Raw genomic sequence first — 56,541 nt, 5'->3', positions numbered from 1 at the left:
CGCCAACCAGGCCGAGGACGGCATCGCGGAGCTCCGCGAAGAGGTCGACACCCTCATCGTCATCCCCAACGACCGGCTGCTGTCCATCTCCGACCGCCAGGTCTCGGTGCTCGACGCCTTCAAGTCGGCCGACCAGGTGCTGCTGTCCGGTGTGCAGGGCATCACCGACCTCATCACCACGCCCGGCCTGATCAACCTGGACTTCGCCGACGTCAAGTCGGTCATGTCCGAGGCCGGTTCGGCCCTCATGGGCATCGGCTCGGCCCGCGGTGACGACCGCGCGGTGGCCGCGGCCGAGATGGCGATCTCCTCGCCGCTCCTCGAGGCGTCCATCGACGGCGCCCGCGGCGTGCTGCTCTCCATCTCCGGCGGCTCCGACCTCGGCCTGTTCGAGATCAACGAGGCCGCCCAGCTGGTCAGCGAGGCCGCGCACCCCGAGGCCAACATCATCTTCGGCGCGGTCATCGACGACGCCCTCGGCGACGAGGTGCGGGTCACCGTGATCGCGGCCGGCTTCGACGGGGGCCAGCCGCCGTCCAAGCGGGACAACGTCCTCGGCTCGGCCTCGGCCAAGCGCGAGGAGCCCGCCCCGGCGCGGCAGCCCGAGAGCCGCCCGTCCTTCGGGTCGCTCGGCAGCGTGAAGCCGAAGGAGGAGCCGGAGCCGGTTCCGGCACCGGAGCCGGTCAGCGACCTGCCGCCGGTCGCCGCGCCGCCGGTCCCGCCGTCCCGGACGTACTCGGACAGCGCGGCCGAGGAACTGGACGTGCCGGACTTCCTGAAGTGATAGGACAGCGCGACACCGTGAACGGCGCGCACTTCGGCTTCACCGACCGGTGGGGCGGAGTGAGCGCCGTTCCGTACGAGGAGCTCAACCTCGGCGGCGCGGTCGGCGACGACCCGGCCGCCGTGACGGCCAACCGTGAGCTGGCCGCGAGGTCGCTGGGCGTCGACCCGGCCCGGGTGGTCTGGATGAACCAGGTGCACGGGGCCGACGTCGCCGTGGTCGACGCACCCTGGGGGGACCGCCCGGTCCCGCGGGTCGACGCGGTCGTCACCGCCGAGCGCGGTCTCGCCCTCGCCGTCCTCACCGCCGACTGCGTACCCGTCCTGCTCGCCGACCCCGTCGCCGGTGTCGCCGCCGCGGCCCACGCGGGCCGGCCCGGCCTGGTCGCCGGGGTCGTCACCGCCGCGGTACGGGCCATGACCGAACTCGGCGCCGACCCGGCCCGGATCGTCGCCCGCACCGGACCCGCCGTGTGCGGCCGGTGCTACGAGGTGCCGGAGGAGATGCGCGCCGAGGTGGCCGCCGTCGAACCGTCGGCGCACGCCGTGACGAGCTGGGGCACTCCGGCCCTCGACGTGAGCGCCGGGGTGCGCGCGCAGCTCGAACGGCTCGGGGTGCGCGACCTGGCGCAGTCGCCGGTGTGCACCCGGGAGTCGAAGGACCACTTCTCGTACCGACGCGACCGCACCACCGGGCGGCTCGCGGGCTATGTCTGGCTGGACTGATGGGGCATGACGGACCGTAAGGACGAACTCGCCGGGAATCTGGCGAAAGTGGAAGAGCGCATCGCCGCCGCGTGCGAGGCCGCCGGCCGCCCCCGCGAGGAGGTGACCCTGATCGTGGTCACCAAGACCTACCCGGCCGACGATGTGCGCATCCTCTCCGGACTAGGCGTGCGCCATGTCGCCGAGAACCGCGACCAGGACGCCGCACCCAAGGCCGCCGCCTGCTCGGATCTGTCGCTTTCGTGGCATTTCGTCGGTCAGTTGCAGACCAACAAGGTGCGATCAGTGGTCGGTTACGCCGATGTCGTGCAGTCCGTCGACCGCGCCAAGCTCGTCACGGCCCTGTCGAGGGAAGCGGTGCGCGCCGGCCGTGAGGTGGGGGTGCTCCTCCAGGTCGCGCTCGACGCGGGGGAGAGCGCGCGCGGTGAGCGCGGGGGCGTCGCGCCCGCGGGAATCGAAGAGTTGGCCGACCTGGTCGCCGGGTCGAACGGGCTGCGGCTCGACGGGCTGATGACCGTGGCACCGCTCACCGGCGAGTACGCCGGACGTCAACAGGCGGCGTTCGAGCACCTCATGGATTTGTCGACCCACCTGCGCCGAGCTCATCCGGCTGCGAACATGGTCTCCGCAGGAATGAGTGCGGACCTCGAACAGGCCGTGGCCGCCGGAGCGACACATGTACGCGTCGGCACCGCGGTACTCGGAGTCCGACCCAGGCTCGGGTAACGTCGCCAAGAAGTCGGACCACAGCAGAAAATATGGTCATTACCGCCGAAAGGCGGAAACAACGACCTTGTGGATCGCAGGCATTTGGCAGTCGTCAGCCGATCCACCACAGAGCGGAGGACTCAGAGCATGGCCGGCGCGATGCGCAAGATGGCGGTCTACCTCGGCCTCGTGGAGGACGATGGGTACGACGGCCGGGGCTTCGACCCCGACGACGACTTCGAACCCGAACTGGACCCGGAGCCCGAGCGGGACCACCGGCGGCACGAACCGGCACACCAGTCGCACGGTTCACATCAGCCCCAAAGGGACGAAGAGGTAAGAATCGTCCAACCGCCCGTGCAGCGCGAGCCGGTGCCCCGTTCCGCTTCGCTCGGGGCGGAATCGGGCCGCCCGGCGCGCATCGCGCCCGTGGCATCCATCACACAAGAACGCGCAAGCCTGGAAAAGAGCGCACCGGTCATCATGCCCAAGGTCGTGTCCGAACGAGAGCCCTACCGGATCACCACGCTTCACCCCCGGACCTACAACGAGGCCCGTACCATCGGGGAACACTTCCGTGAGGGCACGCCGGTGATCATGAATCTCACTGAGATGGATGACACAGATGCGAAGCGACTTGTCGACTTTGCGGCCGGTTTGGTGTTTGGTCTTCACGGCAGTATCGAGCGGGTGACGCAGAAGGTGTTCCTGCTGTCTCCTGCTAACGTCGATGTCACGGCGGAGGACAAGGCCCGCATCGCAGAGGGCGGGTTCTTCAACCAGAGCTGAGACGCACGACCGGTTAGAGCAGAGCACGGATCCGAGGGCGGGTCCGAGAGATGGTTCAGGGGAGAGGGAAGCACAGGTCATGAGCGTGGTCCTGGATGTCGTCTACATCGCGCTGATGTGCTTTCTCATCGTGCTCATCTTCCGGTTGGTCATGGACTACGTCTTCCAGTTCGCCCGCTCGTGGCAACCCGGCAAGGCGATGGTGGTCGTTCTGGAGGCCACCTACACTGTCACCGATCCACCGTTGAAGCTTCTGCGGCGGTTCATCCCGCCGCTGCGTCTCGGGGGCGTGGCGCTCGACCTGTCCTTCTTCGTACTGATGATCATCGTCTACATCCTGATCTCGATCGTGAGCCGGCTGTGAGCGATGAGAGAGATACGGGCTTGCCGAATGCCGACGACTACGTTGAGGTGAAGAGATGCCGTTGACCCCTGAGGACGTGCGGAACAAGCAGTTCACGACCGTCCGCCTCCGAGAAGGCTATGACGAGGACGAGGTCGATGCCTTCCTCGACGAGGTCGAAGCCGAACTGACCCGGCTGCTCCGCGAGAACGAGGACCTGCGGGCCAAGCTGGCCGCGGCGACGCGCGCGGCTGCGCAGAACCAGCAGAACATGCGCAAGCCCCCGGAACCGCCCCAGGATCAGCAGCACCAGCAGCATCCACAGCAGCAGGGCGGCATGCCTCAGCAGGGCATGCGAGGTCCCGGCGCTCCGGTGCCCGCCGGCATATCGGGCCCGCCGCAGCAGCAGATGGGTGGCCCCATGGGTGGTCCGCCCCAGCTGCCGAGCGGTGCCCCGCAGCTGCCCGCCGGCCCCGGCGGTCAGGGCGGCCCGCAGGGTCCCGGCCCGATGGGCCAGGGTCCGGGGCCGATGGGCCAGGGCCCGGGTCCGATGCAGGGCCAGATGGGTCCGGGTCCGATGGGCGGCCCCATGGGCGGTCCGCAGGGTCCCGGTGGCCCGGGCATGCCCGGTCAGGGAGGTCCCGGTGGCGACAGCGCCGCCCGTGTCCTCTCGCTCGCCCAGCAGACCGCCGACCAGGCGATCGCCGAGGCGCGTTCCGAGGCCAACAAGATCGTCGGCGAGGCGCGTTCGCGTGCCGAGGGTCTGGAGCGGGACGCCCGTGCCAAGGCCGACGCCCTGGAGCGGGACGCGCAGGAGAAGCACCGCGTCGCGATGGGCTCCCTGGAGTCCGCCCGCGCCACGCTGGAGCGCAAGGTCGAGGACCTGCGCGGCTTCGAGCGCGAGTACCGGACGCGGCTGAAGTCGTACCTGGAGTCCCAGCTGCGTCAGCTGGAGACCCAGGCGGACGACTCGCTCGCCCCGCCGCGTACGCCCGCGACGGCCTCGCTCCCGCCGTCCCCGGCGCCCTCGATGGCTCCGGCCGGCGCGAGTGCCCCGTCCTACGGCGGCAACCAGTCGATGGGCAGTGGACCGAGCCAGTCCGGTCCGTCCTACGGCGGTCAGCAGCAGATGTCGCCGGCGATGACCCAGCCGATGGCGCCGGTGCGGCCGCAGGGGCCCTCGCCGATGGGGCAGGCGCCTTCGCCGATGCGGGGCTTCCTGATCGACGAGGACGACAACTGAGCTGATCGGACCGACGTCCGGTGAGTAGTACGGCGTAGCCTTAGGCGGCGTTCAGGGCGGGCCCCGGGTTTCTGACCCGGGGCCCGCCCTTGTGTTGTGCGGGGTGCCGGTGCGGGGCTGCCGGTGCTGGGCGGGGGCGGTCGGGTGGCCCGGCACGGTGGCCGCCCGCAGCCGCGCAGACACGAAGGCCCGGCCCCTCCGGTCGAGGGGCCGGGCCTTCGCCGTGGCGGCTACTGCTTGCGCAGGCGGAACGTCAGGGTCAGGGGCTCGTCCGTGAACGGCTCCCCGTACGCGTCGTCCGCCTCGCCCTGGGCGAAGTCCGTCGCGAGGACCTCGTCCGCGATCAGCGCGGCGTGCTCCGTGAGGGCGGCGACCGTCGCCGCGTCCGTGGCCGTCCAGCGCAGCGCGATGCGGTCGGCGACGTCCAGGCCGCTGTTCTTGCGGGCCTCCTGGATCAGCCGGATCGCGTCACGGGCGAGGCCCGCACGGCGGAGGTCCTCCGTGATCTCCAGGTCGAGGGCCACCGTGGCGCCCGAGTCCGAGGCGACCGACCAGCCCTCGCGCGGCGTCTCGGTGATGATCACCTCGTCGGGAGCGAGGGTGACCGTCTCACCGTCCACCTCGACCGACGCCGTGCCCTCGCGCAGGGCGAGGGACAGGGCGGCGGCGTCCGCGGCCGCGACGGCCTTGGCGACGTCCTGGACGCGCTTGCCGAACCGCTTGCCCAGCGCGCGGAAGTTGGCCTTCGCCGTCGTGTCGACCAGGGAGCCGCCGACCTCGCTCAGCGACGCGAGGGACTCGACGTTCAGCTCCTCCGTGATCTGCGTGCGCAGTTCGGGGGAGAGCGCGTCGAAGCCCGTCGCGGCGATCAGCGCACGGCGCAGCGGCTGCCGGGTCTTGACGCCCGACTCCGCGCGCGTGGCGCGGCCCAGCTCGACCAGGCGGCGCACCAGCACCATCTGCTTCGACAGTTCCGGGTCGATGGCCGACAGGTCCGCCTCCGGCCAGGAGGCCAGGTGGACCGACTCCGGGGCGCCCGGGGTGACCGGCACGATCAGGTCCTGCCAGACCCGCTCGGTGATGAACGGGGTCAGCGGGGCCATCAGCTCGGTGACCGTCTCGACGACCTCGTGCAGCGTGCGCAGCGCGGCCTTGTCGCCCTGCCAGAAACGGCGGCGCGAGCGGCGGACGTACCAGTTGGACAGGTCGTCGACGAACGCGGACAGCAGCTTGCCGGCGCGCTGGGTGTCGTAGCTCTCCAGCGCCTGGGTCACCTGGTCGGTGAGCGCGTGGAGTTCGGACAGCAGCCAGCGGTCCAGCACGGGACGCTCGGCCGGGGCCGGGTCGGCCTCGCTCGGCGCCCAGCCGGTGGTGCGGGCGTACAGGGCCTGGAAGGCGACCGTGTTCCAGTAGGTGAGGAGCGTCTTGCGGACGACCTCCTGGATGGTGCCGTGGCCGACGCGGCGGGCCGCCCACGGGGAACCGCCGGCCGCCATGAACCAGCGGACGGCGTCGGCGCCGTGCTGGTCCATCAACGGGATCGGCTGCAGGATGTTGCCCAGGTGCTTGGACATCTTGCGGCCGTCCTCGGCGAGGATGTGGCCGAGGCAGACGACGTTCTCGTAGGAGGACTTGTCGAAGACCAGGGTGCCGACGGCCATCAGCGTGTAGAACCAGCCGCGGGTCTGGTCGATGGCCTCGCTGATGAACTGGGCCGGGTAGCGGGACTCGAAGAGTTCCTTGTTCTTGTACGGGTAGCCCCACTGCGCGAACGGCATCGAGCCCGAGTCGTACCAGGCGTCGATGACCTCCGGCACGCGCGTGGCCGTCTTTCCGCAGCCGTCGTGACGGCAGGCGAAGGCGACGTCGTCGATGAACGGGCGGTGCGGGTCGAGCGCGGACTGGTCGGTGCCGGTCAGCTCGGTCAGCTCGGCGCGGGAGCCGACGACCGTGAGGTGGTCGTCCTCGCAGCGCCAGATCGGCAGCGGGGTGCCCCAGTAGCGGTTGCGGGAGAGCGCCCAGTCGATGTTGTTGTTCAGCCAGTCGCCGTACCGGCCGTGCTTGACCGAGTCCGGGAACCAGTTGGTCTTCTCGTTCTCCTGGAGGAGGCGGTCCTTGATCGCCGTGGTGCGGATGTACCAGGACGGCTGCGCGTAGTACAGCAGCGCGGTGTGGCAGCGCCAGCAGTGCGGGTAGCTGTGCTCGTACGGGATGTGCTTGAAGAGCAGGCCCCGGGCGTCCAGGTCCTCGGTGAGCTGCTCGTCGGCCTTCTTGAAGAAGACGCCGCCGACCAGGGGGAGGCTCTCCTCGAAGGTGCCGTCCGGGCGGACCGGGTTGACGACCGGCAGGCCGTAGGAGCGGCAGACCTTGAGGTCGTCCTCACCGAAGGCGGGGGACTGGTGGACGAGGCCGGTGCCGTCCTCGGTGGTGACGTACTCGGCGTTCACCACGAAGTGGGCGGGCTCGGGGAACTCCACCAGCTCGAAGGGCCGCCGGTAGGTCCAGCGCTCCATCTCGGCGCCGGTGAAGGTCTGGCCGGTGGTCTCCCAGCCCTCGCCGAGGGCCTTCTCCACCAGCTGCTCGGCGACGACCAGCTTCTCCGTGCCCTCGGGGCCCTTCGTCGCGACGACATAGGTCACGTCGGGGTGCGCGGCGACCGCGGTGTTGGAGACCAGCGTCCATGGGGTGGTCGTCCAGATCAGCAGCGCGGCCTCGCCGGCCAGCGGGCCGGAGATCAGCGGGAAGCGGACGTAGACGGAGGGGTCGACGACCGTCTCGTAGCCCTGGGCCAGCTCGTGGTCGGACAGACCGGTGCCGCAGCGGGGGCACCAGGGGGCGACACGGTAGTCCTGGACCAGCAGGCCCTTGTTGAAGATCTCCTTCAGCGACCACCACACCGACTCGACGTACTCCGGGTCCATCGTCCGGTAGGCGTCGTCGAGGTCGACCCAGTAACCCATGCGGGTCGTGAGCTCGGCGAAGGCGTCGGTGTGCCGGGTCACCGACTCGCGGCACCTGGCGTTGAACTCGGCGATGCCGTACGCCTCGATGTCCTGCTTGCCGGAGAAGCCCAGCTCCTTCTCCACCGCCAGCTCGACCGGCAGACCGTGGCAGTCCCAGCCGGCCTTGCGGCCCACGTGGTACCCGCGCATGGTGCGGAAGCGGGGGAAGACGTCCTTGAAGACGCGGGCCTCGATGTGGTGGGCGCCCGGCATGCCGTTGGCGGTGGGCGGGCCCTCGTAGAACACCCACTCCGGGCGGCCCTCGGACTGCTCCAGGCTCTTGGCGAAGATCTTCTGCTCGCGCCAGAAGTCGAGCACGGCGTGCTCGAGCGCGGGCAGGTCGACCTGGGCGGGTACCTGACGGTACTGCGGCTGCGTATTCAACGAGCTTCCTCCGGCGGACGTACTGCCTTCCGTCGGAGGGACGAGAGCCGTAAAGGCTACGTACGCCGCTGTGTGCGGCGCGCTCCCGCGGTACCACCCTCCTTGGCCCCCCGGTGCGTCGTGTGCGCCGGTGAGCCCCCTCATTGGGGTCGCGAACCGGGTCTACTCGCCGTGACCTTCCCGTCACGTCTTTCTTCCGGCGGCTCCGGGGTGATCTTCACGTCGCGCTCGCCCCCGGGCTCCCACCGTCCCCGGGTCGCTCTGGGCTGCGTACGCCGCTACTCGTCCCCATCCACGCTTTTCGCTCCGCCCAGTGTACGGCGCCGCACGGGCGACGGCCGACCGGTTTCGGCGCCTGGCGCGGGGGAGGCCCCGTGCGGCCCCGCGTGACCCGAATGCCGACCTTGCGCGTCCGGCTCACGGCGGGCCCGGCCGGAACCGGACCGGCGGATTACCGGGCGGGGAGCTGGGCACAACGCATGCATGCCGGCCACGCGACGCACGGTGGGCGGGCGAATCGGGCGGCGTGCCCCGTTGCCGCGGGACCCGAGTCGATTTATCGTCCCAGCACGATTCGCGAGCAAGATCACAATATGTGAAGGGGCCGCGGCCATGGTGGCGAAGAAGACCGCCGTAGAGCAGTCGGAGACGACCGCGAAGAAGTCCGCTGCCGAGAAGGCCACGGCCGCGAGGAAGACGGCGGCGAAGAAGACCGTGACGAAGAAGCCCGTGACGAAGAAGCCCGCGGTGAAGAGGACCGCGGTGAAGAAGACCGCCGACGGCAGCGGCGCGGCCCACGACGTCGCGGCGGAGAAGGTCCCGGCGGAGCAGCAGAGCCCGGTGAAGAAGAACACGGCCGACAAGAGCACGGCGAAGAAGGCGGGCGCGGCCGAGGCCGCGGAGCAGACGGGAGCCACGACGGTGGTTGCGAAGAAGACTCCTGGCACGGCCACGGCGGCCAAGTCCGCGGTTCCGAAGGCGCGCGGCACCGCCGCGGAGCCCGGCGACCTCGCGGTACGCCCCGGCGAGGACCCCTGGACCCCGGCAGAGGTCGAGGAGGCCCGCGGGAAACTCCAGTCCGAGGCGGACCGGCTGCGCACCGAGATCGACCAGTCGGAGCGGTCGCTGCAGGGCCTGATGCGGGACTCGGGGGACGGCGCCGGCGACGACGAGGCGGACACCGGCACCAAGAACATCACGCGCGAGCACGAACTGGCGCTGGCCGCCAACGCGCGCGAGATGCTCACCCAGACCGAACGGGCCCTCGACCGCCTCGACGCGGGCACCTACGGCCTGTGCGAGAACTGCGGCAACCCCATCGGCAAGGCGCGCATGCAGGCCTTCCCGCGGGCCACCCTGTGCGTCGAGTGCAAGCAGAAGCAGGAACGCCGCTACTGAGCCGCAGCCGGGACGGAAGGCGTGCCGTACCCTCGTCCTCAGTCAGGTACCTAGGTCGAGGGACTCACGTGGCAGAGGCGGAGCGCATCATCGGTACGCCGGACACCCCGGACGCGGCGGGGGACGGGCAGGAGCGGCTCGACGCCGAGCGGGAGCAGGCCCCGGAGCGCCCCCGGGGCAGGCGCCGGGTCGCCGTGCTGTTCGCGGTCGCCGTGTTCGCGTACCTTCTCGACCTGGTCAGCAAGATGATCGTGGTCGCGAAGCTGGAGCACCACGAGCCGATCGAGATCGTCGGTGACTGGCTGAGGTTCGCCGCCATCCGCAACGCGGGCGCGGCCTTCGGCTTCGGCGAGGCCTTCACGATCATCTTCACGGTGATCGCGGCGGCCGTGATCGTCGTGATCGCCCGCCTCGCGCGCAAGCTCCACAGCCTGCCGTGGGCGATCGCGCTCGGCCTGCTGCTCGGCGGCGCCCTCGGCAACCTCACCGACCGGATCTTCCGCTCGCCCGGCGTCTTCGAGGGCGCGGTCGTGGACTTCATCGCGCCCAAGCACTTCGCCGTCTTCAACCTCGCCGACTCGGCGATCGTCTGCGGCGGCATCCTGATCGTGATCCTGTCCTTCCGCGGCCTGGACCCGGACGGGACCGTCCACCGGGACTGAGGCCCGCCCCGGCCCCCGTGCCGGACGGGCGTGCGGGAGCACCGGAGCCGTCCGGCATACTCGACGGGTGAGCACGCTTCCCGAGATCCGTACCCTGCCCGTGCCCGACGGCCTGGAGGGCGAGCGCGTCGACGCCGCCATCTCCCGCATGTTCGGCTTCTCCCGTACCAAGGCCGCGGAGCTCGCCGCGGCGGGCAAGGTGCAGGTCGACGGATCGGTGGTCGGCAAGTCCGAGCGGGTCCGCGGCGGTGCCTGGCTCGAGGTCGAGATGCCCCAGGCGCCCGCGCCGGTGCAGGTGGTCGCCGAGCCCGTCGAGGGCATGGAGATCGTCCACGACGACGAGGACGTCGTCGTGATCGTCAAGCCGGTCGGCGTCGCCGCCCACCCCTCGCCCGGCTGGACCGGGCCCACGGTCATCGGGGGACTGGCCGCCGCCGGATACCGCGTCTCCACCTCCGGCGCCGCCGAGCGGCAGGGCATCGTGCACCGCCTCGACGTGGGCACCTCCGGCCTGATGGTGGTCGCCAAGTCGGAGCGGGCGTACACCTCGCTCAAGCGCCAGTTCAAGGAGCGCACGGTCGACAAGCGCTACCACACGCTCGTGCAGGGCCACCCCGATCCCACCAGCGGCACCATCGACGCCCCCATCGGCCGCCACCCCCAGCTCGACTACAAGTGGGCCGTCACCGCCGAGGGCAAGCCCTCCGTCACGCACTACGACCTCATCGAGGCCTTCCGCGCCGCCTCCCTGCTCGACGTGAAGCTGGAGACCGGCCGCACCCACCAGATCCGCGTCCACATGGCCGCCCACCGCCACCCCTGCGTCGGCGACCTCACCTACGGCGCCGACCCGACCCTCGCCAAGCGGCTGCGCCTGACCCGCCAGTGGCTGCACGCCGTGCGGCTCGGGTTCGAGCACCCCGGCGACGGCCAGTGGGTGGAGTACGCCAGCGACTACCCCGAGGACCTCCAGCAGGCCCTGGACCGGGTGCGTGAGGAGACCTACGCATGAGCACCGCCGGCTACCAGGTGCGCGTCGCCGACGACCCGGCCGACCGGGAGGCGTGCTTCGCGGTGCGCAAGGACGTCTTCGTCGCCGAACAGAACGTCCCGGAGGACATCGAGTACGACGCCTACGACGCCGGTGCCGTGCACGTCCTCGCGGTCCGGGAGGACGGCGTACCGCTCGGCACCTCGCGGCTGCTGCACGGTGCGGCCGCCGCGGCGAAGAACGGCGACGGGGATCCGTCCGTCGGCTCCCTCGGGCGGCTCGCCGTCGTCCGGGACGCCCGCGGACTGGGCGTGGGCGCCGCCCTGGTGCGCGCGGTCGAGGACGCGGCACGCGCGCGCGGGCTGACCGCGGTCGACCTGCACGCGCAGACGCACGCCCTGGGTTTCTACGAGCGACTGGGGTACCAGGCGTACGGACCGGAGTTCCCCGACGCGGGGATACCCCACCGCGCGATGCGGCGCGTCCTGCCGTAGCCGAGCCGGACCGGCTGGTGGGGCCGGTCACATGGCAGGCTTGACCCTCGCCGTGTGAACGCCGAAACCCACCGGAGCGGTGACCGTGGATCAGTTGGCCCTGTTGTTCATGCTGCTGCTCGGGGCCCTGCTGAGCGTCCCGGTCGGGGACCGGCTCGGGCTGCCGGCGCCCGTGCTGATGACGGTCCTCGGCATCGTCCTGGCGCTGCTCGACTTCGTGCCCAACGTCGACATCCCGCCGGAACTCATCCTGCCCGCGCTGCTGCCGCCGCTGCTGTACGCGGCCGTGCGGCGCACCTCGTGGCGGCAGTTCGCGGCCAACAAACGCCCGATCTTCCTGCTGGCGGTCGCGCTGGTGTTCGTCACCACGGCGTGCGTGGCCACCGTGGCGCACGCGATCGTGCCGGGCCTGCCGATCGCCGCCGCCTTCGCGCTCGGCGCGCTGGTGGCGCCGCCCGACCCCGTCGCGGCGACCGCCGTCGCCGGCCAGCTAGGACTGCCGCGCCGCCTGGTGTCCATCCTGGAGGGCGAGGGGCTCTTCAACGACGTGACGGCCATCGTCCTCTACCACGTGGCCATCGCCGCGGCCGTCAGCGGTTCCTTCTCGCCCTGGCGGGCCGGGCTCGACCTGGTGCTGTCCGCCGTCGTCGCCGTCGCGGTGGGGCTCGCGCTGGGCTGGGGCGCCAACAAGCTGCTGGACGTGCTGGGGGACGCGACCCTGCAGATCGGGCTGACGCTGCTGGTGCCCTACGTGTCCTACGTGCTGGCCGAGGAGCTCCACGGCTCCGGAGTCCTCGCCGTGCTGACCACCGCCATGTTCCTCGCCGAGTACGCCGTCGGCGCCGACGACGTGATGACCCGGCTCGCCGGTCACACGGTCTGGGACGTCGTCGACACCCTCGTCACGGGCGTGGCCTTCGGACTGATCGGGCTGGAGCTGCACAACGCCATCCGCACGGCCTCCGGGCGCTGGGACGAACTGCTGGGCTGGGCCGGCGCGGTCGTCGGCGTCGTGATCCTCGTCCGGCTGGCGTGGCTGCTGCCGGCCACCTGGCTGACCCAGCGCCTGCACGCCCGGCGCGACCACGACGAGGACATCCCGACCAGTTGGCGGGAGACCGTCGTCATGTGGTGGTCGGGGATGCGGGGCGTCGCCTCGGTGGCGCTGGCGCTCGCCATCCCGCTGAAGACGGAGGACGGCTCCCCCTTCCCGAACCGGGAGGAGATCGTCTTCATCGCCTTCGGGGTGATCATGGTGACGCTGCTGCTCCAGGGCCTGACCCTGCCGTGGCTGGTGAACCGGCTGGGGGTGCGGTCGGACACCGAGCGCGAGAAGGACTACGAGAAGGCGCTCGCCGTGCGCGCGGCGAAGGCGGCGAAGCAGCGCCTCAAGGAGATCGAGGCGGTCGAGGAACTGCCGGAGGAACTGTCCGAGCAGATGCTGCGGCGGGCCTTCGACATCGGCATCCGCATCAGCCCGGACATCGGGGACGAGGAACGGCGCGAGGCGCAGCTGCAGCGGGCCCGGCGGCTGAAGCGGATCCGGCGGATCCAGGGCGAGATGCTCAGCGCCGCGCGGCACGAGGTGCTGGCGGCGCGCAGCGAACCCGGGGCCGACCCGGAGATCGTCGACCGGGTGCTGCGCCACCTGGACGTCCGCAGCCTGCGCTGACTGCGTCGCCCGGCCCGTGCCCGCGGGTCACAGGGACTTCCGCGACTGGTGCGGGAAGCGGCGGGCCTCTCCGTCCGGTGAGCGCCGGGAACCGGGGAAGCCGTCGTGGCCGGGACGCCGGTCCGCGTCCGCCGTGTTGACGCGGGGCAGGGCGTACGGGTGCTCGTCGGCCAGCCAGCGGATCATCTGCTCGCGCACCTCGACGCGTACCGTCCAGATGTCGTCCGCGTCCTTCGCCGTCACCAGCGCCCGCACCTGCATGGTGTTGGGCGTGGTGTCCGTGACGGTGAGGTTGTACGCCCGCCCGTCCCAGGCCGGGCAGCCGCGCAGGATGTCCCGCAGCCGCTCGCGCATCGCGTCCAGCGGGGCGGTGTGGTCGAGGTGCCAGTACACGACGCCGGTCATCTGCGGGGTGCCCCGCGACCAGTTCTCGAACGGCTTGGACGTGAAGTACGACACCGGCATCGTGATCCGGCGCTCGTCCCACGTGCGCACGGTCAGGAAGGTCAGCGTGATCTCCTCGACGGTGCCCCACTCGCCGTTCACCACGACGGTGTCACCGATGCGCACCATGTCGCCGAAGGCGATCTGCAGCCCCGCGAACAGATTGCCCAGCGTGGACTGCGCGGCGATGCCGGCCACGATGCCGAGGACGCCGGCCGAGGCCAGCAGCGAGGTGCCCGCCGTCCGCATGGCCGGGAACGTCAGCAGCATCGACGACACGGCGACGACGCCGACCACCGCGGAGACGACCCGCATGATCAGCGACACCTGCGTGCGCACCCGGCGCACCCGGGCCGGGTCGCGCTGGGCGTGCGCGTGGGCGTAGCGGGAGTACGACGTCTCGACGACCGCCGCGGCGATCCGGATCACCAGCCAGGCCGCGGAGCCGATCAGTACGAGCGTCAGCGTCCGGCCGACGCCCACGTGGTGCTCCGGGAAGACCCGGGCCTCGACGTACGTCCCTCTCAGCAGCGCCGCGCACAGCAGGAGCTGGTACGGGATGCGGGCACGGCGCAGCAGCCCCCACAGGGGCGTCTCGGGGTGCCGTCCGTCGGCCTTGCGCAGCAGCAGGTCGGTGGCCCATCCGATGACCAGGGTCAGCAGGATGGACCCGCCGACCACGATCAGGGGGCGGAGTACGGTCTCCATCCCTCGAACGTAACCGGACCGGCCAGGGCCCGAACCTGTGACTTGTGTCCCCCGCCGGGCGTCGCCGCCGGTCGCCCTGCCGGACCCGGCTGGCACCATGGCCTCATGAACATCGTGCTCTTTCACTCGACCCATGGCCCGAGGCCCGCGGTGCGGCAGGCCGCCGACCGGCTGCGCGACGCCGGGCACCAGGTCTGGACCCCGGACCTCTTCGAGGGGCGGACGTTCGACACGGTCGAGGAGGGCATGGAGTACCAGGACCGGACCGGCAGGGAGGAACTGCTGAAGCGGGCCGTGCTGGCCGCCGCGCCCTATTCCGAGCGCGGGCTGGTGTACGCCGGGTTCTCGCTCGGCGCCTCCATCGCCCAGACCCTCGCCCTCGGCGACCACCGGGCGCGCGGGCTGCTGCTCCTGCACGGCACCTCGGACATCGCCGCCAACGCCTCGGTGGACGACCTGCCGGTGCAGCTGCACGTGGCCGAGCCGGACCCGTTCGAGACGGACGACTGGCTCAGCGCCTGGTACCTCCAGATGGGCCGGGCCGGCGCGGACGTCGAGGTGTACCGGTACGCCGGGGCGGGTCACCTCTACACCGACCCCGGCCTGCCGGACTACGACGAGGAGGCCGCCGAGGCCACCTGGCGGGTGGCGCTCGGCTTCCTCGACACGCTCCAGCGGGAGGACGCGCCTCAGACGGGGGAGTAGACCCGCTCGACGCGCTGCGTCCCGCTGCGCGTGCGGTAGGAGCGCGCCCACGTCGACGTGGCGTCCGGGTCGGTGCGGTCGGAGACGACGTAGTAGTCCATCTGCGCCCGCTCGGCGGTGACGTCGAGCACGCCGTAGCCGTGCCGGTCGGTGTCGACCCAGTGGACGTGCCGGTTGGCCGCCCGGATGACCGGCGCGGCGACCGCGGACACCGTGCCCTCGGGGACCTTCAGGATGTCGTCCAGGTTGTCGGAGGTCACCGAGGTGACGACGAACTCGGTGGCCGCCGAGCCGGACAGGGGGTAGGTGGCGGCGTTGTACGGCACGTCGTTGGCCCACGCCATGTGGATGTCGCCGGTCAGGAAGACGGTGTTGCGGATCGCGCCGGAGCGCAGGTGGGCCAGGAGTTCGCGGCGGTCGTCGGTGTAGCCGTCCCACTGGTCGGTGTTGAGGGCGAGTCCCCCCTTCGGCAGGCCGAGGAGCTCGGCGAGCGGCCTCAGCAGCTCGGCGGGGAGCGAGCCGACCGCGAACGGCGACATCATCACCGGGTTGCCGACCAGCCGCCAGGCGGTGTCCGAGGACGACAGGCCGGCCTTGAGCCAGTCGAGCTGGGCGCGGCCGGTGAGCGTGCGGTCCGGGTCGTCGACGTCGCCGTTGCCGAGGGAGACCTGCTGCGAGCGGAACGAGCGCAGGTCGAGCAGCGACAGGTCGACGAGCTTGCCGAAGCGCAGCCGGCGGTAGGTGGTGCCGGCGATCGCGGGACGTACCGGCATCCACTCGAAGTAGGCCTGCCGCGCGGCGGCCTGACGCGCCGTCCAGGTGCCCTCCGCGCCCTCGGTGTGGTTCTCGGCGCCGCCCGACCAGGTGTCGTTGGCGAACTCGTGGTCGTCCCAGATGGCCACCACGGGCGCCACCGCGTGCAGCGCCCGCAGGTCGGGGTCCGTCTTGTACCGGGCGTGCCGGGTGCGGTAGTCGGCGAGGGTGACGATCTCGTGGGTGGGCGCGTGCTCCCGTACGACGGTGTCCCGGGTGCCGTACTGGCCGGTGCCGTACTCGTAGATGTAGTCGCCCAGGTGCAGCCAGGCGTCCAGGTCGCCGCGCGCCGCGAGGTGGCGGTACGCGGAGAAGTGGCCGGCCTCCCAGTTGGCGCAGGAGACCACACCGAAGCGCAGGCCCGTGACGGCCGCGTCGGCCGCGGGGGCGGTCCGGGTGCGGGCGACGGGGGAGTCGGTGGGGCCGGCGGAGAAGCGGTACCAGTAGTCCGTGGCGGGGGCGAGGCCGCGGATGTCCGCCTTGACCGTGTGGTCGGAGGCGGCGGTCGCGGTGAGCGACCCCTTGGCGACGACGTTCGTGAGCGCCTTGTCGGTGGCGACGACCCAGCCGACCTCGGTGTCCGGACCGATGCCCGAGCCGGGTATGGCCTCGGGCACCGGCGTCACCCGGGTCCACAGCAGGACGCCGTCGGGCAGCGGGTCACCGGAGGCGACGCCGTGCAGGAAGGCGGGGGCGGCGCCGGCGGCACCGGCGGGCAGTGCCGCGGCGAGCGGAGCCGCGAGGACGGCTCCGGCCGCCGCGGCCTTGACGACCGTACGGCGGCTGGGCGCGCGGAGGCCGGCGCGCTCGGCGGACGGGGGGAAGGTCTCTTCGGACGATCTGTGTCGACTGGTCACGGCCGATCAGGTTACTGATCGGTACGGCCGCGGACGGGCGAACTCGCAAAAGTCCGCCCGCCCGTCGGCCGATCGCCGGCCCGGGCTACTTGGTGACGCCCGCGTCCTTGAGCGCCTTCTGCCAGTCGGCGACGGTGCTCGGGTTCTCGATCACCTTGTCGTTGATCTTGATGGTCGGGGTCGACTGGACGCCCTCGGAGTCGTCGAAGGACTTGCTCATGCGCATCGCCCAGGCGTCGTAGGTGCCCTGCTTCACGGCGTCCTGGAACTTCTTGTTGTTCTTCAGGGCGTCGACCGTGTTCGCCACCTTGATCAGGTAGTCGTCCTCGGCGAACTCGTCGCTCGTCTCCGCCGGGTGGTACTCGGAGGAGTACAGCGCGGTCTTGTAGTCGAGGAACGCGTCCGTGCTGACGTTCAGCGCGGCGCCGAGCGCGCTCAGCGCGTTCTTCGAGCCCTCCCCGCTGAGGTTGCCGTCGAGGAAGGTGCCGATCGTGAAGGAGAGCTTGTAGTCGCCGTCCTGCATGCCCTTGTTGACGGTCTCGCCGATGTTCTGCTCGAAGGAGGCGCAGGCCGGGCAGCGCGGGTCCTCGTAGAGGTGGACCACGTTGTCGGACTTGGAGTCGCCGGCCACGATCGTGGTGCCGTCCTTGCCCGAGGTGTGGGCCGGGGCCACCACCTCGGCCTCGGCGGCCTTCTCCCAGCCGCTGGGCTTGTTCATCTGCACGACGGCGTAGCCGATGCCGCCGGCTATCGCCAGCACGCCGACGATGGAGCAGGCCACGATGACCTGCCGCCTGACCTTGTCGCGCTTGGCCTGGCGCTCGCGCTCCTCGCGCAGGCGCTCACGGGCCGCCGTCTTCGCCGACTGGCTGTTCCGCTTGCTCATGGTGATGTTCTCTCCGGGGACGCGCACACGGACGTGTGCGGAAATGGGTACGGGGGCTGGCTGTCGGCGCTCGGTGACCGGGGGGTCACACGAGGGCGAGCGACACCGGCGGTCCGCGCCGTCCCAGGGAGTGCGTGAGGATCCGCTCGCGGGCGCCGGCGGTGCGGCGGGCCGCCGGGGCCGGGCGGCGCACCGCCGGGGCCCGGCGGACGGCCACGGCCGCGACGGCGAGCAGGAGCGGCCGGAAGGTCGTCGCGGCCACCGCGCTCAGCAGCCGGCCCAGCGCGCGCTCGCCGCGCCGCAGCCAGGCCGCCGCGAGCAGGCCGACGCCGACGTGCGCGCCCAGCAGCAGCCAGGCGGTCGCGGGGTCGGCGTGGGCGAGCAGGGCCGCCACCCGGTCGGTGTCGGCGCCGGTCACCCGGGTCAGCGGCGTGCCGACCCCGGTCCCCACACCCATGCCATCGCCGCACAGCACGTCGAGGCCCACGGAGCGCAGGGGACCCGCGACCGGGCCCCCCGCCCTGCCGTAGCAGACGTGCTGGCCGGTGGTGAAGACGGTGTCGGCCGCCAGCTCCAGCGGGATCAGCAGAGCGGCGATCGGACCGAAGCCGCGCTCGCGCCGTCCGGCCAGGGCGTACGCGATCAGGAACACGGCGGCGGCGACCGCGGCCACCGTGCTCAGCGGCAGCGGCACCCCGGACAGCAGCACGTGCGACGCGGTGCTGAGGGTCACGACGAGTGCCGTGAACAGCGCCGCGCGTACGGCTCTGAGCGGGGTTCCGGATATGTCCATAGCGAGTCAAGAGTGTGTCATGGGGGCCGGTAAGAGCCCCCTAAAGGGTCCCTGTGAGAGAGCCGGCGGTCACAGGCCCGGGATCCGGCCGTTGCGGAAGAGGTCGACGAAGATCTGGTGGTCGGCTCGCGCGCGTGCCCCGTAGGTGTGGGCGAAGTCGACCAGCAGGGGTGCGAAGCCCTCCTCGTCGGCCGCGATCGCCGCGTCGATGGCCCGCTCGGTGGAGAACGGCACCAGGGACTCCCCGGACTGGTCGTCCGCCGCCGCGTGCATCGCGGCCGTGGCGCGGCCCAGGTCGGCGACGACCTCGGCGATCTCCTCCGGGTCGTCGATGTCGCCCCAGTCCAGGTCCACCGCGTACGGCGAGACCTCGGCGACCAGCTGGCCGGCGCCGTCCAGCTCGGTCCAGCCCAGCCACGGGTCGGCGTGCGCCTGGAGGGCGCGCTGGGAGATCACCGTGCGGTGGCCCTCGTGCTGGAAGTAGTCCCGGATCGCCCGGTCGGTGATGTGCCGGGAGACCGCCGGGGTCTGGGCCTGCTTGACGTAGATCACCACGTCGTTCTCCAGGGCGTCGCTGTTGCCCTCGAGGAGGATGTTGTACGACGGCAGGCCGGCGGAGCCGATGCCGATGCCCCGGCGGCCGACGACGTCCTTGACGCGGTAGGAGTCCGGGCGGGCCAGCGACGACTCCGGGAGCGTCTCCAGGTAGCCGTCGAAGGCGGCCAGCACCTTGTACCGCGTGGCCGCGTCCAGCTCGACGGAGCCGCCGCCGGCCGCGAACCGGCGCTCGAAGTCGCGGATCTCCGTCATCGAGTCCAGCAGCCCGAACCGGGTCAGCGAACGGGCGACGCGCAGGGCGCCCAGCAGCGGGCCCTCGGCGGTGTCCAGCGTGAACGGCGGCACCTCGTCGCTCTTGGCGCCCGTGGCCAGCGAGTGGATCCGCTCGCGGTACGCGCCCGCGTACACCCGCACCAGCTCGGTGATCTGCTCGTCGCTGAGCGCCTTCGCGTACCCGATCAGCGCGATCGAGGCCGCGAAGCGCTTGAGGTCCCAGGTGAAGGGGCCGACGTAGGCCTCGTCGAAGTCGTTGACGTTGAAGATCAGGCGGCCGGTGGAGTCCATGTACGTGCCGAAGTTCTCCGCGTGCAGGTCGCCGTGGATCCACACCCGGGAGGTCCGCTCGTCCAGGTACGGGCCCCCTTCGGTCTCCGCGCTCAGGTCCTTGTAGAACAGGCACGCCGTGCCCCGGTAGAAGGCGAAGGCCGAGGCCGCCATCTTGCGGAACTTCACGCGGAACGCGGCCGGGTCGGCGGCCAGGAGCTCGCCGAACGCGGTGTCGAAGACGGCGAGGATCTCCTCGCCGCGGTGCTCGTCACTGAGCTGCGGAACCGACATCGCTGGGTGCCTCCTGGTACGGGTGGTGCGTGGCGAGTACAGCGGAAACTGCACTCGGACCAACGTTCGAGGGCACGCGGGAGTGCCCGTGGCCCGGGGCCGGCCCGACACGCGCGGCCCCGCACGAAGGTACGCGGCCGGGGCCCCGGAGTGTCAGTGGCGGGGCATAGACTTCGACGCTGACCCCCGGACTGACCGCAGCCCGTCGCCCAGAGCCCACCCGTCGCCCGACCACCGCCCCTCAACGAGGCGCTTCGCGCCAAAGCCCTGATCAGGAGGCCGCACGTGTCCAAGCCGCCGTTCACGCACCTGCACGTTCACACCCAGTACTCGCTGCTGGACGGTGCCGCGCGGCTGAAGGACATGTTCGACGCGTGCAACGAGATGGGCATGACGCACATCGCCATGTCCGACCACGGCAACCTGCACGGGGCGTACGACTTCTTCCACTCCGCGAAGAAGGCCGGCATCACCCCGATCATCGGGATCGAGGCGTACGTCGCGCCCGAGTCGCGCCGGAACAAGCGCAAGATCCAGTGGGGCCAGCCGCACCAGAAGCGGGACGACGTCTCGGGCTCCGGCGGCTACACCCACAAGACGATGTGGGCGACGAACAGGACGGGGCTGCACAACCTCTTCCGCCTCTCCTCCGACGCGTACGCCGAGGGCTGGCTGCAGAAGTGGCCCCGGATGGACAAGGAGACCATCTCCCAGTGGTCCGAGGGGATCGTCGCCTCCACCGGCTGCCCCTCCGGCGAGGTGCAGACCCGGCTGCGCCTCGGCCACTTCGACGAGGCACTCAAGGCCGCCGCCGACTACCAGGACATCTTCGGCAAGGACCGCTACTTCCTGGAGCTGATGGACCACGGCATCGAGATCGAGCACCGGGTCCGCGACGGCCTGCTGGAGATCGGGAAGAAGCTCGGCATCCCGCCGCTGGTGACGAACGACTCGCACTACACCTACGCGCACGAGGCGACCGCCCACGACGCCCTGCTGTGCATCCAGACCGGCAAGAACCTCTCCGACCCGGACCGCTTCCGCTTCGACGGCACCGGCTACTACCTGAAGTCCACGGACGAGATGTACGCCATCGACTCCTCGGACGCCTGGCAGGAGGGCTGCGCCAACACGCTCCTGGTCGCGGAGATGGTCGACACCGCCGGCATGTTCGAGAAGCGCGACCTCATGCCGAAGTTCGACATCCCCGAGGGCTACACGGAGATCACCTGGTTCCAGGAGGAGGTCCGCCGCGGCATGGAGCGCCGCTTCCCCGGCGGCGTCCCCGAGGACCGCCAGAAGCAGGCCGAGTACGAGATGGACGTCATCATCCAGATGGGGTTCCCGGGCTACTTCCTCGTGGTCGCCGACTTCATCATGTGGGCCAAGAACCAGGGCATCGCGGTGGGCCCCGGCCGAGGCTCCGCGGCCGGTTCGATCGTGGCGTACGCGATGGGCATCACCGACCTCGACCCGATCCCGCACGGCCTGATCTTCGAGCGGTTCCTCAACCCCGAGCGCGTCTCCATGCCCGACGTCGACATCGACTTCGACGAGCGCAGGCGCGTCGAGGTGATCAGGTACGTGACGGAGAAGTACGGCGCCGACAAGGTCGCCATGATCGGCACCTACGGCAAGATCAAGGCGAAGAACGCCATCAAGGACTCCGCGCGCGTCCTGGGCTACCCGTACGCGATGGGCGACCGCCTCACCAAGGCCATGCCCGCCGACGTCCTCGGCAAGGGCATCGACCTCAACGGCATCACCGACCCGACGCACCCGCGGTACAGCGAGGCCGGCGAGATCCGCTCGATGTACGAGAACGAGCCGGACGTCAAGAAGGTCATCGACACCGCCAAGGGCGTCGAGGGCCTGGTCCGGCAGATGGGCGTGCACGCCGCCGGCGTCATCATGTCCAGCGAGCCCATCGTCGACCATGCCCCGATCTGGGTGCGGCACACCGACGGCGTCACCATCACGCAGTGGGACTACCCGCAGTGCGAGTCGCTCGGCCTGCTGAAGATGGACTTCCTCGGCCTGCGCAACCTCACGATCATGGACGACGCCGTCAAGATGGTGAAGTCCAACAAGGGCGTCGACCTCGACCTGCTGTCCCTGCCGCTGGACGACCCGACGACCTTCGACCTGCTCCAGCGCGGCGACACGCTCGGCGTCTTCCAGTTCGACGGCGGGCCGATGCGCTCCCTGCTGCGGCTGATGAAGCCCGACAACTTCGAGGACATCTCCGCCGTCTCCGCGCTCTACCGTCCCGGCCCCATGGGCATGGACTCGCACACCAACTACGCGCTGCGCAAGAACGGCCTCCAGGAGATCACGCCGATCCACAAGGAGCTGGAGGAGCCGCTCCAGGAGGTCCTCGCGGTCACCTACGGCCTGATCGTCTACCAGGAGCAGGTGCAGAAGGCCGCCCAGATCATCGCGGGCTACTCGCTCGGCGAGGCCGACATCCTGCGCCGCGTGATGGGCAAGAAGAAGCCCGACGAACTGGCGAAGAACTTCGTCCTCTTCCAGGAGGGCGCCCGCAAGAAGGGCTACAGCGACGAGGCCATCCAGGCCCTGTGGGACGTGCTGGTCCCCTTCGCCGGCTACGCGTTCAACAAGGCCCACTCGGCCGCGTACGGCCTGGTCTCGTACTGGACGGCCTACCTCAAGGCCAACCACCCCGCCGAGTACATGGCCGCGCTGCTCACCTCGGTCAAGGACGACAAGGACAAGTCGGCGGTCTACCTCAACGAGTGCCGCCGCATGGGCATCAAGGTGCTCCCGCCCAACGTCAACGAGTCCATGTCGAACTTCGCCGCGCAGGGCGACGACGTGATCCTCTTCGGCCTCTCCGCCGTGCGCAACGTGGGCACCAACGTGGTCGACTCGATCATCAGGTGCCGCAAGGCCAAGGGGAAGTACACCTCCTTCCCCGACTACCTGGACAAGGTGGAGGCGGTGGTCTGCAACAAGCGCACCACCGAGTCGCTGATCAAGGCCGGCGCCTTCGACGAGATGGGGCACACCCGCAAGGGCCTCACCGCGCAGTACGAACCGATGATCGACAACGTGGTCGCGGTCAAGCGCAAGGAGGCCGAGGGCCAGTTCGACCTCTTCGGCGGCATGGGCGAGGAGCAGAGCGACGAGCCCGGCTTCGGACTCGACGTGACCTTCAGCGACGAGGAGTGGGACAAGACCTACCTGCTCGCCCAGGAGCGGGAGATGCTGGGGCTGTACGTCTCCGACCACCCGCTCTTCGGCCTGGAGCACGTGCTCTCCGACAAGGCCGACGCGGGCATCTCCCAGCTCACCGGCGGTGACTTCGGCGACGGCGCGGTCGTCACCATCGGCGGCATCATCTCCGGTCTCCAGCGCAAGATGACCAAGCAGGGCAACGCCTGGGCCATCGCCACCGTCGAGGACCTGGCCGGCTCCATCGAGTGCATGTTCTTCCCCGCGACCTACCAGCTGGTGTCCACCCAACTCGTCGAGGACGCCGTGGTGTTCGTCAAGGGGCGCCTGGACAAGCGGGAGGACGTGCCGCGGCTGGTCGCGATGGAGCTGATGATCCCCGACCTGTCCAACGCGGGCACCAACGCGCCCGTGGTCCTCACCATCCCGGCGACCCGGGTCACTCCGCCGATGGTCAGCCGTCTCGGCGAGATCCTCACGCACCACCGGGGCGACAGCGAGGTGCGGATCAAGCTCCAGGGGCCGACGAAGACGACGGTGCTGCGCCTGGACCGGCACCGGGTGAAGCCCGATCCGGCATTGTTCGGCGACCTGAAGGTGCTGCTCGGCCCGTCCTGCCTGGCGGGCTGACGGCCGGGAACGGCGAAGGGGCGCACCCGGCACCGGGTGCGCCCCTCCGTGTCACCGTGGGCGTGACCGCCCGCGCGCCGGACGTCAGTTGTGGCCGAAGCGCTTCTGCCGCTTGCGGGAGGACGCGTCGCCGGGCGACATCGGCGGGGCGTGCTGCTCCTCGCGGTCCAGTACGGCCGACTCGGCGGCCTGCGGGGCACGGGCGGACGGGGACTGCTTACGGTCACGGTTGTTCTTGTTCTTGGCCATGGTGATCTACCTCCTGAGGGGGATCTGTCGGGCCAGGTACCGCCTCAGATTCACATAGACTGAAAAAGAACGCATATCGGGTAATTACCGTGCGTGACACGGCTCATCGGGTCGCGGGCCGCCGAAACGCCACGCCGAAGATCGAGTTCGGGCCGTTAACCTCCGCGCCGTCGGGCAGACTCGAAGGAAGCCCGAAGCAAACCTCCCGGAAAGAGGGTGGATCGCGTGGACCGCTGCATCGTCCTGGTGGACGCCGGGTACCTGCTGGGAGCGGCCGCGAGTCTCCTCGCCGGGGAGCCCTCGCGCTCGCGCATCACCGTCGATCACGCCGCCCTCATCCAGGGGTTGCGCGACCGCGCCGAGTCCGACACGCAGCAGCCCCTGCTGCGCATCTACTGGTTCGACGGCGCCCCCGACCGTGTCCCGCAGCCCGAGCACCGCCGCCTGCGCGTGATGCCCAGGGTGACCGTCAGACTGGGGGCCCTCACGCGCAGTGACGGCCGCTGGGCGCAGAAGGGCGTGGACGCCGCCATGCACGCCGAGCTGACCGAGCTGGCCCGCAACCGGGCCTGTTCCGACATCGTCCTCGTGACCGGCGACGGCGACCTGCTGCCCGGCATGATGGCCGCCAAGGAACACGGCGTCGCCGTCCACCTGTGGGCCGTACAGGCCGCCGACGGCGACTACAACCAGTCCGAGGACCTGGTCGCCGAGGCCGACGAGCGCCGAGTGCTGGACCGGGCCTGGATCACCAAGGCGGTGCGCGCCAAGGAGGTCGGCGGCATCTGCGCCCCGCCCCCCGTGCCCCGGCCCGAGATCGCCGCGATCCTCTCCGCGCCGCTGCCGGAGTCCGCCCTGTCCGCCGCGGCCGAGCGCCCCGCCCGGGAGCCCGCGCACCCCGCGGCGGACACCGCCGCACGCAACGGCACCGAGGAACGCGCGACGCCCGCCAGGGGCGTCCCCACCCCCAAGGACCTGGCCTCCCTGCGCGCCCCCGGCGCCCCTCCCGCCGCGCACCCGCCGACCGCCACCCTGCGCTGGTCCTCCGACAAGGGCTGGGTCGACCGGCCCGCCGCCGAGCCGGCCGAGGCCGTCGCCCTGCCGACCCTGGCCCAGCTCACCACGGCCGAGCAGCGCTGGGCCGACCGCGAGGAGGACATCACCACGGTCGGCGGCGACCCGTACGAGGTCGGGCAGGTCTTCGCCCGCCGCTGGGTGGAACGCCTCGGCGACCACGGCCACCTGCAGAAACTGTCGGGCATGTACCCCCGCATCCCGCACCGGGTCGACGGAGAGCTGCTGCGGTACGCCGCCCGCTTCGGACTGCTCGCCCACAAGGACGACCAGATCGACGAGCGCGACCGGTACGCGATCAGAGCCGGGTTCTGGCGGGAGATCGACGTGCGGACCGCCACGGAGCACGCCCCCGCCGGGGAGTGACGCCCTGGCCGAATTGATGCTTATGGGCGGACCCGAGGGCGAGGCGGGGTTCACGACCACGTACTCTCGTCCCTTGTGAATACGCGCGCGCCCCAGGCACTTCGACCCGGTGGCGATGCCGTGTGCGTGGTGCGCGGACTGACCAAGACCTATGCGGCGGTACGGGGTCGGCGCGGCGTCCCCGCCGCCCCCGAGGTCCGGGCCACCGACGACGTGACGCTGGAGATCCGCCGCGGTGAGATCTTCGGGCTGCTCGGGCCGAACGGCGCGGGAAAGTCCACCCTCGTCCGCCAGCTGACCGGCCTGATGCGGCCCGACGGCGGCAGAGTGGAGATCCTCGGCCACGACATCGTGCGCCACCCCGAGCGCGCCGCGCGGATCCTCGCCTACCTCGGCCAGGAATCCAGCGCCCTGGACGAGCTCACCGTCTCGCTCGCCGCCGAGACCACCGGGCGGCTGCGCGGCCTCGACGCCGCCGACGCCCGAGCCGAGCGGGACGCCGTCCTGGACGAACTGGGCCTGACCCCGATCGCCGCGCGCCCGCTCAAGAAGCTCTCCGGCGGACAGCGCCGCCTGGCCTGCTTCGCCGCCGCGCTGGTGGGGGAGCGCCCGCTGCTCGTCCTGGACGAGCCGACCACCGGCATGGACCCGGTGGCGCGGCGCGCCGTCTGGGCCGCCGTCGACCGCCGGCGTGCCGAACGCGGGACGACCGTGCTGCTCGTCACCCACAACGTCATCGAGGCCGAGACCGTCCTCGACCGGGTCGCCGTCCTCGACCGCGGCCGTGTGATCGCCTGCGACACCCCGGCCGGGCTCAAGGAGCAGGTCGCCGGCGAGATCCGGGTCGACCTGGTGTGGCGCGAGAGCGCCCCGCTGGGCGTGCCCGAGGTCGCCGCGCTGCGCGACCGGGCCGCCGAGTCGGGCCGCCGCTGGACGCTGCGGCTCGCCCCGGAGGAGGCCCGCGCGGTCGTCGCCACCGTCACCGGCGGGGCCGCCTTCGCCGCGCTGGACGACTTCACCCTGGCCACGCCCAGCCTGGAGGACGTGTACCTGGCGCTGGGCGGCGCCGCGCGCCAGGGGCTGGTCAGGACGTGAGCGGGCGAGCGGTGAGCACGCGCCACGCCGCGTCCGTACCGGACGGGGCGAGTGCCTGCGTGAGGACCGGCTAAGTGCAGACTGGCTCAGCGACGAGTGGTGAAGGGGAGCAGCACGACGTGAGTGTCGTACCCGCCGAAGTCCTGCCCGACCGTGCCCCGGCCGCCGAGGAGCGGGGCGCCGCCGCGCTCGGGCCCCGGGCGCGGCTGTGGCCCTCCCTGGTGGCCGTGTACCGGGCGCAGCTGTCCCGGGCACGGGTCGCGCGCATCCCGCTGCTGTTCGTGGCCACGTTCCAGTCGATCGGCATCATGATCCTCATGCGCGGCGTCGTCGACGGCGGCGGCGAGGCGCAGGCCGTGGTCGCCGGGTCCGCGGTGCTCGTCGTCGCCTTCGTCGCGCTGAACCTCCTCGCCCAGTACTTCGGCCAGCTGCGCGCCAGCGGCGGCCTCGACCACTACGCGACGCTGCCGGTGCCGCCGGCGGCGGTGGTGCTGGGCGCGGCGGGCGCGTACGCGTCCTTCACCGTGCCGGGGACCGTGGTGACGGCGGTGTTCGGCTGCCTGCTGTTCGGGCTGCCGATGACGCACCTGTGGGTGCTGGTGGCCGTGATCCCGCTGGCCGGCGCCGCGCTCGCCGGGCTGGGTGCGGCGCTGGGCCTGCTCGCGCCCCGGCCGGAGCTCGCCACCCTGCTGGGCCAGCTGGGCATGTCGGCGGCGCTGCTGCTGGGCGTGCTGCCCGCCGAGCGGATGCCGGAGGCGGTACGGCTGGCCCGCGACCTGCTGCCGTCGACGTACGGGGTGGAGGCGTTCGCCCGCACCTTCGGACCGCGGCCCGACTGGGCCTTCGTCCTCGGTGACCTCGCCGTGTGCGCGGTGGTCGGTGTGCTCTCCCTGGCCGTCGCCACCTGGGCGTACCGCCGGGCCGCCGTCCGGTGACGCGCGGCACAGGCGCGTTTGGCACGATGGCAGGGTGACCGCACCTCTGACTCCCCCTCCGCCGCCGAACGAACACTCGTCGCCCCACGGCGGGCCCGTGCCGCCGCCCGTGGGCGCGCATGCGGTGGGCACCGCGCACGACCACCACGGCGAACAGGACGGCCCCGGGATGCTGACCGAAGCGCGGCAGGCCGCCGTGACCCTGGTGGCGGTGGCCCTCTCCGGCGCCCTGCTGGGCGTGCTGTGGTGGTGGCTGGCGCCGAGCGTGCCGCTCGTCGGGGACGTCGTGGACGGCAGCTGGGTGGTCTACCTGAAGGACTCCGAGGGCGAGCAGGCCGTCGGGGTCGACGGGACGTTCACGCTGCTCGCGCTCGGATTCGGGGTGATCAGCGCGCTGGCCGTCTTCCTGCTGCGGCGGCGCGGGGGCGTGCCGCTGGTGGTGGCCCTGGGCGTCGGCGCCTTCCTCGGCTCGCTGCTGGCCTGGAAGGTCGGCGTGTGGCTGGGCCCCGGACAGGACGTGATCGCCCACGCGCGGGAGGTGGGCAAGGGGACGACGTTCTCCGCGCCGCTGAAGCTGGGCGCGAAGGGCGCGTGGCTGGCCTGGCCGTTCGCCGCGCTCGTGATGCACCTGGGGCTGACGGGCCTCTTCGGCCCCCGGGACCCGGACCCGTACGCCCCCGACCCCGACCCGCAGCACCCCCAGGGGCTGCCGCCCTACGACGGCAAGTCCGCGTAGCCGGGGGGTGCCGCGCAGTTTCCGCTGCACCGGACCCACCGCCGGGCCGGCGCCCGGACGGCGTAGCGCGGCTGCCGCGCCCGGTCGGCCCGGGGCGGGTGTGGTCTGTGCGATCGGAGCGGAGCCGGGGTGGTGCCCGAACGGTGCGGGACGGCTTTCGTGCCCGGTCGGCCGCCGGGTGGACGGGGTGCCCCGGACGTCGGGGCCGGCCGGCGCGTGGCCGGCGTGCCGTGCGGCCGGCCTGGGCCGAGCGGTGCCCGGACCGTGCGGCGCAGAGGGGCGGGGTGCCGGGTGGTCAGGGGCGGCCGATGGGGGCCAGGGTCGCGGACGTCAGTTTCGCCAGGTCGTCGGGGGACAGCTCGACCTCCAGTCCGCGGCGGCCCGCCGAGACGCAGATCGTGGCGTGGCCCGAGGCCGACGCGTCCAGGACCGTCGGGAGCCGCTTGCGCTGGCCGAGGGGGGAGATGCCGCCCCGCACGTACCCCGTGGTGCGCTCCGCCAGGGCCGGGTCGGCCATCGCCGCCCGCTTGCCGCCGACCGCGGACGCCAGCGCCTTCAGGTCCAGCTGGCCCGCCACCGGGACCACCGCGACCGTCAGCGCGCCGTCGACGTCCGCCACCAGCGTCTTGAAGACACGCTCCGGCGACACCCCCATCGCCTCGGCCGCCTCCTCGCCGTAGGACGGGTGGGCCGGGTCGTGGTCGTAGGCGTGGACCGTGTACGTCACCCCGGCCGCCGTCAGGGCCACCGTCGCGGGCGTCCCCCCGGGCTGCTGCTTCTTCGGCTTCTTCGCCATGCGGGCCAGTACCTCAGTTGAAACTCGTCGGACCGCGCGTCAGGTCGGACGCCGGCAAGGACGGCAGCGTACGGATGATCGCGGTCTCGGTGCGAAGGAGTTTCAGCTCGTCGCGCAGCCGGGAAGCGGTGTCCGGCGCCTGGAGCAGGCGCTGCTTGGTCGGGGTGTCCAGCATCATCGCGGCGGCGACCAGGTAGGAGACCACGCCCGGTTCGTCCGGCAGGTCCGCGCCGGTCGTCAGCGACCGCTCGCGGGCCCCCGCCAGCCGCTTCTGGTACTGGCGGAACGACCGCAGCACCCCCTCGGCCAGCGCTCCCGCCTCGTCGCCGGGGTCCTCGGACAGCGGCTCGAGCTCGGCCGTCAGGAACGGGCCCGAGGAGTCCACCGACAGCACACGCACCCGGTTCGTCCCGGTCGCCAGCACCTCGAAGGTGCCGTCGGCCCGCTCCCGGATCGTCGCGGCGTCCGCGATGCAGGCCACCTTGTGGAAGGACTTGGCCGGGTCGGGGCCGAACCCGGCCGTGGGGCCGCGCTCGGGCACGGCCGTCGGGTCGGGCATGCCGGGGGCGCTCGGGGCGACCTCGTGGCCGTCGCGGATCGCCACGACGGCGAACCGGCGCGGTTCTTCCTCGGGGGTCTTCAGCAGATCGCGCATCATGGCGCGGTAGCGCTCCTCGAAGATGTTGAGCGGGAGCACCAGCCCCGGGAACAGCACCGAGTTCAGGGGGAAGAGGGGGAGCCGGACGGTGGTCACGACGCAGAAGCCTAATGGTCGCCGGGGTGAGCGCGACCGCCCCGCCCACTTCGTGGATGGCGCGGACCCGCCGTCACCCCCGTGACCGCACCGCCGCGCGGACGTTCGCGCGCACCTGGAGGAACCGGCCGAGCGGGTCGTCCGAGTCCCGGTCCCAGGGGAAGGACGTGACGTACGGGCCGGTCAGCCGCAGTTGTTCCGCCGCGTCCCGCGGCCGCTCCAGGCGGACCAGGACGTACGCCAGCAGGTTGCGCAGCTCCGCCGGCCCGGGGTCCGCCGCGGGGTACGCGGCCGACAGGGCGATCGCGCGGTCGGCCGCCGCGTCCAGCCGGGCCCGGTCCACGCCGGGCACCGGTCCCCGGCCGGGGGCGTGACCGCCGCCGGCGGTCAGGCAGGCGAAGACCGCCCGCATCGGCAGCGCGCGCAGCAGCGCGTCCTCGGGGGCGTCCTGCGCGGCCGTCTCGGCGAAGTCCAGGCACTCGCGGTGGGCGCGGTCGGAGGCGGCCGACAGATATTCCAGGGCGGCGACATGGCAGCCGTAGTGGTGCGGGGAGCGGCGGACCGCCTGCTCCCACAGCCGCTCGAACTCGGCGTGTCCCGCGTGCGCGCCCCGCGCGGCGTCCAGCGCGACGTGCCACGGCACGGGGTCGGGGCCGCCGGCCCCGGTGGCGGCCGTGACCGCCGGGTCCACCTGGCGCAGGAGTTCGGCGCGGGCCGGCGAGTCCCAGCAGCGGTCCACCGCAAGCCGGGCCCGGACCAGCAGGACGCCGGGGTCGTCGGGGGCGGCGGCGTGCCAGTGCTCCAGCCATTCGGAGCGGGAGCGGGCGAAGGCGGCCAGACGGGTCGCGTAGCGGTCGCGGTGCTCCCACTCGGCGTTCTCCCGGGTGCCGGCGAGCAGGCCGGCCGCGGGGCCGTACTCGCCGCGGGCCGCGGCGACCAGGGCGGGGGCGAGACGGTCGTCGGGGGCGTCGAGGAGCACGTCGGCCTCGTCGTCGGCGGTCGGCGCGGCGGCGGGCCGCGACGTACGGAGGAACGCGCGCAGCATGGCCAGTAGGACGGCCGACGGTGCGGGATGGTTGTGCGGGGCGGTGCGGTGCGCGCGGTGCGGGGCGTGGCCTCGGCTTCGCCGTCGGCCTTCGTGTTCCCACCCGCACCACCCGTGCGGGTTTCGTCGCCGGGTGCGGGTGGCCCCGGTGGGGCGGACCCGCCGTCGGCGGCCGCGGGTCGGGGGCGGGCGGTGACCTCGGCGGCACCTCCCGCGTTCTCCGTGCCCCGCGTGACCTGCGCGACCTGTGCGCCCCTCCGGGACCCGCGCGCGACCTCTGCGCCCCCTGGCGTGCACGCGACCTCTGCGCCCCCTGGCGTGCAGGCGGACGACCTCAGCCGCCCTCGGCGGGCCGGTGTCGGCACGGAGTGGGCCGGGCGGCGCGGGCGGGGTCAGTTGCGGCGCAGCAGTCTCGTCGCGCCGGCCGCGACCGTCGTGGCGAGGATCCAGCCGAGCAGGACCATCGCCGCCGCCAGCCACTGCCAGGCGCCGCGGAGCTGCCAGAAGCCCACCTGGCCCAGGTCGATGACCGGCAGCAGCAGGTCGAGGGCGAAGAGGGCCGGGTTCCAGTCCGGGTGCTCGCCGTTCTTCAGCGGCGGATGGTCGGTGCGCGAGAAGGCGAACGAGCCCGCCGCCCACAGCACCGCCATCCACACCGCCGCCCGCCCCGGCCGGTAGCCGTAGGCGACCGTCCAGTCCTGCGCGTACCCCACCAGCTTCGCGGCGAGCGGCAGGCTCTCGCGGCGCCGGCGGTGCTTGGCGAGCAGCACCTCACGGGCGTCCTCGTCCTCGCCGCCGGCCCGCAGCACGGCGGCGAGGCGCTCGTACGGCTCGGGGTGGTACTCGGCGGTCGCGGCGCCCACCCACCGCAGCCGCTTCGCCAGCGGGAACGGCCCCCGCGGCACCAGGTTCTCGTAGGAGAAGCCGCCCATCTGCAGGCGGCCGGGGCCCGGCCAGCTGTCCGCCCGGTCCATCAGGTTGACCACCCGCGCCCCCGACAGCACCACCCGGCCCCGCGCGGGCCGCTCGCCCAGGAATCGCAGCTCGGGCGTCTGCACCCGGCGCAGCGACAGCTCCTGGTCGTCGGTGAAGGTGAACCGCGCGTGCTCGAAGTCGACGGCGTCCCCGAACCGCCCGTCGTCCAGCCGCACCCCGCCCTCGCACTCGAACCGCTGGATCCGCGTCCCCTGCGCCGGAGTGGTGCCCGGCACCATCGGGCTGCCCAGGCCCGCCGGTGTCAGGTACAGGGTGCGCTCCACCGCCAGCCGCGGGGCGTTCAGCGCGTGCCGCGTGTACGGGTTGAGCAGCCGGGCGCCGCGCAGGCTCAGGGAGACCCCGACCTGGGCGCTGCGCAGGCTCACCTCGCCGTACGACTCCAGCAGCTCGGCCTGGAGGTCCTGGCCGACGGTGAGACCGTCCGCGGCGATGGAACGGCCGCTGCGGTCCCGGTGCACGACCGCCTGGCTGAGCAGCAGGTCGGTGCCTATCTGGGCGTCGGTGAGCCGGATCCCGCCGGGGATCCGGCAGCGCGGCAGATGCAGGTCGCCCTCGGTGTGCAGCCGGGCCGCCTCCAGCCGCGGCACCGAGCAGTCCACCAGCCGCAGGGTCGTGAACCGGGTCTCCGGCAGCAGGACCTCCCGCTCGAAGCGGCAGCCGCGCAGCTCGACGTACGGCACCACCGTGCCGCCCGCGAGATCCATGGTGTCGCTGATCCGCACGCCCACGAGCTGCAGCGAGGACACGCGGCCGGCGAGCGCGGGCGGGCCGTCGAGCAGCAGCCAGCACACGATGCGGGCCCGCACGGTCCGCTCCGGTCCCCACGGCTGCCCGCCGTGCGGGTCGTCGACGAGCGTGTCGCCGCTGCTCAGGTCGTACACGCTGCCGTTGCGGAAGGCCTGCCACATGCCGGCCTCCGCGGCGGTCAGGTCGTCCGGCAGCTCTCCGTCACGACGGCCGTCCCCTTCGGTCACGGCGCTTCACTCCCTCCCCGGCTACTCGCGAGTCACACACGCTTCGTACAACCGTTCATGCCCGCTGCGTGACCCCCTGAACACCGAAAGTGAGGGGGATCTGCCGGGTTCCGCGGCCGGGCGTGAGGAGCCGTCGCGTTCTGTATCAGCCATTGATACGCGCGAACGGTCTCCGACGCGGGTCTGAGAGAATTGGTTCCGTGATCTCCCGAATCGATCTGCGCGGCGACGCCCTCCCCGAGGGCCCCGCCCTGCGCGACCTGCTGCCCCGAGCCGACTTCGACGTCTCGGCCGCCCTGGAGAAGGTGCGTCCGATCTGCGAGGCCGTGCATCATCGTGGCGACGCGGCGCTGATCGACTTCGCCGAGCAGTTCGACGGGGTCAAGCTCGACCAGGTGCGCGTTCCGGCCGCCGCGCTCACCCGCGCGCTGGAGGAGCTCGACCCGGCCGTGCGCGCCGCCCTCGAGGAGTCCGTCCGCCGCGCCCGCCTCGTCCACCGCGAGCAGCGCCGTACGACCCACACCACCCAGGTGGTGCCCGGCGGCTCGGTCACCGAGAAGTGGGTGCCGGTCGACCGGGTCGGCCTGTACGCGCCCGGTGGCCGCTCCGTCTATCCGTCGTCCGTGGTCATGAACGTCGTGCCCGCGCAGGAGGCCGGTGTCGAGTCGATCGCGCTCGCCTCTCCCGCGCAGGCCGAGTTCGGCGGGCTGCCGCACCCGACGATCCTCGCCGCCTGCGCCCTGCTCGGCGTCGACGAGGTCTACGCGGCCGGTGGCGCCACCGCCGTCGCGATGTTCGCGTACGGCACCGAGTCCTGCCCGCCGGCCGACATGGTCACCGGCCCCGGCAACATCTGGGTCGCCGCCGCCAAGCGCTACTTCACCGGCAAGATCGGCATCGACGCCGAGGCCGGCCCCACCGAGATCGCCGTCCTCGCCGACGCCACCGCCGACCCCGTGCACGTCGCCTCCGACCTGATCAGCCAGGCCGAGCACGACCCGCTGGCCGCCGCCGTCCTCGTCACCGACTCCCCGGAGCTCGCCGACGCGGTCGAGCGGGAGCTGGAGCCGCAGGTCGCGGCCACCAAGCACGTCGACGACCGGATCGTCCCCGCGCTCAAGGGGCGCCAGTCCGCCATCGTGCTCGTCGACGGCGTCGACGAGGGCCTGCGCGTGGTCGACGCGTACGGCGCGGAGCACCTGGAGATCCAGACCGCCGACGCCACCGCCGTGGCCGAGCGTGTGCGCAATGCCGGCGCGATCTTCGTCGGCCCCTGGGCGCCCGTCTCCCTCGGCGACTACGCGGCCGGTTCCAACCACGTCCTGCCCACCGGCGGCTGCGCCTGCCACTCCTCCGGCCTGTCGGTCCAGTCCTTCCTGCGCGGCATCCACATCGTCGACTACACGCGGGACGCGCTGGCCGAGGTGGCGCACCACGTGGTGACGCTGGCGGAGGCGGAGGACCTGCCCGCGCACGGCGCGGCGATCAAGGCCCGGTTCGACTGGAAGGTCCCGGAGAGCAAGTGACGTTCGGAATCGACGATCTCCCCGTACGGGACGAGCTGCGCGGCAAGTCCCCCTACGGCGCGCCCCAGCTGGACGTGCCGGTACGGCTGAACACCAACGAGAATCCCTACCCGCTGCCCGAGGCGCTGGTCGAGCGGATCACCGAGCGGGTCCGCGAGGCGGCCCGCGACCTCAACCGCTACCCGGACCGGGACGCGGTCGAGCTGCGCACGCAGCTCGCGGAGTACCTGGCGAAGACCTCCGGGCATCACCTGGACGTGAGCAACGTCTGGGCGGCCAACGGCTCCAACGAGGTCATCCAGCAGCTGCTGCAGACCTTCGGCGGACCCGGCCGCACCGCGATCGGCTTCGAGCCGTCGTACTCGATGCACGGCCTCATCGCGCGCGGCACCGGCACGGGCTGGATCTCCGGCCCGCGCCACGAGGACTTCACCATCGACGTGCCCGCCGCCGAGAAGGCGATCGCCGAGCACCGCCCGGACGTTGTCTTCATCACCACCCCCAACAACCCCACGGGCAACGCGGTCCCGGCCGAGACGGTCCTCGCCCTGTACGAGGCCGCCCAGGCCGCCAAGCCCTCGATGGTCGTCGTGGACGAGGCGTACATCGAGTTCAGCCACGGCGCCTCCCTGCTGCCGCTGCTCGACGGACGGCCGAACCTCGTCGTCTCCCGCACGATGTCGAAGGCCTTCGGCGCGGCGGGCCTGCGCCTCGGCTACCTCGCCGCGCACCCGGCCGTCGTGGACGCCGTGCAGCTCGTACGGCTGCCGTACCACCTGTCGGCCGTGACCCAGGCCACCGCGCTGGCCGCCCTGGAGCACACCGACACCCTGCTGAAGTACGTCGAGCAGCTGAAGACCGAGCGGGACCGGCTCGTCGCCGAACTGCGCGCGACCGGCTACGCGGTGACCGAGTCCGACGCCAACTTCGTCCAGTTCGGGCGGTTCGCGGACGCGCACGCCACCTGGCGGAAGATCCTCGACCGGGGCGTCCTGGTCCGGGACAACGGCGTACCGGGATGGCTGCGGGTGACCGCCGGCACGCCGGAGGAGAACGACGCGTTCCTTGATGCGGTACGCGAACTGAAGAAGGAACAGGAGCAGAGCGGATGAGCCGCGTCGGGCGCGTGGAGCGCACCACCAAGGAGACCTCGGTCCTCGTCGAGATCGACCTCGACGGCACCGGCAAGACCGACATCGCCACCGGCGTCGGTTTCTACGACCACATGCTCGACCAGCTCGGCCGGCACGGTCTGTTCGACCTGACCGTGAAGACCGACGGCGACCTGCACATCGACTCCCACCACACCATCGAGGACACCGCCCTCGCGCTGGGCGCCGCCTTCAAGCAGGCCCTCGGCGACAAGGTGGGCATCTACCGCTTCGGCAACTGCACGGTCCCGCTGGACGAGTCCCTCGCCCAGGTCACCGTCGACCTGTCCGGCCGCCCCTACCTCGTGCACACCGAGCCCGAGAAGATGGCGCCGATGATCGGCGAGTACGACACCACGATGACCCGGCACATCCTGGAGTCCTTCGTCGCGCAGGCCCAGATCGCGCTGCACGTGCACGTGCCGTACGGGCGCAACGCGCACCACATCGTGGAGTGCCAGTTCAAGGCGCTCGCCCGGGCCCTGCGCTACGCCTCCGAGCGCGACGCCCGCGCGGCCGGCATCCTGCCCTCCACGAAGGGCGCGCTGTGAACGGCTCCTCGACCGCGCTGATCTTCGTCGGCCTGATCCTCGTCGGCGGCATCATCTCCTTCGTCAAGCAGAAGATGCCCACGCAGCTCATCGTCCTGCTGTCCATCGGCGCCGCGATGTGTCTCGTCGCGGGCGTCATGAGGCTGGAGGTGTGGAATTGACCGCTCCCGCCAAGCGGGTCGTCGTCTTCGACTACGGCTTCGGCAACGTCCGCTCCGCCGAGCGCGCCCTCGCACGCACGGGAGCCGACGTCGAGATCACCCGTGACTACGACAAGGCCGTGAACGCCGACGGGCTGCTGGTGCCCGGCGTCGGCGCCTTCGCCGCCTGCATGGACGGCCTGAAGGCCGCGCGCGGCGACTGGGTCGTCGAACGCCGGCTGGCCGGCGGACGCCCGGTGATGGGCATCTGCGTCGGCATGCAGATCCTCTTCGCGCGCGGCATCGAGCACGGTGTCGAGGCCGAGGGGCTCGACGAGTGGCCCGGCACGGTCGGCCCCCTCGAGGCCGACGTCGTGCCCCACATGGGCTGGAACACGGTCGAGGCACCGGCCGACTCCCAGCTCTTCGCCGGCCTGGACGCGGACGCCCGCTTCTACTTCGTGCACTCCTACGCCGTCCACGACTGGTCGCTGGAAACGCACAACCCGCTGATCGCCGCGCCCAAGGTCACCTGGTCCACGCACGGCAAGCCCTTCGTGGCAGCCGTGGAGAACGGTGCGCTGTGGGCCACGCAGTTCCACCCCGAGAAGTCCGGCGACGCCGGAGCCCAGCTCCTCACCAACTGGATCGAGACCCTGTAGAGATGAGCAAGCTCGAACTCCTCCCCGCCGTCGACGTCCGCGACGGCCAGGCCGTCCGCCTCGTGCACGGCGAGTCCGGCACCGAGACCTCCTACGGCTCGCCGTTGGAGGCCGCCCTCGCCTGGCAGCGCTCCGGCGCCGAGTGGCTGCACCTGGTCGACCTGGACGCCGCGTTCGGCACCGGGGACAACCGCGAGCTGATCGCCGAGGTCGCGAAGGCCATGGACATCAAGGTCGAGCTGTCCGGCGGCATCCGCGACGACGACACCCTCGCGGCCGCGCTCGCCACCGGCTGCACCCGCGTCAACCTGGGCACGGCCGCCCTGGAGACTCCCGAGTGGGTCGCCAAGGTCATCGCCGAGCACGGCGACAAGATCGCGGTCGGTCTGGACGTCCGCGGCACCACGCTGCGCGGCCGCGGCTGGACCCGGGACGGCGGCGACCTCTACGAGACGCTGGACCGCCTGAACAAGGAGGGCTGCGCCCGCTACGTCGTCACCGACATCGCCAAGGACGGCACCCTCCAGGGCCCCAACCTGGAGCTGTTGAAGAACGTGTGCGCGGCCACCGACCGCCCGGTGGTGGCGTCCGGCGGCGTGTCCTCCCTGGACGACCTGCGCGCCATCGCCGGTCTCGTCCCGGCCGGTGTCGAGGGCGCCATCGTCGGGAAGGCCCTGTACGCGAAGGCGTTCACCCTGGAAGAGGCCTTGGAGGCTGTGTCGCCATGACATCCGAAGCCGTACGGCGCGTGCAGAGCGGAAGTCCCTGGGAAGAGTCCTTCGGTTTCGCACGTGCCGTGGCGGCGGGCGACCGTGTCATCGTGGCGGGCACGACCGCGTTCCGGGGCGACGTGCTGTACGGCGAGGGCGACCCGTACGAACAGACCAAGGTGGCCTTCACCACCGCGGTCGAGGCGATCGGCGAGTTCGGTCTCGCCGTCGAGTCCGTGATCCGCACCCGTGTGTACCTGGCACATTCACGCGACGTGGACGCGGTGGGCCGGGCCCACAAGGAGCTGTTCGACTCCGTGCGCCCGGCCACGACCCTGCTGGTCGTGGAGGGTTTCATCGACTCGCGGGTCCTGGTGTCAGTCGAAGTGGAAGCGTATAGAGGAGCCGTGGATTCATGACCCTGGCGGTCCGAGTCATCCCCTGCCTGGACGTGGACAACGGCCGGGTCGTCAAGGGCGTCAACTTCCAGAACCTGCGTGACGCGGGCGACCCCGTCGAGATGGCCAAGGTGTACGACACCGAGGGCGCCGACGAGCTGACGTTCCTGGACATCACCGCCTCGTCGGGCAACCGCGAGACGACCTACGACGTGGTGCGCCGCACCGCCGAGCAGGTGTTCATCCCGCTGACCGTCGGCGGCGGCGTGCGCACCGCCGAGGACGTCGACAAGCTGCTGCGGGCCGGCGCGGACAAGGTGGGCGTCAACACCGCCGCCATCGCGCGCCCCGACCTGATCCGCGAGATCGCCGAGCGCTTCGGCCGCCAGGTCCTCGTGCTGTCGGTCGACGCCCGCCGCACCGAGGCCGGCACCTTCGAGGTGACCACGCACGGCGGCCGGCGCGGCACCGGCATCGACGCGGTGGAGTGGGCGCACCGGGCCGCCGAGCTGGGCGCGGGGGAGATCCTGCTCAACTCGATGGACGCGGACGGCACGAAGGACGGCTACGACCTCGAGATGATCACGGCCGTCCGCAAGCACGTCTCGGTCCCGGTGATCGCCTCCGGCGGCGCCGGCCGCCTCGCCGACTTCCCGCCGGCCGTCGCGGCGGGCGCGGACGCGGTCCTCGCCGCGTCCGTGTTCCACTTCGGCGACCTGCGCATCGGGCAGGTGAAGGACACGCTGCGGGAGGCGGGCCACCCCGTCCGCTGACCCCCTGCACGGCACAGCCCCGGCCGCCGGACGGCCGGGGCTGTGCCGTGCCACGGCCGGGACGGCTCGGGCGGCAGAAAGGAAGGAAAAGTTGCGCAAGAAGTATTGTGCAATTTTTCTTTCCTGCTTTACGGTACGGGCATGCCGAACCAGGACGCGAACCGTCCCATCACCGACCTGGGCACGCTCAAGGCCCTGGCGCACCCGCTGCGCATGCAGCTGTACCGAGGGCTGTGCGTGAGCCGGACCGCGACCGCCTCACAGCTCGCCGACCAGGTCGACGAGGCCGTCTCGCTGGTCAGCTACCACCTGCGCAAGCTGGCCGAGCACGGGCTGATCGAGGAGGCCCGCCCGCAGAGCGCCGACGGCCGGGAGCGGTGGTGGCAGCCCGCCTCGGAAGGCGTGAGCATCCGCGACGAGAACTTCCGCGACGCACCCGAGCGGGTGGCCGCCCACCTCGCGGCCACCCGGCTCTTCCACGACCAGCGCGCCGACATGTACCGCCGCTATCTCGACGAGCGCGCCACCTGGGGCGCCGAGTGGAACTCCGCCGCGCCCGACAGCGAGTCCCTGCTGCGGCTGACCGCCGCCGAGCTGGACGAGCTGCGCGAGGAACTGCTCGCCCTGGCGAGGAAGTACGACGAGAAGGGTCGGGCCGCCGAGGCCGCCGGCGACAGCGAGGGGCGCGAGAACGTCGCGCTGCACGTGTATGGGTTCCCGTTCCGTGTCTGAGAGGACCAGCCCCGCGATGACCGTCTCCACCGCGCCCCCGCTCGCCGCCGACGCCGGCCGCCCCGCCCACCGCGACCCCAACGTCCTGCGCTGGCTCGGCGCCTACACGTCGTCGATGATCGGCGACAGCGTCTACTACATCGCGCTGTCCTGGGCCGCGGTCCGGACGGGCACACCCTCCGAGGCGGGGATCGTGATGGCGGTGAGTGCGCTGCCGCGGGCCCTGCTCATGCTGGGCGGGGGAGTGGTCGCCGACCGGCTCGGACCACGCCGTGTCGTCATCGGCAGCGACGCCGTGCGCTGCGCCGCCGTGCTGGCGGTGGCGACGCTGATGTTCCTCACCTCCCCCGGCCTGTGGCTCCTCGCGCTGCTCGCCCTGGTCTTCGGCGCCGTCGACGCCGTGTTCATGCCGGCGGTGGGCGCCCTGCCCGCGAGGATCACCGGCAACGACCAGCTCACCCGGGTGCAGGGCATGCGGGGGCTCGCCGTCCGCTGCGCGAGCGTCGTCGGAGCGCCGCTCGGCGGTCTCGGCGTGGCGGTGGGCGGCGCGGCGGCCGCCTTCGCGCTGGCCGGAGTGCTGATCGCCGTCTCGGTGCCGCTGCTGATGTCGGTCCGCGTCCGTCCGGTACCGGCCGGCGGCACGGCCGGGGCGGACGCCGGGACGCCCTGGCGCGACCTCCGGGACGGACTCGGCTACATCCGCTCCCACCGCGTCCTCGCACCCCTCATGCTGGCCATCGCACTCGGTGACCTCGGCTTCGTCGGACCGCTCAACGTCGGCCTGACCCTGCTGGCCGACGAACGCGGCTGGGGGGCGTCGGGCATGGGCTGGGTGCTGGCCGGCTTCGGCACCGGCGCCGGCGCCGCCTCCCTCCTGCTCGCCGTGCGAGGACGCGTGGCAAACGCCGGGCGGACCGCCGGCTGCGCGATCCTCGCCGGCTGCGTCGCCATCGGCGGCCTCGCCTTCGTGCCCGGCGTCGTCGCGGCCGTCGCGGTCGCCCTGCTCGTCGGACTGCTCGCCGGGCTCAGCGGCGCGCTGTGCGGCGCCCTGCTGCAGACCCAGGCCGACCCCGCCTACCTCGGCCGTGTCACCGCGGTGGCCGGCCTGGTCAGCCTGGGCATAGCACCGCTGAGCATGCCGCTGTCCGCGGCGGCCGTCGGCGCCTTCGGCACCGGCCCGGTCTTCGTGGCCAGCGCGGCGGTGTGCGGCCTCGGCGGCGTCGTCGCCCTGTGCGTACGCGACCTTCGCCGGGCCGAACTGCCCCGCTGACCTCAGATCCCCAGCTGCTTCGTCTCGCTCAGCCTGGCGATCGCGTCCTTCTCGCCCTCCAGCTCCACCTTCGCCGCGCTCTGCCGGCCGTACGCGAACAACAGCAGCTCGGACGGCTCGCCCGTCGCCGTCACCACCGGCGTACCCCGGTGGGCGACCGTCGTCTGCCCGTTGGGCCGGCGCAGCACCAGGCCCGTCGGGATGCCCCGGCCGATCAGCCGGGCGGTGCGCTCCAGCCGGGACCACAGGGTGTCCTGGAAGACCGGGTCCAGCTCCCGCGGCGACCAGTCCGACCGGGCGCGGCGGACGTCCTCGGTGTGGATGTAGAACTCCACCGTGTTCGCCGCCTCGTCGACCTGCTTGAGCTGGAACGGCGAGAAGCGCGGGGGGCCGGTGCGGATCAGCTGGATCAGCTCCTCGTACGGCTTGGCGCCGTACTCCTCCATCACCCGGTCCAGACGGGACGCCAGCTGCTTGATCAGGGTGCCGCCGGCGGCGTCCGGCCGGCGCTCGCGGACCACCACGTGCGCGGCGAGGTCCCGGGCCCGCCAGCCCTCGCAGAGAGTGGGGGCGTCCGGACCCGCCGTCTCCAACAGGTCGGCCAGCAGGAGTCGTTCACGCTTCGCGAATGTCGACATAGCAGCCAGCCTACGGCCGCCCGCCGGGTCCGCCCAGTGGACGGCGCCGGGGCGCGTCCCCCGCGCGCGGCACAATGGGCGTCATGACCAGCAGCTCCCCCCGCCGCCCCGGCCCGCTCGACCCGGAGATCGCCGCGCGCCTCAAGCGCACCACCGACGGACTCCTGCCCGCCATCGCCCAGCAGTACGACACCGGCGAGGTGCTGATGCTCGGCTGGATGGACGACGAGGCACTGCACCGCACGCTGACCACGGGCCGCTGCACCTACTGGTCGCGCAGCCGCCAGGAGTACTGGGTCAAGGGCGACACCTCGGGGCACTTCCAGTGGGTGAAGTCCGTCGCCCTGGACTGCGACGCCGACACCGTCCTCGTCAAGGTCGACCAGGTCGGCGCCGCCTGCCACACCGGCGCCCGCACCTGCTTCGACGCCGACGTGCTGCTCGCGGACGGCGCCGCTGCCGACGCGCCCGGCGCGGCTCAGTAGGGTCGGCCGCCATGGACGTCATGGACCTCGACACCTTCCGCAAGCTGGCCGCCGACCGCCGGGTGATCCCGGTCAGCCGCAAGCTCCTGGCCGACGGCGACACCCCGGTCGCCCTGTACCGCAAGCTCGCCGCCGAGCGCCCCGGCACGTTCCTGCTGGAGTCCGCGGAGAACGGGCGGTCCTGGTCGCGGTACTCCTTCGTCGGCGTCCGCAGCGCCGCCACCCTCACCGAACGGGACGGCGAGGCCCACTGGCAGGGCACCCCGCCCGTCGGCGTCCCCACCGGCGGCGACCCGCTCGCCGCCCTGCGCGCCACGGTCGAGGCCCTGCACACCCCCCGCGACCTCGCCCAGGACCTGGGCCTGCCGCCCTTCACCGGCGGCATGGTCGGCTACCTCGGCTACGACATCGTGCGCCGCCTGGAGAAGGTCGGCCCGGGCGAGCGCGACGACCTGAGGCTTCCCGAGCTGACCATGCTGCTCACCAGCGACCTCGCCGTCATGGACCACTGGGAGGGCTCGGTCCTGCTGATCGCCAACGCGATCAACCACAACGACCTCGAGACGGGCGTCGACGAGGCCTACGCCGACGCGGTCGCCCGCCTGGACGCCATGGAGGCCGACCTCACGCGCGCGGTGGCCCAGCCCCCGGCCGCACTGCCGCCCTCCGAGCTGCCCGAGTACACCGCACTGTGGGGCGGCCCGGACTTCCGGACGGCCGTCGAGGACATCAAGGAGCGCATCCGCGCGGGCGAGGCCTTCCAGGTCGTCCCCTCGCAGCGCTTCGAGACGCCGTGCACGGCGAGCGCCCTGGACGTGTACCGGGTGCTGCGGGCCACCAACCCGTCCCCGTACATGTACCTGCTGCGCCTCGACGGCTTCGACGTCGTCGGCTCGTCCCCCGAGGCACTGGTCAAGGTCGAGGACGGGCGGGCCATGGTCCACCCCATCGCCGGCACCCGGCCCCGCGGCGCCACCCCGCAGGAGGACCAGGCCCTCGCCGACGAGCTGCTCGCCGACCCCAAGGAGCGCGCCGAGCACCTGATGCTCGTCGACCTCGGCCGCAACGACCTCGGACGCGTCTGCGAACCCGGCTCGGTCGAGGTGGTCGACTTCATGTCCGTCGAGCGCTACTCGCACGTCATGCACATCGTCTCGACGGTCACCGGACGGGTCGCCCAGGGCCGCACCGCCTTCGACGTCCTCACCGCCTGCTTCCCGGCCGGCACCCTCTCCGGCGCCCCCAAGCCGCGCGCCCTGCAGATCATCGACGAACTCGAACCGTCCCGCCGGGGCCTGTACGGCGGCTGCGTCGGCTACCTGGACTTCGCGGGAGACTCCGACACCGCCATCGCCATCCGCACCGCACTGCTGCGCGACGGCACGGCCTACGTGCAGGCGGGCGCCGGGATCGTCGCCGACTCCGACCCGGTCGCCGAGGACACCGAGTGCCGCAACAAGGCGGCGGCGGTGCTGCGCGCGGTGCACACGGCCAACCGGCTGGGGCAATAGGGCCATTCTCACGCCCCCGATTCCCGGCCCCGGGTGACGGTTCGCCCGGGGTTCGGGCGATAGTGGAGTACGTGACAGCTGTTCCTCACCCACGCACCCCCGCCGCAGGCCCCGCCCGGGCCGGCCGCCGGAGCCTCGCCGCCGCCCTGCTGTGCGGAGCGCTCGGCGCGGCCGTCGCCCTGCTCGCCACCCGGCAGGAGTGGTCGGAGGGCACCGCGACGGTGGCCGGCGGCGCGTTCCCCCTGACCGCCAAGGGCAGCGACGTCACGGGCGTGCCCGCGGCGCTCGCGATAGTGGGCCTCGCCGCGCTCGTCGCCGTCTTCGCGGTCCGCCGCGCCGGCCGGTTCGCCGTCGCCGCCGTGCTCGCGCTGAGCGGCGCGGGCACCGTCGCCGCCGCCCTGGCCGGCGTCTCCGACAGCTCCGCGCTGGACGACAAGGCCGCCAAGGCCGCCGGCGACACCTCGGCCACCGTGGACGCCCTCTCCCACACCGCCTGGCCCTACGTCACGGCCGTCGGCGGTGTCCTGCTCCTGCTGGCCGGTCTGCTCGCCCTGCGCTACGGCAGGCTGTGGCCGGCGATGTCCGGCCGCTACGAACGGAACGGCGCCCCGCGCCCGCGCCGCACGGCACAGACCGTGGACCCCGACCGGCCCGAGGACCTGTGGAAGGCCCTGGACCGCGGCGAGGACCCGACCGGCGCCTGACCCCCGCGGCGGCCCCGGCGCGACCACGCGGTTCGCCCGCGCACGCCGGGGCACCCGTACCCGCGCCACGCGACACCGGGGCGTGCCGCACCCGCCGCGCGCGCATGGAGAGCACCCCCGGTCACGGCGCGCGTGCCCGTGCGGGACAATGGGCGCGAGCGTCCTGCTCAGACACGTACACAGCAACGAGGAGCAAGCAATGGCGGGCAGCAGCCACGGTCACACCCCGGCCGCCTGGGCGGGTGTCATCATCACCTTCATCGGTTTCTGCATCGCGGGCGTGTTCATGGTGGCGGCCCAGCCGGCGGGCTTCTGGGCCGGCATGGCGGTCGTGCTCCTCGGCGGCGTCGTGGGCTTCATCATGCGCTCGATGGGCCTCGGCCAGCCGAAGGAGGACCACCCGGTGCACCAGGTCGCCGACAACCGCGCGCCGGCCGGCGCCAAGGGCTGACCCGACCGCGGTCGCGCAGTACTCCCTGAGGGGTGGACCGGCACCTGGTGCCGGGGCCGCCCCTCACGTGCGTGTACGGCCCGTGCCGGGCAGAATGCGGGGCGTGGACGCCGACAGCCGGGAACCGGCTCCGATCATGACCCCGCCCCCCGCGGGCGCGCCGGCCCTCGCCACCCGCCTGGCCGTCCCGGCCGGGGTACTGGCGGCCGTCGTCGGCGCCTTCGCCTACGTGGGGAACGTGGACCCCAACGAGCCCGGCCACTACCCCGTCTGCCCGCTGCTGCGCTTCACCGGCCTCTACTGCCCCGGCTGCGGCGGTCTGCGCAGCGCCCACGCCTTCGTCCACGGGGACGTCCTGACCGCGCTGCACGCCAACGCGCCGGCCGTCCTCGGCTACCTGGGCTTCGCCGTGCTGTGGACCGTCTGGGTGGTCCGCGCGGCGCGCGGCCGGCCCGTAAGGGTCGACCTCGGCCCGGTGCACCTGTGGGCGCTGGGCACATCGCTGCTGGTCTTCACCGTTGTCCGGAACCTGCCGTTCGGTGGCTGGCTCCACCCTTGATCACCCGCCGAATGTCCAGGTACTGGGACCGGCGCCGACCGGATGCGGGACCGTCGTCCCGCTGCGGATACCATCGGAGTGACCACAGGTTCCGCCGTCTGAAAGGGGGCCGCTCGCGTGAGTGTGCTCGACGAGATCATCGACGGAGTCCGTGCCGACCTCGCGGAACGGCAGGCGCGCGTCAGCCTCGACGAGCTCAAGGAGCGCGCGGCCAAGGCCCGGCCCGCCAAGGACGGCGTGAGCGCCCTGCGGGGCGACGGCGTCAAGGTCATCTGCGAGGTCAAGCGCTCCAGCCCGTCCAAGGGCGCGCTGGCCGCCATCGCAGACCCCGCCGGACTCGCCGCCGACTACGAGGCGGGCGGCGCCGCCGTCATCTCCGTCCTCACCGAACAGCGCCGCTTCGGCGGCTCGCTGGCCGACCTGGACTCCGTCCGCGCGCGCGTGGACATCCCCGTGCTCCGCAAGGACTTCATCGTCACGTCGTACCAGCTGTGGGAGGCCCGGGCGCACGGCGCCGACCTCGTGCTGCTGATCGTCGCGGCCCTCGACCAGCCGGCCCTGGAGTCGCTGATCGAGCGCGCCGAGTCCATCGGACTCAGCCCGCTCGTCGAGGTGCACGACGAGGACGAGGTCGAGCGCGCGGTGGACGCCGGCGCCAAGATCATCGGTGTGAACGCGCGCAACCTGAAGACGCTCGAGGTCGACCGCGGCACGTTCGAGCGGGTCGCCCCGGAGATCCCCGCGCACATCGTCAAGGTCGCCGAGTCCGGCGTCCGCGGCCCGCACGACCTCATCGCCTACGCCAACGAGGGCGCGGACGCGGTCCTGGTCGGCGAGTCCCTGGTCACCGGCCGCGACCCGAAGACGGCCGTCTCCGACCTGGTGGCCGCGGGCGAACACCCGGCACTGCGCCACGGCCGCGGCTGACCTTCGTCTAGGCTGACCCGCGATGACTCCCACCATGACCCCCGTGGACCGGCACGCCCGCCTCGCGCGCGGCTGCCGGCCCCGAGGCTGCCGCGCGCCCGCACGCCGGGTCCACGGCCGCCGGGTGAGGTACGTCATCGGTGACGAACCGGGGCAAGTGAACGGCATGCGATGGCACCGGCGCCCCGTAAGGGGCGCGGGACTGTAGTCAATCTGCGACTCCGTCGCGCGGGCGCGACCGGCCCACGACGGCCGGAGGCCGCCAACGACTCCCCGCCCCCACGGCGATCAGTCACCACCAGACACTCACCGTGAGGTCCACGCATGCCCAGCAACTTCTTCATCCCCGACCCGGAGGGTCAGATCCCCAGCGCCGAGGGCTACTTCGGCGCCTTCGGCGGCAAGTTCATCCCGGAGGCCCTCGTCGCCGCGGTCGACGAGGTGGCCGTCGAGTACGACAAGGCCAAGTCCGACCCGGAGTTCGCCCGCGAACTGGACGACCTGCTCGTCCACTACACGGGCCGCCCCTCGGCACTGACCGAGGTCCCCCGCTTCGCCGAGCACGCCGGAGGCGCCCGCGTCTTCCTCAAGCGCGAGGACCTGAACCACACCGGCTCGCACAAGATCAACAACGTGCTCGGTCAGGCCCTGCTCACCAAGCGCATGGGCAAGACCCGCGTGATCGCCGAGACCGGTGCCGGCCAGCACGGCGTGGCGACGGCGACGGCCTGCGCGCTGTTCGGCCTCGACTGCACCATCTACATGGGCGAGATCGACACCCAGCGCCAGGCCCTCAACGTGGCCCGCATGCGCATGCTCGGCGCCGAGGTCATCGCCGTGAAGTCCGGCAGCCGCACCCTCAAGGACGCGATCAACGAGGCGTTCCGCGACTGGGTCGCCAACGTCGACCGCACCCACTACCTGTTCGGCACGGTCGCCGGGCCCCACCCCTTCCCGGCGATGGTGCGCGACTTCCACCGCGTCATCGGCGTCGAGGCCCGCCGCCAGCTCCTGGAGCAGGCCGGACGCCTTCCCGACGCCGCGATCGCCTGCGTCGGCGGCGGCTCCAACGCCATCGGCCTCTTCCACGCCTTCATCCCCGACACGGACGTCCGCCTCATCGGCTGCGAGCCCGCGGGGCACGGCATCGAGACCGGCGAGCACGCGGCCACCCTGACCGCGGGCGAGCCGGGCATCCTGCACGGCTCCCGGTCCTACGTCCTCCAGGACGACGAGGGCCAGATCACCGAGCCGTACTCGATCTCGGCGGGCCTTGACTACCCGGGCATCGGCCCGGAGCACGCCTACCTCAAGGATTCCGGCCGCGGCGAGTACCGCGCGGTCACCGACGACGCCGCCATGCAGGCCCTGCGCCTGCTGTCGCGCACCGAGGGCATCATCCCCGCCATCGAGTCCGCCCACGCCCTCGCCGGCGCCCTCGAGGTCGGCAGGGAGCTGGGCGAGGACGGGCTGATCGTGGTCAACCTGTCCGGGCGCGGCGACAAGGACATGGACACCGCCGCCCGCTACTTCGGGCTGTACGACACCGACGCCGAGGTCGCCGCCGACGAGGCCGGCACCACCGCCGAGATCGAGGGGGACGCCAAGTGAGCGGGAACGTGCAGCTGCTGAACGACACCCTCGCCGCGGCGAAGGCCGAGGGCCGCGCCGCCCTCATCGCCTACCTCCCGGCCGGGTTCCCGACCGTGGACGGAGGCATCGAGGCGGTCAAGGCCGCGCTCGACGGGGGCGCCGACGTCGTCGAGGTGGGCCTGCCGCACAGCGACCCCGTCCTCGACGGCCCGGTCATCCAGACCGCCGACGACATCGCCCTGCGCGGCGGCGTGAGGATCGCCGACGTGATGCGGACCGTCCGGGAGGCGCACGAGGCCACCGGCAAGCCGATCCTCGTCATGACCTACTGGAACCCGATCGACCGCTACGGCGTCGAGCGGTTCACCGCCGAGCTGGCCGAAGCGGGCGGCGCCGGGTGCATCCTGCCCGACCTGCCCGTCCAGGAGTCGGCGCTGTGGCGCGAGCACGCCGACAAGCACGGGCTCGCCACGGTCTTCGTGGTCGCGCCCAGCAGCAAGGACGCACGCCTCGCCGAGATCACCGCGGCCGGCAGCGGCTTCGTCTACGCCGCCTCCCTCATGGGCGTCACCGGCACCCGCGAGTCGGTCGGCGCCCAGGCCGAGGACCTGGTGCGGCGCACCCGCGCCACCACCGACACCCCGGTCTGCGTCGGCCTCGGCGTCTCCAACGCCGTCCAGGCCGCCGAGGTCGCCGGCTTCGCCGACGGCGTGATCGTCGGCTCCGCCTTCGTCAAGCGGATGCTCGACGCCCCCGACGACGCGGCCGGCCTGGAGGGCGTCCGCGCGCTCGCCGCCGACCTGGCGAAGGGCGTGCGCCGGCAGGCGTGACGGCAAGCACGTGACAGGGGTCCTCCGTACGGGTGGACCTGGGACCGGGGAGGCGCTGTGCGCCTCCCCGGTTCGTTCTGCGGGGTGTGAGCGAGAAGAACCGAGACGGAAAGCGCACCGCCCGCGAGAGGCTGGCGGCCCAGCGCGAGAAGCAGAAGTCCAAGGACAAGCGCCGGCGCGCGCTGATCGTGGGCGCGTCCGTGGTCTGCGTCCTGGGACTGGCCGCGGTGATCGGCGTGGTCGCGGCGAACGCCGGGAAGGACGACGACAGCGAGGCCGGCCCGGTCGTCGCGCCCTCGGGCGCGCAGGGCAAGGACAGCCTGGCCATCCCCGTGGGCAAGGAGAGCGCCAAGTCGACGCTCGTCATCTGGGAGGACTTCCGCTGCCCTGCCTGCAAGGCCTTCGAGCTGGCGTACCGCAAGACGATCCACGAGCTCACCGACGCCGGGCAGCTCAAGGTCGAGTACCACCTGGCGACGATCATCGACGGCAACATGGGCGGCACCGGCTCCCGCAAGGCGGCCAACGCCGCCGCCTGCGCCCAGGACGCCGGCAAGTTCCCGGCCTACCACGACGTGCTGTACGACAACCAGCCCGAGGAGACCGACGACGCCTTCGCCGACAACGGCAAGCTGATCGGACTGGCGGGGAAGGTCGACGGGCTGGACACGCCCGCCTTCCAGAAGTGTGTGAAGGACGGCACGCACGACAGCTGGGTCGAGAAGTCCAACGAGGCCTTCCGCGGCGGCGGCTTCAGCGGCACGCCGACCGTGCTGCTGAACGGCAGGAACATCTACCAGGAGGAGTCGATGACCCCGGCCAAGCTGAAGCAGCTCGTGCAGGACGCCGACGAGTAGGGCACGTCGCGGGCCCGCCCGTTACGGACCCGTAGCCGGGCTGCCCGCCGCGCTCCCCGTCCCACACGGTAGCGTCGACCCTGCCATGGAACTTGCCTTCATTCCCAGCCCGTCGCGCGGGGTGCTGCACCTCGGTCCCATCCCGCTGCGCGGCTACGCGTTCTGCATCATCATCGGCGTCTTCGTTGCCGTCTGGCTCGGCAACAAGCGCTGGATCGCCCGCGGCGGGCGGGCCGGCACGGTGGCCGACATCGCGGTCTGGGCCGTTCCGTTCGGCCTGATCGGCGGCCGCCTCTACCACGTGATCACGGACTACGAGCTGTACTTCAGCGAGGGCCGCGACTGGGTGGACGCCTTCAAGATCTGGGAGGGCGGCCTCGGCATCTGGGGCGCGATCGCGCTCGGCGCGCTCGGTGCCTGGATCGGCGCACGCCGCCGGGGCATCCCGATGCCCGCGTACGCCGACGCCGTCGCCCCCGGCATCGCCATCGCCCAGGCCCTCGGCCGCTGGGGCAACTGGTTCAACCAGGAGCTGTACGGGAAGCCCACCGACCTGCCCTGGGCGCTGAAGATCACGTCGTCGGCCGACGGCCGGGTGCCGGGCACGTACCACCCGACGTTCCTGTACGAGTCGCTGTGGTGCATCGGTGTGGCCCTGCTCGTCATCTGGGCCGACCGCCGCTTCAAGCTCGGCCACGGGCGGGCCTTCGCGCTGTACGTCGCCGCGTACTGCGCGGGCCGCTTCTGGATCGAGTACATGCGCGTCGACGACGCCCACCACATCCTGGGCCTCAGGCTGAACAACTGGACCGCGCTCTTCGTGTTCCTGCTCGCCGTCCTCTACATGGTGCTCTCGGCGCGGATGCGTCCCGGCCGGGAGGCCGTGGTGGAGCCGGGCGCGGAGGGCTCCGACGCGAACACCGGCGACGACGCCGACGCGGACGCCGGCTCGGACACCGAGACCCCCGGGCGTGCCGGAAGCGGCAAGGACGCCGGGAGCCCCGAGGGTGCCGAGGCCCCCAAGGAGGCCGAGGCTCCCAAGAGCGACGAGGCTCCCGAGGGCGGCCGGGATGCCGGTGCCGTGAAGGACGTGAAGGACGGGGCCGGCCCGGCCAGGAAGGGCTGACGCCCGCCGTACGTCACCGAGGGCGCCCGGAGAGGATCCGGGCGCCCTTCGGCGTCCGTCAGGCCAGGACGGGCCGCCGGGCCAGCGACAGGGTCCGCCGGGCCGTCGCCACCACCGCGGCGTCGATGAACCGCCCGTCCGGCAGCGCCTGGGCGCCCGGCTGCGCGGTGGCCGCCTTGAGAACCGTCTCCGCCTCCTCCAGCTCCCGCTCGGTGGGCAGGTACGCCCGCTCGATGATCGGCAGCTGGCGCGGGTGAATGGCGGCGCGGCCGAGGAAGCCCAGGGCACGGCCGTGGGCGCAGGACGCCGCCAGCCCCTCCAGGTCCCGGGTGTCCGGATGCACCGTCTGCGAGGGCGGTGCCAGCCCCGCCGCCCGCGCGGCCACCACCACGCGCGCCCGCGACCAGTCCAGGCCCGCGTCACCCCGGACGCCCAGGTCCGCGCGGAGGTCCGCCTCGCCGAGGGCGATGCCGCGCAGCGACGGGTGGGCGGCGGCGATCGCGTACGCCCGCTCCACGCCCAGGGCCGTCTCCAGCAGCGCGTACAGGGGCGGTCCGCCGATCGCCTCGGCGACGGCGGCGATCTGCCCGGGGGACGTCACCTTGGGCAGCCGCAGGCCGGACAGTCCCGGCAGCGCGGCCACCGCCGCCAGGTCCGCCGGGGCCAGTGGCCCGTCCAGGGCGTTGACCCGCACGTGCACCGGCACCGGCTGCGGGTCGGTGAGCAGCTCGGCGGTGCAGGCGCGGGCGTACTCCTTGCGGTCCGGGGCGACCGCGTCCTCCAGGTCGATCACGACCACGTCGGCCCCGGCGGCCAGCGCCTTGGCGACCACCCGGGGCCGGTCACCGGGTGCGTAGAGCCAGGTCAGCGCGGGGGGCGTCATACGACACCCGCCTCGCGCAGTTCCTTCACGTCCGCCGGGGTCAGCCCCAGCTCGGTCAGCACCTCCTCGGTGTCCGCGCCGTGCGGCCGGCCGGCCCAGCGGATCGCGCCGGGGGTGGCGGAGAGCCGGAACAGGACGTTCTGCATGCGCAGCGGCCCCAGCTCGGGATCGTCGACCGTGGTGACCGTGTCCAGGGCCTGGTACTGCGGATCGGCCATCACGTCCCGCACGTCCTGGACCGGGGCCACGGCCGCCTCCGCCTTCTCGAAGGCGGCGAGCACGTCGACACGGGTGTGCCGGGCGATCCAGTCGCCGACCGCCGCGTCCAGCACGTCCGCGTGCTGTGCCCGTTCGGCGCCCGTCGTGAACCAGGGCTCGTCGATCAGTTCCGGGCGGCCCACCAGGTGCATCACGCGCTCGGCGACCGACTGGGCGGAGGTGGAGACGGCGACCCAGGTCCCGTCGGCGGTGCGGTAGGTGTTGCGCGGGGCGTTGTTCTGGGAGCGGTTGCCGGTGCGCGGCTGGACATGGCCGAGCTGGTCGTACCAGATCGGCTGCGGGCCCAGCACGGTCAGGATGGGCTCGATGATCGCCATGTCCACGACCTGGCCCTCGCCGGTGAGGTCGCGGGCGGCCAGGGCCGTCATCACGGCGTACGCCGTCGCCAGCGCGGCGATCGAGTCGGCCAGCCCGAACGGCGGCAGCGTCGGCGGGGCGTCCGGCTCGCCGGTCATCGCGGCGAAGCCGCTCATGGCCTCGGCGAGCGTGCCGAAGCCGGGGCGGCGCGCGTACGGCCCGAACTGGCCGAAGCCGGTGACCCGGGTGAGGACCAGGCGCGGATTGACCGCGGACAGCTCGTCCCAGCCCAGGTCCCACTTCTCCAGGGTGCCCGGGCGGAAGTTCTCGATGACGACGTCCGCGGTCGCGGCGAGGCGCAGCAGGGTGGTGCGGCCGGCGGGCTGGGACAGGTCGAGGGTGATGGTGCGCTTGTTGCGGCCGAGCAGTTTCCACCACAGGCCGATGCCGTCCTTGGACGGTCCGTGGCCCCTGGAGGGGTCGGGGCGGGTGGGGTGCTCGACCTTGACCACCTCGGCGCCGAAGTCGCCGAGCATGGTGGCGGCGAGCGGGCCCGCGAAGAGGGTGGCGAGGTCGAGGACGCGCAGGCCGGCCAGGGGGGCCGGGACGGGCAGGGGCGCGGGGGGAGTCACGACGGGCCGGGGCATGAGCGGGTGGCCTCCGTGTGGGTGAGGTGGGCGAGGGTGTCGAAGCCGATGCCGTCGAAGTCGCCGACCGAGGTGGCCAGGCGGTTCTTCAGCGGGGCCGTCCACTGCTCGGGCAGGGCGGCCGGGGAACCGGCGAGCAGGCCGGCGACGCTGCCGGCGGTGGCGCCGTTGGAGTCGGTGTCCCAGCCCCCCGACACGGCCCGGCAGACCGACCCGGCGAAGTCGCCGTCGGCGTGGGTGAGGGCGGCGGCGATCAGGGCGGTGTTGGGGACGGCGTGGACCCAGTGGTGGGTGGGGGAGTGGGTGGCGTGCAGCTCGTCCACGACCGTCTCGAAGTCGTCGTGCGTCTCGGCGAGCCGGACGGCGTGGCGGACGGCACCGGCGAGACGTGAGCCGGGCGGGACGACCGTGAGACCGGTGCGCAGGCAGGCGTGGACGTCGTGGGCGCCGCCGGCGGCGTCGGCGACGACCGCCGCCGCGAACATCGCCGCGTGGACACCGCTCGCGGTGTGCGTGAGCGTCGCGTCCCGGTGCGCCTGCGCGGCGGCGCCGGCCGGGTCGCCGGGATGGGTCCAGCCGTGCATGTCGGCGCGGATCAGCGCACCGATCCACTCGCGGAAGGGGTTGCGCCGGCTCGCCGTGAGCGGGGGTTCGAGACCGGTGAGCAGGTTGCGCAGGGCGACGCGTTCGGCGGTGAAGGCGCGCCCGGCGGGGAGCTCGTCGAGCCAGACGCGGGCGACGTCGGCGGTGGTGAAGGACCGGCCGTGACGCTGGAGGAGCAGGAGGTTCAGCAGGGGGTAGTTGAGGTCGTCGTCCTCCGGCATGCCGTCGATGTTCTCGGCGAGCGAGGTGGACGCGGAGCGGCGGTTCCAGGGGTGGGCGGCGGCGAGCTCCCCGGGGACGCCGCGGGCCGTGAAGTACGTGGCCAGGGGCCAGTTCCCGGTGGCCCGGGCGAGGAGGCGGATGCCGGTCAGCGGGAGCTTCTCCACGGGCTTGCCGAGGAGGCAGCCGGCGGCCCGGCCCAGCCAGGCGGCCTCCAGACGGCCGGGGAACGCGGCAGGGGGCGCGGCGGGGCGCGCCGTCGGCCACTCCGGGCACCGGGCCCTGATCGCGTCCAGCTCCGTCGGCTCCTCGGCCGCCGACGGGCTCGGCAGGCACGCCAGGTCGTCCAGCAGCTCCTCCGCCAGCAGCCGCAGGTACGGGGAGGCCGGCCGCGGGGACGCGCCCGCCCGGGCAGGGGCGTCGCAGCCGCCCGCCGCGCGCCAGCGGGCGGCGACCGCCGACGCGTCGCGGCCGTCCAGCGCGGCCTGCCGGAGCTCGTGGCCGATCAGGTCCTCCGGCTGGACCCAGGTCAGTCGGAGCATCCCGCGCCTCCGATCGCGGCGAACGCCCGCTCGTGGGCGCGGCGCCGCGCGACGTCCCGCTCGAAGACCTCCCGGGCCACCTCGGTGAGCGTCGCCGCCGGCTGCCACAGGTCCAGGCGGCTCGCCTCCGCGACCGTCTTCGCCCAGTCCTCCGGGACGGGCGAGCCCAGCGCCCCGGCCAGCGCGCCCGCCATCGTGGCGATGGAGTCGCAGTCGCGGCCGTAGTTGACCGCGCCGAGGACCGCGTGGCGGTAGTCGCCGCCGGCCACCAGCAGCATGCCCAGGGCGACGGGGAGTTCCTCGATGGCGTGCAGCCGGGACGGGCGGCGGGCGCCGAGGGAGGGTGCGCGGTAGTCCGGGCCGACCGTGTCGTACGGCGCGACCGCCTCCCGCAGCGGCGCGAGCGCCGACTCGAACTCCGTGTGGCGCGAGGCCACTTCGCCGACCGCCTCGATCGCCGCCCGGGTGCCGTCCTTCGCCAGGGACAGACAGGCCGACAGCACCGTCTCCGGTGTCGCGCCGGGAGCGCACGCGGCCGCGACCGCCGCCGCGAACACCCCCGCCGCCTCCCGGCCGTACGACGACTGGTGCGCGCCCGCGACGTCCAGCGCCTCGGCGTACGCGCGCCCCGGGTCGGCCGCGTTGACCAGGCCGACCGGGGCCATGTACATCGCCGCGCCGCAGTTGACGATGTTGCCGGTGCCGGCCTCGCGCGGGTCGACGTGGCCGTAGTGGATCCTGGCCACCAGCCACTTCTCCGCGAGGAAGATCCGCTGGAGGGGGAGGGCGTCCGCCTCCAGCTCCGGGATCCAGCGCGGGTTCGTCATCAGGTCCGGGACCAGGTGCTCGGCGACCGCGTACGCGTCGAGGTGGTCGCGGACCGTGCCGTAGACCCGGACCAGCGCGTGGGTCATCAGGGTGTCGTCGGTGACGTGGCCGTCGCCCTTGTGGTACGGGGCGATGGGGCGGGCGGTGCGCCAGGCGTCGCCGTTCCAGGGGCCGACGACGCCGTGGATGCGGCCGCCGTGGCGTTCGAGGATCTGCTCGGGGGAGTAGCCCTCGACCGGGCCGCCGAGCGCGTCGCCGACGGCCGCGCCGACCAGGGCACCGGTGACGCGCTCCTCCAGGCTCGCCGTGCCGTTCTGCGATGTGCGGGCTGTCATGGTGTGCGTCCTCCTTCGGGTCGGGGCGATTGCGCGGCGTGCAGGAGCCCGGCGAGCTCCACCAGGTCGGTGCCGGTGAGCCGGGGCAGCACGCAGCCGGGGAGCGTGCGGCAGGCGTCGCGCCAGGGGCCGGGGATCGACGCGCCGCCGCCCAGCGCGCCGGTGAGGGCGCCCGCCAGCGCGGGGGCGGAGTCCGCGACGCGGGAGAGGCAGGCCGCCGCGGGTACGGCCTCGGCGATCCGGCCCCGGGCGGCCCGGGCCAGGGCGAGGGCGACCGGTACGGTCTCGGCGGCGGCGACGCCGTAGCTGTAGACGTGGTCGACGATCTGGTGCTCCAGCAGCGGGACCAGGGCGAACGCGCTCTCGGCCGCGGTGGTGAGGGCGAGCGCCTGCCGGGTGTTGCGGCCGATCTCGGTCTCCTCGGGGAGCTCGGCGAGCGCGGCGTCCACGCAGGCATCCACCTCGCCGCCGCCGAGGGCGCAGGCCACTGCCGCCGCCATGGCCCGGGCGCCGTGCACGCCGTCGCCGTCCTGCGTGTAGCGGGCGTCGAACTCGGCGAGGTCGGCGGCGAGCCGCGGGGCGCCCGGGTGGGCGACGGCCAGGACGCAGGCCCGGACGCAGGCGGCGTCGTCGAAGTAGTGCGGGTTGTCGTGGCCGGTGGCGGGCGGGCGCAGGCCGGTGGCGAGGTTGCCGAGCCCGGCCCGGACCGAGATGCGGGCGCGCAGCGGCAGTACCGCCGACTCGACCTCCGGGGCGCGGTCCGCCGCCGCGGCCACCTCGCTGGCCACGGCGTTCCAGGTGAGGTCGATCGCGGCGCGCGTCCGGCGCTCGCGGCTCAGGTCGCCGAGGGCGCCGTCGTCCCCGGCGCGCAGCAGGGCCTCCGCCGCGAACGCCGCCCACTCGGCGTCGTCCGACGGGCCGAGGCGCAGGGGCTCCGGGGACTGGTTCAGGGCGATGGGTACGGGGAGGGTGGTGGTCGCGTTCTGCTCGGCGAACGTGTCCAGCTCGCGGGTGAGGCGACGCGTCCACTCGGGCATCCGGGCCGCCCGGTGCCGGGCGGCGGGCCAGCCGGCCGCGTCCCCGGCGGCGAGGCCCAGCAGCAGCCCCTCGACCCGCCGCGGGCCGTCGGGGGTGGAGGCGGGGGCCGGGGGAGTGTCAGGGACGCGGGCGTTCTCGGCAGTGGCGGCTCTCGGGGACTCGGGGCGGTGGGGACTTCCGGCGGTGGGGTGGTCGACGTCGCCGGGGGCGGCGACGTACGCCGTGGTGGCCGGTTCCTCACCGGCGGGACGGGAGCGGGTCACGGCCACACCCCCACCGGGCACGAGGGCCCGCCGGCCACGTCACCGTCCGCGGGCCGGGTGGCGGGGCCGCCTCGCGTGAGCGGCTCGCCGATGCCGTGTGTCGTGGGCGGGTGGGCGGCGTCTTCCGGCGTGGGCGGGTCGTCGTTTTCCGGGGGCCGTCCGCCGATCCCGCCTCCCGGGGGCCGGCGGGCGGTGTCACTTCCCGTGGGCCGGCGGGCGGGGCCGCCTCGCGGGAGCGAATCGTCGATGCCGTGTGCCGTGGGCGGGTCGGCGGTGTCTTCCGGCGTGGGCGGGTCGTCGTTTTCCGGGGGCCGTCCGCCGATCCCGCCTCCCGGGGGCCGGCGGGCGGTGTCACTTCCCGTGGGCCGGCGG

53 protein-coding genes and 2 pseudogenes (1 of these 55 only partly in view) are annotated in these 56,541 nt (G+C 72.8%); 38 read left to right on the top strand and 17 right to left on the bottom strand.

Going from position 1 to position 56,541, the window contains the following annotated elements; genetic code table 11:
• The 6 genes from ftsZ to divIVA form a co-directional block, all read left to right on the top strand.
• Window positions 1-784, top strand: the 3' portion of a protein-coding gene (gene ftsZ, locus ACGF3H_RS01555) for a cell division protein FtsZ (protein ID WP_362494680.1). 419 nt of this gene lie to the left of the window's left edge; only the last 784 of its 1,203 coding nucleotides appear in the window; its start codon lies off the left edge, out of view; its stop codon occupies window positions 782-784.
• Window positions 781-1,509, top strand: coding sequence for a peptidoglycan editing factor PgeF (gene pgeF, locus ACGF3H_RS01550; RefSeq protein WP_362494682.1), 729 nt, complete (start codon window positions 781-783; stop codon window positions 1,507-1,509). The genes ftsZ and pgeF overlap by 4 nt, the downstream gene beginning before the upstream one ends.
• A gap of 6 nt (window positions 1,510-1,515) precedes the next feature.
• Window positions 1,516-2,235 carry a YggS family pyridoxal phosphate-dependent enzyme gene (locus tag ACGF3H_RS01545; RefSeq protein WP_362494684.1) on the top strand — a complete coding sequence of 240 codons (720 nt, stop codon included), beginning with the start codon at window positions 1,516-1,518 and terminating at the stop codon, window positions 2,233-2,235.
• A gap of 129 nt (window positions 2,236-2,364) precedes the next feature.
• Window positions 2,365-3,006 carry a cell division protein SepF gene (locus tag ACGF3H_RS01540; RefSeq protein WP_189228256.1) on the top strand — a complete coding sequence of 214 codons (642 nt, stop codon included), beginning with the start codon at window positions 2,365-2,367 and terminating at the stop codon, window positions 3,004-3,006.
• A gap of 79 nt (window positions 3,007-3,085) precedes the next feature.
• Entirely contained in the window at window positions 3,086-3,370 is a 285-nt protein-coding gene (locus tag ACGF3H_RS01535; RefSeq protein ID WP_007448661.1) for a YggT family protein, read from the top strand.
• A 55-nt stretch (window positions 3,371-3,425) separates the two neighbouring features.
• Window positions 3,426-4,592, top strand: coding sequence for an apical growth/hyphal branching protein DivIVA (gene divIVA / locus ACGF3H_RS01530; RefSeq protein ID WP_362494687.1), 1,167 nt, complete (start codon window positions 3,426-3,428; stop codon window positions 4,590-4,592).
• Window positions 4,593-4,822: 230 nt separating this feature from the next.
• On the opposite strand, the gene ileS is transcribed toward divIVA, so the two are convergent.
• Window positions 4,823-7,978 (bottom strand): isoleucine--tRNA ligase, encoded by a 3,156-nt coding sequence (gene ileS / locus ACGF3H_RS01525; protein ID WP_362494690.1) that lies wholly within the window; start codon window positions 7,976-7,978, stop codon window positions 4,823-4,825.
• A gap of 612 nt (window positions 7,979-8,590) precedes the next feature.
• On the opposite strand from ileS, the gene ACGF3H_RS01520 reads away from it, so the two are divergent.
• From ACGF3H_RS01520 to ACGF3H_RS01500, 5 genes are all read left to right on the top strand, one after another.
• Complete coding sequence (locus tag ACGF3H_RS01520) at window positions 8,591-9,376, top strand: TraR/DksA family transcriptional regulator (protein WP_362494693.1); 786 nt, start codon at window positions 8,591-8,593, stop codon at window positions 9,374-9,376.
• A 68-nt stretch (window positions 9,377-9,444) separates the two neighbouring features.
• Window positions 9,445-10,038 carry a signal peptidase II gene (lspA, locus tag ACGF3H_RS01515; RefSeq protein WP_362494695.1) on the top strand — a complete coding sequence of 198 codons (594 nt, stop codon included), beginning with the start codon at window positions 9,445-9,447 and terminating at the stop codon, window positions 10,036-10,038.
• Window positions 10,039-10,105: 67 nt separating this feature from the next.
• Window positions 10,106-11,050, top strand: a complete 945-nt coding sequence (locus tag ACGF3H_RS01510) for an RluA family pseudouridine synthase (protein ID WP_362494697.1) — start codon at window positions 10,106-10,108, stop codon at window positions 11,048-11,050.
• Window positions 11,047-11,523 carry a GNAT family N-acetyltransferase gene (locus ACGF3H_RS01505; RefSeq protein ID WP_362494699.1) on the top strand — a complete coding sequence of 159 codons (477 nt, stop codon included), beginning with the start codon at window positions 11,047-11,049 and terminating at the stop codon, window positions 11,521-11,523. The genes ACGF3H_RS01510 and ACGF3H_RS01505 overlap by 4 nt, the downstream gene beginning before the upstream one ends.
• An 85-nt stretch (window positions 11,524-11,608) precedes the next feature.
• Entirely contained in the window at window positions 11,609-13,195 is a 1,587-nt protein-coding gene (locus ACGF3H_RS01500) for a Na+/H+ antiporter (RefSeq protein ID WP_362494702.1), read from the top strand.
• A gap of 27 nt (window positions 13,196-13,222) precedes the next feature.
• On the opposite strand, the gene ACGF3H_RS01495 is transcribed toward ACGF3H_RS01500, so the two are convergent.
• The gene (locus tag ACGF3H_RS01495; RefSeq protein ID WP_362494704.1) at window positions 13,223-14,347 is read right to left on the bottom strand and encodes a mechanosensitive ion channel domain-containing protein; all 1,125 of its coding nucleotides are present in this window, start codon (window positions 14,345-14,347) and stop codon (window positions 13,223-13,225) included.
• 105 nt (window positions 14,348-14,452) lie between these two features.
• Between ACGF3H_RS01495 and ACGF3H_RS01490 the strand changes: the two genes are divergently transcribed.
• A complete protein-coding gene (locus ACGF3H_RS01490) occupies window positions 14,453-15,052 on the top strand; it encodes a dienelactone hydrolase family protein (RefSeq protein ID WP_362494706.1) in 600 nt (199 codons plus the stop codon).
• On the opposite strand, the gene ACGF3H_RS01485 is transcribed toward ACGF3H_RS01490, so the two are convergent.
• The 4 genes from ACGF3H_RS01485 to ACGF3H_RS01470 all read right to left on the bottom strand — a co-directional run bounded on the left by ACGF3H_RS01485 (window position 15,037) and on the right by ACGF3H_RS01470 (window position 19,796).
• A complete protein-coding gene (locus ACGF3H_RS01485) occupies window positions 15,037-16,722 on the bottom strand; it encodes an alkaline phosphatase D family protein (protein ID WP_362494708.1) in 1,686 nt (561 codons plus the stop codon). The genes ACGF3H_RS01490 and ACGF3H_RS01485 overlap by 16 nt on opposite strands.
• Window positions 16,723-16,807: 85 nt before the next feature.
• Complete coding sequence (locus tag ACGF3H_RS01480; protein ID WP_362494711.1) at window positions 16,808-17,608, bottom strand: DsbA family protein; 801 nt, start codon at window positions 17,606-17,608, stop codon at window positions 16,808-16,810.
• 85 nt (window positions 17,609-17,693) lie between these two features.
• Window positions 17,694-18,401 carry a hypothetical protein gene (locus ACGF3H_RS01475; RefSeq protein ID WP_362494712.1) on the bottom strand — a complete coding sequence of 236 codons (708 nt, stop codon included), beginning with the start codon at window positions 18,399-18,401 and terminating at the stop codon, window positions 17,694-17,696.
• A 69-nt stretch (window positions 18,402-18,470) separates the two neighbouring features.
• Window positions 18,471-19,796 carry a DUF2252 domain-containing protein gene (locus ACGF3H_RS01470; protein ID WP_362494714.1) on the bottom strand — a complete coding sequence of 442 codons (1,326 nt, stop codon included), beginning with the start codon at window positions 19,794-19,796 and terminating at the stop codon, window positions 18,471-18,473.
• 285 nt (window positions 19,797-20,081) lie between these two features.
• Between ACGF3H_RS01470 and dnaE the strand changes: the two genes are divergently transcribed.
• Window positions 20,082-23,621 (top strand): DNA polymerase III subunit alpha, encoded by a 3,540-nt coding sequence (gene dnaE / locus ACGF3H_RS01465; protein WP_362494717.1) that lies wholly within the window; start codon window positions 20,082-20,084, stop codon window positions 23,619-23,621.
• A gap of 84 nt (window positions 23,622-23,705) precedes the next feature.
• On the opposite strand, the gene ACGF3H_RS01460 is transcribed toward dnaE, so the two are convergent.
• On the bottom strand, window positions 23,706-23,870 hold the full coding sequence (locus tag ACGF3H_RS01460; protein ID WP_362494718.1) for a hypothetical protein: 165 nt from the start codon (window positions 23,868-23,870) through the stop codon (window positions 23,706-23,708).
• A gap of 225 nt (window positions 23,871-24,095) precedes the next feature.
• Between ACGF3H_RS01460 and ACGF3H_RS01455 the strand changes: the two genes are divergently transcribed.
• From ACGF3H_RS01455 to ACGF3H_RS01440, 4 genes are all read left to right on the top strand, one after another.
• A complete protein-coding gene (locus ACGF3H_RS01455) occupies window positions 24,096-25,310 on the top strand; it encodes an NYN domain-containing protein (protein ID WP_362494721.1) in 1,215 nt (404 codons plus the stop codon).
• A gap of 120 nt (window positions 25,311-25,430) precedes the next feature.
• Window positions 25,431-26,405 carry an ABC transporter ATP-binding protein gene (locus tag ACGF3H_RS01450; protein WP_362494903.1) on the top strand — a complete coding sequence of 325 codons (975 nt, stop codon included), beginning with the start codon at window positions 25,431-25,433 and terminating at the stop codon, window positions 26,403-26,405.
• A gap of 119 nt (window positions 26,406-26,524) precedes the next feature.
• Window positions 26,525-27,340 carry an ABC transporter permease gene (locus ACGF3H_RS01445; protein ID WP_362494723.1) on the top strand — a complete coding sequence of 272 codons (816 nt, stop codon included), beginning with the start codon at window positions 26,525-26,527 and terminating at the stop codon, window positions 27,338-27,340.
• A 34-nt stretch (window positions 27,341-27,374) separates the two neighbouring features.
• Complete coding sequence (locus tag ACGF3H_RS01440) at window positions 27,375-28,076, top strand: AAA family ATPase (protein ID WP_362494724.1); 702 nt, start codon at window positions 27,375-27,377, stop codon at window positions 28,074-28,076.
• Window positions 28,077-28,371: 295 nt separating this feature from the next.
• Here the strand turns inward: ACGF3H_RS01440 and ybaK are convergent, their stop codons facing one another.
• The 4 genes and pseudogenes from ybaK to ACGF3H_RS01420 form a co-directional block, all read right to left on the bottom strand.
• A complete protein-coding gene (ybaK, locus tag ACGF3H_RS01435) occupies window positions 28,372-28,872 on the bottom strand; it encodes a Cys-tRNA(Pro) deacylase (protein WP_362494727.1) in 501 nt (166 codons plus the stop codon).
• Window positions 28,873-28,885: 13 nt separating this feature from the next.
• Window positions 28,886-29,626, bottom strand: a complete 741-nt coding sequence (locus ACGF3H_RS01430; protein WP_362494730.1) for an LON peptidase substrate-binding domain-containing protein — start codon at window positions 29,624-29,626, stop codon at window positions 28,886-28,888.
• 11 nt (window positions 29,627-29,637) lie between these two features.
• Window positions 29,638-30,671 (bottom strand): annotated as a pseudogene (locus tag ACGF3H_RS01425) (hypothetical protein).
• Window positions 30,672-31,063: 392 nt separating this feature from the next.
• Window positions 31,064-32,641: an oxidoreductase gene (locus ACGF3H_RS01420; RefSeq protein ID WP_362494731.1), complete on the bottom strand. Its 1,578-nt coding sequence runs from the start codon at window positions 32,639-32,641 to the stop codon at window positions 31,064-31,066.
• A 200-nt stretch (window positions 32,642-32,841) separates the two neighbouring features.
• On the opposite strand from ACGF3H_RS01420, the gene hisD reads away from it, so the two are divergent.
• The 10 genes from hisD to ACGF3H_RS01370 all read left to right on the top strand — a co-directional run bounded on the left by hisD (window position 32,842) and on the right by ACGF3H_RS01370 (window position 40,554).
• A complete protein-coding gene (hisD, locus tag ACGF3H_RS01415) occupies window positions 32,842-34,167 on the top strand; it encodes a histidinol dehydrogenase (protein WP_362494733.1) in 1,326 nt (441 codons plus the stop codon).
• Entirely contained in the window at window positions 34,164-35,279 is a 1,116-nt protein-coding gene (locus ACGF3H_RS01410) for a histidinol-phosphate transaminase (RefSeq protein ID WP_362494735.1), read from the top strand. Before hisD ends, ACGF3H_RS01410 begins: the two co-directional genes overlap by 4 nt.
• Complete coding sequence (hisB, locus tag ACGF3H_RS01405; protein ID WP_189228283.1) at window positions 35,276-35,869, top strand: imidazoleglycerol-phosphate dehydratase HisB; 594 nt, start codon at window positions 35,276-35,278, stop codon at window positions 35,867-35,869. The genes ACGF3H_RS01410 and hisB overlap by 4 nt, the downstream gene beginning before the upstream one ends.
• Window positions 35,866-36,030, top strand: coding sequence for a hypothetical protein (locus tag ACGF3H_RS01400; protein WP_362494738.1), 165 nt, complete (start codon window positions 35,866-35,868; stop codon window positions 36,028-36,030). The genes hisB and ACGF3H_RS01400 overlap by 4 nt, the downstream gene beginning before the upstream one ends.
• Entirely contained in the window at window positions 36,027-36,671 is a 645-nt protein-coding gene (hisH, locus tag ACGF3H_RS01395) for an imidazole glycerol phosphate synthase subunit HisH (RefSeq protein WP_362494741.1), read from the top strand. Before ACGF3H_RS01400 ends, hisH begins: the two co-directional genes overlap by 4 nt.
• A gap of 2 nt (window positions 36,672-36,673) precedes the next feature.
• On the top strand, window positions 36,674-37,399 hold the full coding sequence (priA, locus tag ACGF3H_RS01390; RefSeq protein WP_239771359.1) for a bifunctional 1-(5-phosphoribosyl)-5-((5-phosphoribosylamino)methylideneamino)imidazole-4-carboxamide isomerase/phosphoribosylanthranilate isomerase PriA: 726 nt from the start codon (window positions 36,674-36,676) through the stop codon (window positions 37,397-37,399).
• Window positions 37,396-37,800: a RidA family protein gene (locus ACGF3H_RS01385; protein WP_362494745.1), complete on the top strand. Its 405-nt coding sequence runs from the start codon at window positions 37,396-37,398 to the stop codon at window positions 37,798-37,800. Before priA ends, ACGF3H_RS01385 begins: the two co-directional genes overlap by 4 nt.
• A complete protein-coding gene (gene hisF / locus ACGF3H_RS01380; RefSeq protein WP_362494748.1) occupies window positions 37,797-38,552 on the top strand; it encodes an imidazole glycerol phosphate synthase subunit HisF in 756 nt (251 codons plus the stop codon). The genes ACGF3H_RS01385 and hisF overlap by 4 nt, the downstream gene beginning before the upstream one ends.
• Before the next feature lie 141 nt (window positions 38,553-38,693).
• Window positions 38,694-39,284, top strand: coding sequence for a helix-turn-helix domain-containing protein (locus ACGF3H_RS01375; RefSeq protein WP_362494751.1), 591 nt, complete (start codon window positions 38,694-38,696; stop codon window positions 39,282-39,284).
• Between the two features lie 16 nt (window positions 39,285-39,300).
• On the top strand, window positions 39,301-40,554 hold the full coding sequence (locus ACGF3H_RS01370; RefSeq protein ID WP_362494754.1) for an MFS transporter: 1,254 nt from the start codon (window positions 39,301-39,303) through the stop codon (window positions 40,552-40,554).
• A gap of 2 nt (window positions 40,555-40,556) precedes the next feature.
• Here the strand turns inward: ACGF3H_RS01370 and ACGF3H_RS01365 are convergent, their stop codons facing one another.
• The gene (locus tag ACGF3H_RS01365; protein WP_362494757.1) at window positions 40,557-41,192 is read right to left on the bottom strand and encodes a TIGR03085 family metal-binding protein; all 636 of its coding nucleotides are present in this window, start codon (window positions 41,190-41,192) and stop codon (window positions 40,557-40,559) included.
• A gap of 83 nt (window positions 41,193-41,275) precedes the next feature.
• Here ACGF3H_RS01365 and hisI point away from each other — a divergent pair, with 83 nt between their 5' ends.
• The 11 genes and pseudogenes from hisI to lgt form a co-directional block, all read left to right on the top strand.
• Complete coding sequence (gene hisI / locus ACGF3H_RS01360; RefSeq protein ID WP_362494759.1) at window positions 41,276-41,677, top strand: phosphoribosyl-AMP cyclohydrolase; 402 nt, start codon at window positions 41,276-41,278, stop codon at window positions 41,675-41,677.
• A gap of 20 nt (window positions 41,678-41,697) precedes the next feature.
• Window positions 41,698-43,188, top strand: a complete 1,491-nt coding sequence (locus ACGF3H_RS01355; RefSeq protein WP_362494906.1) for an anthranilate synthase component I — start codon at window positions 41,698-41,700, stop codon at window positions 43,186-43,188.
• A 62-nt stretch (window positions 43,189-43,250) separates the two neighbouring features.
• Window positions 43,251-43,892, top strand: a complete 642-nt coding sequence (locus tag ACGF3H_RS01350; RefSeq protein ID WP_362494762.1) for a TIGR02234 family membrane protein — start codon at window positions 43,251-43,253, stop codon at window positions 43,890-43,892.
• Window positions 43,893-44,091: 199 nt separating this feature from the next.
• Window positions 44,092-44,343 carry an HGxxPAAW family protein gene (locus ACGF3H_RS01345; protein ID WP_362494765.1) on the top strand — a complete coding sequence of 84 codons (252 nt, stop codon included), beginning with the start codon at window positions 44,092-44,094 and terminating at the stop codon, window positions 44,341-44,343.
• Window positions 44,344-44,437: 94 nt separating this feature from the next.
• Complete coding sequence (locus tag ACGF3H_RS01340; RefSeq protein WP_393816459.1) at window positions 44,438-44,902, top strand: DUF2752 domain-containing protein; 465 nt, start codon at window positions 44,438-44,440, stop codon at window positions 44,900-44,902.
• Window positions 44,903-45,019: 117 nt separating this feature from the next.
• Window positions 45,020-45,829 carry an indole-3-glycerol phosphate synthase TrpC gene (gene trpC / locus ACGF3H_RS01335; RefSeq protein WP_362494768.1) on the top strand — a complete coding sequence of 270 codons (810 nt, stop codon included), beginning with the start codon at window positions 45,020-45,022 and terminating at the stop codon, window positions 45,827-45,829.
• A 22-nt stretch (window positions 45,830-45,851) separates the two neighbouring features.
• Window positions 45,852-46,037 (top strand): tryptophan biosynthesis modulator TrpM, encoded by a 186-nt coding sequence (gene trpM / locus ACGF3H_RS01330; RefSeq protein WP_393816445.1) that lies wholly within the window; start codon window positions 45,852-45,854, stop codon window positions 46,035-46,037.
• Between the two features lie 116 nt (window positions 46,038-46,153).
• Window positions 46,154-47,440: a tryptophan synthase subunit beta gene (gene trpB / locus ACGF3H_RS01325; protein WP_362494771.1), complete on the top strand. Its 1,287-nt coding sequence runs from the start codon at window positions 46,154-46,156 to the stop codon at window positions 47,438-47,440.
• Window positions 47,437-48,252 (top strand): tryptophan synthase subunit alpha, encoded by an 816-nt coding sequence (gene trpA, locus ACGF3H_RS01320; protein ID WP_362494774.1) that lies wholly within the window; start codon window positions 47,437-47,439, stop codon window positions 48,250-48,252. Before trpB ends, trpA begins: the two co-directional genes overlap by 4 nt.
• A gap of 86 nt (window positions 48,253-48,338) precedes the next feature.
• Entirely contained in the window at window positions 48,339-49,109 is a 771-nt protein-coding gene (locus ACGF3H_RS01315; RefSeq protein ID WP_362494775.1) for a thioredoxin domain-containing protein, read from the top strand.
• A gap of 85 nt (window positions 49,110-49,194) precedes the next feature.
• Window positions 49,195-50,017: pseudogene (gene lgt, locus ACGF3H_RS01310) on the top strand (prolipoprotein diacylglyceryl transferase); the annotation flags it as partial.
• Window positions 50,018-50,293: 276 nt separating this feature from the next.
• Here the strand turns inward: lgt and ACGF3H_RS01305 are convergent.
• Genes ACGF3H_RS01305 through ACGF3H_RS01285 form a run of 5 tightly spaced genes read right to left on the bottom strand, consistent with a single transcriptional unit; the run spans window position 50,294 to window position 56,169 of the window.
• The gene (locus tag ACGF3H_RS01305) at window positions 50,294-51,118 is read right to left on the bottom strand and encodes a CoA ester lyase (protein WP_362494778.1); all 825 of its coding nucleotides are present in this window, start codon (window positions 51,116-51,118) and stop codon (window positions 50,294-50,296) included.
• Complete coding sequence (locus ACGF3H_RS01300; protein WP_362494781.1) at window positions 51,115-52,341, bottom strand: CoA transferase; 1,227 nt, start codon at window positions 52,339-52,341, stop codon at window positions 51,115-51,117. Before ACGF3H_RS01300 ends, ACGF3H_RS01305 begins: the two co-directional genes overlap by 4 nt.
• A complete protein-coding gene (locus ACGF3H_RS01295; RefSeq protein ID WP_362494784.1) occupies window positions 52,323-53,705 on the bottom strand; it encodes an ADP-ribosylglycohydrolase family protein in 1,383 nt (460 codons plus the stop codon). Before ACGF3H_RS01295 ends, ACGF3H_RS01300 begins: the two co-directional genes overlap by 19 nt.
• Window positions 53,693-54,868, bottom strand: coding sequence for an ADP-ribosylglycohydrolase family protein (locus ACGF3H_RS01290; protein ID WP_362494787.1), 1,176 nt, complete (start codon window positions 54,866-54,868; stop codon window positions 53,693-53,695). The genes ACGF3H_RS01295 and ACGF3H_RS01290 overlap by 13 nt, the downstream gene beginning before the upstream one ends.
• On the bottom strand, window positions 54,865-56,169 hold the full coding sequence (locus tag ACGF3H_RS01285) for an ADP-ribosylglycohydrolase family protein (protein WP_362494790.1): 1,305 nt from the start codon (window positions 56,167-56,169) through the stop codon (window positions 54,865-54,867). Before ACGF3H_RS01285 ends, ACGF3H_RS01290 begins: the two co-directional genes overlap by 4 nt.
• Window positions 56,170-56,541 lie beyond the last annotated feature (372 nt).

Source organism: Streptomyces sp. NPDC048185, assembly GCF_043202495.1.
Classification (GTDB): domain Bacteria; phylum Actinomycetota; class Actinomycetes; order Streptomycetales; family Streptomycetaceae; genus Streptomyces.
Note: the sequence above shows the minus strand (reverse complement) of the source record. Positions and strands in the feature narration are given on the sequence as shown.

Excerpts from the sequence above, each read along its gene's own strand:
- ACGF3H_RS01535 (WP_007448661.1), top strand. The coding sequence starts at position 3,086 with ATGAGCGTGGTCCTGGATGTCGTCTACATCGCGCTGATGTGCTTTCTC.
- ACGF3H_RS01290 (WP_362494787.1), bottom strand. The coding sequence starts at position 54,868 with ATGACAGCCCGCACATCGCAGAACGGCACGGCGAGCCTGGAGGAGCGC.
- trpM (WP_393816445.1), top strand. The coding sequence starts at position 45,852 with ATGACTCCCACCATGACCCCCGTGGACCGGCACGCCCGCCTCGCGCGC.
- ybaK (WP_362494727.1), bottom strand. The coding sequence starts at position 28,872 with ATGGCGAAGAAGCCGAAGAAGCAGCAGCCCGGGGGGACGCCCGCGACG.
- ACGF3H_RS01300 (WP_362494781.1), bottom strand. The coding sequence starts at position 52,341 with ATGCCCCGGCCCGTCGTGACTCCCCCCGCGCCCCTGCCCGTCCCGGCC.
- ACGF3H_RS01540 (WP_189228256.1), top strand. The coding sequence starts at position 2,365 with ATGGCCGGCGCGATGCGCAAGATGGCGGTCTACCTCGGCCTCGTGGAG.
- ACGF3H_RS01365 (WP_362494757.1), bottom strand. The coding sequence starts at position 41,192 with ATGTCGACATTCGCGAAGCGTGAACGACTCCTGCTGGCCGACCTGTTG.
- ACGF3H_RS01355 (WP_362494906.1), top strand. The coding sequence starts at position 41,698 with ATGGACCTCGACACCTTCCGCAAGCTGGCCGCCGACCGCCGGGTGATC.
- ACGF3H_RS01345 (WP_362494765.1), top strand. The coding sequence starts at position 44,092 with ATGGCGGGCAGCAGCCACGGTCACACCCCGGCCGCCTGGGCGGGTGTC.
- ACGF3H_RS01340 (WP_393816459.1), top strand. The coding sequence starts at position 44,438 with ATGCGGGGCGTGGACGCCGACAGCCGGGAACCGGCTCCGATCATGACC.
- ACGF3H_RS01505 (WP_362494699.1), top strand. The coding sequence starts at position 11,047 with ATGAGCACCGCCGGCTACCAGGTGCGCGTCGCCGACGACCCGGCCGAC.
- ACGF3H_RS01375 (WP_362494751.1), top strand. The coding sequence starts at position 38,694 with ATGCCGAACCAGGACGCGAACCGTCCCATCACCGACCTGGGCACGCTC.
- ACGF3H_RS01545 (WP_362494684.1), top strand. The coding sequence starts at position 1,516 with ATGACGGACCGTAAGGACGAACTCGCCGGGAATCTGGCGAAAGTGGAA.
- ACGF3H_RS01475 (WP_362494712.1), bottom strand. The coding sequence starts at position 18,401 with ATGGACATATCCGGAACCCCGCTCAGAGCCGTACGCGCGGCGCTGTTC.
- hisF (WP_362494748.1), top strand. The coding sequence starts at position 37,797 with ATGACCCTGGCGGTCCGAGTCATCCCCTGCCTGGACGTGGACAACGGC.
- ACGF3H_RS01480 (WP_362494711.1), bottom strand. The coding sequence starts at position 17,608 with ATGAGCAAGCGGAACAGCCAGTCGGCGAAGACGGCGGCCCGTGAGCGC.
- ACGF3H_RS01370 (WP_362494754.1), top strand. The coding sequence starts at position 39,301 with ATGACCGTCTCCACCGCGCCCCCGCTCGCCGCCGACGCCGGCCGCCCC.
- ACGF3H_RS01460 (WP_362494718.1), bottom strand. The coding sequence starts at position 23,870 with ATGGCCAAGAACAAGAACAACCGTGACCGTAAGCAGTCCCCGTCCGCC.
- trpB (WP_362494771.1), top strand. The coding sequence starts at position 46,154 with ATGCCCAGCAACTTCTTCATCCCCGACCCGGAGGGTCAGATCCCCAGC.
- ACGF3H_RS01470 (WP_362494714.1), bottom strand. The coding sequence starts at position 19,796 with ATGTCGGTTCCGCAGCTCAGTGACGAGCACCGCGGCGAGGAGATCCTC.
- ACGF3H_RS01305 (WP_362494778.1), bottom strand. The coding sequence starts at position 51,118 with ATGACGCCCCCCGCGCTGACCTGGCTCTACGCACCCGGTGACCGGCCC.
- hisB (WP_189228283.1), top strand. The coding sequence starts at position 35,276 with ATGAGCCGCGTCGGGCGCGTGGAGCGCACCACCAAGGAGACCTCGGTC.
- ACGF3H_RS01295 (WP_362494784.1), bottom strand. The coding sequence starts at position 53,705 with ATGCTCCGACTGACCTGGGTCCAGCCGGAGGACCTGATCGGCCACGAG.
- ACGF3H_RS01495 (WP_362494704.1), bottom strand. The coding sequence starts at position 14,347 with ATGGAGACCGTACTCCGCCCCCTGATCGTGGTCGGCGGGTCCATCCTG.
- hisI (WP_362494759.1), top strand. The coding sequence starts at position 41,276 with ATGACCAGCAGCTCCCCCCGCCGCCCCGGCCCGCTCGACCCGGAGATC.
- ACGF3H_RS01520 (WP_362494693.1), top strand. The coding sequence starts at position 8,591 with ATGGTGGCGAAGAAGACCGCCGTAGAGCAGTCGGAGACGACCGCGAAG.
- ACGF3H_RS01490 (WP_362494706.1), top strand. The coding sequence starts at position 14,453 with ATGAACATCGTGCTCTTTCACTCGACCCATGGCCCGAGGCCCGCGGTG.
- divIVA (WP_362494687.1), top strand. The coding sequence starts at position 3,426 with ATGCCGTTGACCCCTGAGGACGTGCGGAACAAGCAGTTCACGACCGTC.
- ACGF3H_RS01385 (WP_362494745.1), top strand. The coding sequence starts at position 37,396 with ATGACATCCGAAGCCGTACGGCGCGTGCAGAGCGGAAGTCCCTGGGAA.
- priA (WP_239771359.1), top strand. The coding sequence starts at position 36,674 with ATGAGCAAGCTCGAACTCCTCCCCGCCGTCGACGTCCGCGACGGCCAG.